Below are 55,397 nucleotides of genomic sequence, written 5' to 3'. Positions count from 1 at the left end.
TTGCAAAACCACTTTGGCGCAGTAAGCGGCCAGTCCTGCGAAATAGGTGAAAAAACAATCGATTTCCCCCTTCACCCTTTGAAAGGGAAGCTTTATAAGGGTGCATCTTTGTTGTCAGGGAAAGAGCTTGAGTTCCAGCATGTCAGAAACTTTTATCGATTACGACGCCAAGGTACAGGACGCGCTTCGCGGTGTGGTTCGGACCATCCTTCGTGAAACAGCCGAAGATGGCCTGCAAGGCGACCATCATTTCTACATTGCATTCAAGACACAGGCGGAGGGCGTTGATATCCCCGGCCACCTGAAAAGCCGTTTCCCTGAGGAAATGACCATTGTGCTGCAGCACAAATTCTGGGGCCTGAAGGTTGAGGAAGACTATTTTGAAGTCGGCCTCTCGTTCAACCAGACCCCTGAAATGCTTAAAATTCCTTTTTCTGCCGTCGTCGGGTTTGTGGACCCAAGCGTACAGTTTGCCCTTCAGTTCCATGACGAAAGCGAAGAGGACCTGGACGAGCAGGACCTGGAAGCGGAATTTGACGGCGCCCCCCATGAAGACGCCGACAATCAGGACGACGATAAGGCGGCAAGCGCTGTGGGCGCTGAAGTTGCGGATGAAACCGGCGGCGACAATGTCGTCACCCTGGACGCCTTCAGAAAAAAATAACCCCCTAACCCCCAATTGAAGCTCCGGCTCTCCACGGGTCGGAGAAGGTAAAAAGCCATGAGCGACTGGACATTCACGAAGCTGTTCCAACAGGGCGGCGACGACACCCCCTACCGGAAAATCACATCCGATTATGTTTCCTCCATCGAGGTGGACGGCCGTACGATCTTGAAGGTCGAGGACGAAGGCCTCGAACTTCTGGCTAAGGAAGCCATGGCCGATATCGCGCATCTCTTGCGCCCCGGTCACCTGCAGCAACTGGCGGATATCCTGAAGGATCCCGAAGCGTCCGAGAACGACCGTTTCGTCGCCAAGGAACTCTTGAAGAATGCCAATATCGCCGCAGGGCGTGTGTTACCGTCCTGCCAGGACACCGGCACAGCCATCATCGTAGGCACCAAGGGCCAGCATGTCTGGACGTCGGGCGACGACGGCGCACCGCTGACGAAAGGCGTGATGCGCACCTACACGGAGACCAACCTGCGCTACAGCCAGATGGCGCCTCTTTCCATGTACAAAGAGGTCAACACCAAGAACAACACCCCGGCGCAGATCGATATCTACGCGACTGAAGGCAATGAATATAAGTTCCTCTTTATGGCCAAGGGTGGCGGAAGTGCGAATAAGACGTTCCTGTATCAGCAGACGCCGGCAAGCCTTCGCGAAGACAAAATGCTGGCCTTCCTGGAGGAAAAGATCAAAACCCTTGGCACGGCGGCCTGCCCGCCTTACCACCTTGCCATCGTGATCGGCGGCCTGTCGGCAGAACAGAACCTGGCGACGGTGAAGAAAGCCAGCGCGCGCTACTATGACAACCTGCCAACCACAGGTGACGAAAGCGGCCGCGCTTTCCGCGACGTGGAAATGGAAAAACAGATCCACAAGATGACCCAGAACCTGGGCATTGGCGCGCAGTTCGGCGGCAAATATTTCTGTCATGACGTGCGGGTCATCCGCCTGCCGCGCCACGGCGCCAGCCTGCCTGTGGGCATCGGCGTATCCTGCTCGGCTGACCGCCAGGCCAAAGGCAAGATCACCAAGGACGGCATTTTCCTTGAGCAGCTTGAAACCGACCCGGCCAAATACCAGCCTGAGGTAACGGACGAACATCTGTCAGACGAAGTGGTGAAAATCGACCTCAACCGCCCGATGGCGGATATTCTGGCGGAACTGACGCAGTATCCGATCAAAACCCGCCTCAGCCTCACCGGCACGATTGTTGTGGCGCGCGACCTGGCGCACGCCCGCGTCCAGAAAATGATCGAGGACGGCGCAGAAATGCCTGCCTACTTCAAAGACCACATCATCTATTACGCGGGCCCTGCCAAAACGCCGGAAGGCTATGCCTCTGGCTCGTTTGGCCCAACCACCGCCGGCCGGATGGACAGCTATGTCGGCCCGTTCCAGAAGCTGGGCGGCAGCATGATCAGCCTCGCCAAGGGCAACCGGTCCAAGGACGTTACCAAGGCGTGTCATGAGAACGGCGGCTTCTATCTCGGGTCCATCGGCGGCCCGGCGGCGGCGCTCGCCAAAGACAATATCCGTAAGGTTGAGGTGCTCGATTTCGAAGACCTGGGCATGGAAGCCGTGTGGAAGATCGAAGTTGAAGACTTCCCGGCCTTCATTGTGGTCGACGACAAGGGCAACGACTTCTTCAAGGATATTTAAGACATATCGGGCGGCCAAACGGTCGCCCGATCTTTTTCTGGGGGGCACAAAGATGGCAGTCGAAATCAATCAGGCAACAACACCAGAAGACCTCGGGGGCGCTTTTGGCTTGGTCCACGCGCTGGCAGAGCATGAAGGCAGCCTTGAGTATCTGAAGATCACCAAGAAAGCTTTTATTGAGAAGGCCACTGGCGACAGCCCCGAGATTTTCGCCTTCATTGCCAAATTGGATGGGGACCTTGTTGGCGTTGCCACAGGCTTCCGGCGCCTTCACATTTGGAACGGCACACATCTGGTGGAGCTCGACGACCTTTATGTGGTGGAGGCCGCGCGCGGGCGCGGCATCGGTACAAAATTGCTGAAGGCGGTCGGTGCCCTGGGCAAGGCGGAAAATGTGCCCGTCCGCTGGATGGTCGACGAAGACAATGAAGGCGCCATCAGGCTCTATGAGCGCATTGGCGCCAAGGTGTGGATCAAAGGCGTCTGCTGGTGGACGCCGGAAAACATCCCCGGCTAGTCCCCCATAATCGCATTCTTGGCCGCAGCGATGGCGGAAAGTGAGCGCTCCACATCTTCTTCCGTCGTGCGCCACGACGAGACGCTGATCCGGATAGCTGAGCGACCTTTCCAAACGGTAGGGCCAAACCAGCATTCGCCAGACGCTTCCACCAGTGCCCGGATGTCCGCCAACTCCTCAGGCGTGCCGATCGTGGCCACCACCTGATTGAGTACCACATCATTCAGCACCTCAAAACCGATGGCCTCCAGCCCTTTTGCGAACAGCTGCGCATGGTCGCAGCAGCGCGCGATCATGCTCTTGAGGCCGGCAGGTCCTAGGCTCCTGAGCGCAGCCCAGACCTCAACCCCGCGCGCCCGGCGCGAAAATTCCGGCACCATATCCTTGGGCGCCATGCTTTCTTCCGCCTTGAAGTATGGGGCGACCGTGGCCATCGCCATATGCAGGTCATGCGGGTGCCGTGTCAGCACGATGCCGCAGTCATAGGGCGTGTTCAGCCATTTGTGGGCATCGGTGGCCAGGCTATCCGCCTTCTCAATGCCGATAAAATCATCGGCCCGGCGGGCCAGAAGCTTGCCCCACAGGCCAAAAGCGCCGTCTACATGCACCCATGCGCCCGCCCCCAAGGCCTTGCCGCAGATGGCCCCGATGGGGTCGATGGCGCCCGAATTCACGTTGCCCGCCTGCGTGCATACAAGCGTAAGCGCATCCAGGTCAGGCAGCGCGTCCGCCAGCATTGCGCCGTTGGCATCTGTCGGCACGCGGGTGACGCGCGCCTTGCCAAAGCCCAGCATCGACAGCGCTTTTTCCACCGTCACATGCACCTCTTCTGACACCACTACCTTGATCTCAGGTGCGCCATAAAGGCCCTGCTCTTCCACGTTCCAGCCCGCGCGTTCAAGCAGCGCATGCCTTGCCGCCGCAAGTCCCGTGAAGTTTGCCATGGTCGCCCCCGTCGTCATGCCGATGCCCGTGTGATCCGGCAAGCCAAGGATCTCCCTGAGCCACCGGCCCGCCACCTCCTCCAGTTTTACACCGATGGGGGAATTCATGTGGGAAGATGGGCTTTGGTCCCAGGCGGTCGCAATCCAGTTGGCCGCCACAGTAACCGGCAGTGCTCCACCAACGACAAAGCCAAAATAGCGGCTACCCATGGTGGCCACCGTTGCAGGGCTTCCGTTGCCGTGCAGCATGCTCAGGATTTCCTGGTCTGCAGAGCCGTGCGGCGGAAGGGGCTCGTCAAACGCTTCAAGGTTCCTAAGCGCATCTTCGGTGGGAAACACCGGCTGATCGGCCACCTGCTCCAGATAGTCAATCGCAAAGGCCTGCGCCGCCTGTAGCGGCCTTGTAAATTCATCTGACATGTTACATTTCCTCGCTGATTTTTTTCTTGAACGCGCTGATGAAGGCTTCATCGCGGCGGTAGAACACCCACCCCTTCTTGCGCGTGGGGATGATAAGCCCGGCATCCACCAGCACCTGCAGGTGCCGTGTCGCCGTGGGTTGGGCAACGCCCATCTTGTCCTTGAGCCAGTTGGAACAGACGCCGTCGGTAACCAGATCGCCATCCACTTGTGGCGGGAAGTTGGCCAACGGGTCCTTGAGAAGTTCCATCACCAGGAGCCGCTTGTCGTTCGCCAGCGCCTTTAGTGTTTTCTCTGTATCGAATGAATTAGCCATATAGCTAATATGCTATATAGATATAAGCCAGACAAGCCAGCTTTTTTTTAACAATCGAAAATCTCTGCTAACGATTGCCCGCTTTCCGCTTGGCAGCAAACTGACAAAGCAGACGAAACAGCTTTATCTGCCGCCTTGAAAATGGCAGCAACTCTGGGTGCCACTGCACCCCCAGAAGAAATGGCTTTTCCGAATGCTCGAGCGCCATGACCATGCCGTTCCTGTCATGGGCCACCGCCTCAAGCCCCTGCCCCATCTGGTCTACCGCCTGCCTGTGAAGGCTGTTCACCTTGATGGTCTCGCGCCCGAAAATGGCTGCAAGGCGGCTGCCGGCCACCATTTTGACAGACCTGAGCGGCAGGAGTATCCGCCCCTTCGGCGCGCCCTCATAGGCGCTTCTGATATCCTGGATCAGCGTGCCGCCGAACCGCACATTGATCAGTTGATAGCCCCGGCAGATGCCCAGAACCGGCAAACCGCGCTTCAGCGCCTTATCAAGCATTGTCCGCTCAAGTTCATCGCGTTCCGGGTCAGGTCGGATGGTCAGCGATACCTCACCACCATATAGCGTGGCGCCAATATCGTCGCCGCCGCCGATCACCAATCCATCCAACTCGTCCACGTCTGCCGGGCTCCGCGGCTGGCTTTTAACGGCAACGCCGCCCGCGCGCCAGATAGCGAAACGATTGAAAATCCAACTGGACCAACTACCGCGATTAGAGCAAGTGACACCGATCACAGGCTTTTTCGGCTTAGTCATGGCATCTCCTGTTCATTCCCGTTAGGATACACAGAAACCAGCCAACGACAAAACGCACCCAAAAGGAGCACCCGCACGCGCCCATGAACAAGTCCGCTGCACCGAACGACACAGGCGAAAAATCCTCTCGCAAGATAGGCGTGGAAATCGAGTTTGCCGGGCTGACGCCAGATCAGGCGGCCGACGTGGTTGCCAGCGCGCTGGGCGGAGAACCAAAGCAGACAGACCTCTATTTCTGGACAGTGGAAGAAACCGAACTGGGCGATATCGATGTCGAGCTGGACACGCAGTTCGTCAAGGCTGGCAACAATCCCCTGCAGGAGGCGCTGGAGGCCGCAAGCGAAGAGCTGGGCATTGAAATCAGACGCCTCATCGGCAGCGCCAGCGAAGGCCTCGTGCCCACGGAGATTGTCAGCCCGCCTATTCCCGTCAGCAGCTTGCCGGGCATGGACAAGTTGGTCGACGCCCTCAGGCAGGCAGGCGCAAAGGACAGTTCCGGCAGCCCGCTTTTTGCTTTCGGGCTGCACCTCAACCCTGAAGTGACAGGCAAGGACGTGGCAGCCATATTGCCAACCTTCAAGGCCTATATGCTGATGTCTGCATGGCTAAGGGACCAGATCGGCATAGACCTGGCCCGCAAGGCCCTGCCTTATATCGATCCGTTTCCCGTGTCCTATGTAAAGCATGCCACGCGGGCGGACTATACGCCGGACCTAAACCAGCTGATTGACGATTATCTGGATGAGAATGCCACCCGAAACCGGGAACTGGACATGCTGCCGCTTTTTGCCCACCTGGATGAAGAGCGCGTCAGGAAAAGGGTGAACGATCCCAGGATCAAACCACGCCCCACCTATCACTACAGGCTGCCCGAAGCGCGCCTGTCCTCGCCCGACTGGTCCATCGGGCAGGAATGGGACCGTTGGTTGCTTGTGGAAAAGCTGGCGGGTGATGCCGACGCCCTAACAGGGCTCGCTGAGCTTTTCACGGACACGCCGCCGCGCAAGTGGCTTGAGGCCAGCAGTAGTTTCCTGTCCGAGTGGCGAGAGGGTTAGGCAAAGCCCCGACTATTTGTCGCTTTGCACAATCTCGCCAATATCGAGGATCGGGGAGGCATCCAGGTCTTTCGCATCCATCATGGCGGCAACCCGCTGCAGCGATGATACGAGCATCGTGCGCTCCCAGTCTTCAAGCTTCCTATACTGCCGCAGGAATCCTGCCTGCAGAAGCTCCGGCGCTTCCTCCAGGCGCTTCTGGCCGTCGGCAGTCAAGCAGGCATAGACAATGCGCTTGTCGCTTTCGCTGCGCTCCCGCCGCACAAGCCCTGCTTTTTCCAGCCGGTCAAGGATCGACGTGATGGTTGCCTGGCTGAGCGCAACTTCGCGCGCCACAGTGCTGGGAGACGCCCGGCCCTCCTTGCGGATGGCCATCATCACCACCAGTTGGGGTGCCGTCAGCCCGGTCTGTTTGACCAGTTGCTTCGACTGCAAATCAATCGCCCGGGTGATCCGGCGGATGGAAACCAGGATATCGTCGTAATCGCTCATAAGCTGCTCGCGCAAATTGCTGTCAGATTGACGATGTAACGGTAATTTCCTTCCAGTGCAATCCATTGCTCCCTCCTAGTCAGTCGCCAGATCGATCACACAGTCCAGAAGAAGGTTCGCCCCACGTTCCACATCTACCCAGTGGGTCCATTCATCCGGTGCGTGAGAGACACCATTGACGCTGGGCACAAAAATCAGCCCGGCATGGGTTACACGTGCCAGAAACTGCACGTCATGCCCCGCGCCGGAAGGCATGCGCAAATGGCTGTACCCGCGCTTCTTGGCGTGCGCGTCAATCATGTCGACAATCTTTTCCGAGCAATATTGCGGCTCCAGCCAGCTCATTTGCTCATATTCAAATTTCAGGCGGTGTTTGCGCGCGATAGCGGACAATACCCTTTGGCAGGCATTTGCCAGCCCCTTCATGACATCCGCATCCAGGTCCCGGCCCACGATGGTAAAATCCACCTCCCCCGGCACAGTATGGGGAAAACCGGGCTTCAACTCCACGTGCCCGATGGTGATGCGCGACCGGTCTGTGCCCTCTTCGTCGATGATTCGCTGGATCTCATGGGCGAAGTCCGCCAGCCCCAGGAAGGCGTCAGAGCGCATGTCCATTGGGGCGGTGCCGGCATGGTCCGCCTTGCCGATCAGCCTTACCATCCATTTGAATACACCCGAGATGCCTTCAACCACGCCGATGGACTTGTCGCTCGCTTCCAATACGGGGCCCTGCTCCACATGCAATTCAATAAAGGCCTTGAGATCTGATTTATCCCGGTAGGCATGCAGCGCATCCAGATGGTTGAGCCCATGTGCGGCCATCGCGTCCTTCAGCAGAACACCGCCCGCGTCGCGCGCGCTGTCCAGCCAGTCCGGCGTCAGGCAGCCCGCCAGCGCCTGCGCACCCAGCATGCCGCCAAAGCGCCCTTCTTCTTCGCTGGTGCCGACAATCTCTACCGGATAATCGAGCTTGATATCATTTTCCTGGATAACGCGGATGCATTCAATACCGGCCATCACGCCCAGCGAACCGTCAAAAATGCCGCCCGCCGGCACGCTGTCCAGGTGCGAGCCCACCATCACAGCCGGCTTGTCAGCCGGGCCATACCGCCCGATGATATTGCCAGCCCCATCCATGCGGGTGGTCATCCCCAGGCCATCCATTTTCTTCATGACCCAGGCGCGGGCCTCCATATCGATATCGGTGAAACCCTGCCGGTAAATGCCTTTGTCTGCCTCGTTGAAGCCGAACTTGGCAAGCGCGAGCAGATCATCTTCAATTCTTTGAACTGAAATATTTGGCATTCATTATCCTTTCTGTTTCACTGAACCGGCGGCATCCGCGACCGGTTGGGCTGATCTTAAATATATTTGATTTGAATTCAAAACATTTATAAACTAGTGTCTTCACACTGAAACGCTATAAACCGATATAAAACCGTGTTTTAAAAGAAGGTCTTCAGAAAAAATCCCGACATGCTATTTCGTGCTATAATAATTCTGGCCGCTATCTTGGTCCCGAATTCATCCGCTATTGCTGCTGGACTCACCATCGCTGACGATGGCACCAACGCGGGATATGTCACACTGGCCTGGCCTGACGCGGCAGGGAACACCTTCGAACTCAAAGAAAAAACAAGCCAAGGTTGGCGCACTCTGTATACGGGTGGTGACCGGGCCACGACGCTGAGCGGGCGGCCCGACGGCACCTATGAGTTTCAGCTGACAGCGGACGGCGCCAGCGTTGGCGCCCCTGTTGTTGTAACGGTGGAGCACCATCCCCTGGCGCGCGCCTGGGCCTTTTTTGCCATTGGTGCCGCAATGTTCATCGCGCTCACTGTCCTGCTCATCAAAGGCGGGCGTGACGTAGATGCCCATGAGAATCAGACCGCAGCCTAAGGCCCGGGAATCCCAATATGCTTAATACAGATACCGTCATGCCCGCCTCTATTGCCTGGTTCATCATCGCAGCCTTCTCCCTTCTTTGGGTCTGGCTTGGTTGGTGGCTCGGGCGCAAGAACGACACGCTTGATGACTATATGCTGGCGGGCCGGAAAGTCGGGATGGGCTTTGCCGTGGCCACCGCCATGGCCACATGGGTCACGTCAAACACCACAATGACCGCGCCGCAACTGGCCTACCAGCTGGGCATCTGGGGCATGGTGGGCTACAGCCTTGGTGCCGTGGGCCTGATGCTGTTTGCACCGCTTGCCCGCCGTATCCGCACCATGATGCCGCACGGCTTCACCAGCGGTGATTTCATCCGCCTGCGCTATGGCAATACGGCCTGGCGGATTTTCCTGGTGATCAGCTTTTTCTACAGCCTGGGCTGGCTGATCAGCCTTGGCATGGCAGGCGGGCTTTTGATCAATGCGCTTGCTGGTATTCCCTATGCTTACGGCATGACCGTGATCGTGGTGGTCTGTACGCTCTATACCGTCTTCGGCGGGCTCAAGGCCGTGATCGGGACAGACTTTGTCCAGACCATCCTGATCCTTGTTGGCGTTGTGATCCTCGCGGTCCTCGTGATCAACGAAGTGGGGTTCGACGCCATCCACGCACAGCTTGAAGCCGAACGGCCAGAGCTGCTGAACCTGCTGCTGCCGGCGTCCATCATGTTCCTCTTTAACAACCTATTCTTCGGGGTAGGCGAGATTTTCCATTCGAACGTCTGGTGGTCTCGCGCCTTCGCGTTTGCGCCCGGCGTGGGCTTCCGCGCCTATGCGCTGGCGGGCCTCTTCTGGCTGCCGATCCCGGTTGTGGCGGGCTTTATCGCGCTTGCAGCCCCCGCCCTTGGCATCAATGTACCGTCACCTGACATGGTAGCGCCGCTTGTGGCCGGGAAACTGTTTGGCCTTGCCGGCGCAATCCTGGTGTTTGTGGTGGTGTTCGCCGCCCTTGCCTCCAGCCTCGACAGCGTCTTGGCAGCCACCAGCGACCTGATCGTAAAGGACATCTACAAAGGCCATATCCGCAAGAACGCAACCGACGCGGAACTCAGGAAAGCTGCCGTCTGGATCGTGCTTGGCCTTGGCGCCGTCACCTGGATCCTGAGCGTGCCAAAGATGGCAACGCTTGGCTCGCTGCTGCATTTCACCGGCGCTTTTGTCGCCAGCACCATCTGGCCCATCGCCGTGGGGCTTCTGAACCGGCGCGGCAACGGCGTGCTGGCGTCCGCTGCCATGGTTCTGGGCACGGGAAGCGGGCTGATCGCTTATTTCACAATCGGTTTCTATGTCGCGGCGCTTGTGTCCGCTGCCGTCTCGATGCTGGTGATGCTGCTTGCGATCCGCACCAAACCAACATTCGATTGGGCCCTTCTGACGGGCTCGCACTCCCCTCAATCCAACGGAGAGACATCATGATTTCCGCCGCAGGGCTTGCCGCCCTGGTCTGGCCAGCATTGGCCCTGACCACCGTGGCACCCTTTGTTCTTATTTATCTTGTCTGGCGTGACGTGAAGGAGAAGTCGCTATGGTAGGCGCAGAAAAAGCAATCTTTGAAGGCGCGGCCTCGTTCGAGCCTCAAGGCCCCGATGTATACGGCAGTGCGCACCCAAAAGGGCTTCTGCGCGCCGTGCAGGAGGAGCATGAATATTTGCTGACGCTGTCGAACAATCATGTGGCGTCGGCGGCTCAGTTCGAACGCCCCTTACTCACGCAACTTTTCCGCCTGGCGGCGAAGTATGAAGCCAACCCGGACCGCTTCGCCACGCCGATGAAGCCGCTTTCCGGCAAGCTTCTTATCAGCGCCTTCTATGAGCCATCCACGCGCACGCGGCTGTCGTTTGAAAGCGCCTGGCACCGGCTGGGCGGCGACATCATGTCGATCACCGACCGCTCAACAACCGGCATCGCAAAAGGCGAAAGCCTTTCCGACGTGGCGGAAATGTTCAACAATTATGGCGACTGCGTCGTGCTGCGCGACAATGCGGAATCGTCAGTGATGGAGATGATGAACAGCCTGCGCATTCCCATCATCAATGCGGGCAACGGCATGGATGAGCACCCGACCCAGGCGCTCGCAGACCTGTATGCCATCATGAAATGGAAGCCTGAGCTGCTGGAAGAAGAGCCTGAAAACAAGATCAGGATCGGCATTGTGGGCGTTCCGTCCCGCATGCGTACGGTCAGAAGCCTGCTGACGCTGCTGTCCCGTTTTTCCAAATCCTTTGAGGAAGTCGTGGTGATCCATGACGACAAGGACGGCGACATCTGGGCCCCCGAACAGAAGGAAAACCTGGTGCGCGAAGGCCTGCGAATTCGCGAAACCAATGACCTGAACGCCGAACTGCCAGAGCTGGACGTGGTTTACATCAACGCCATTGCCTGGGTTGAGGACGGCTTCGAGGTGATGGGCGAGAGCCTGAAGCTGGATGAAAATTCCCCGCTCAAGGAAGGCAGCATTATTTTGCACCCACTGGCGCGCGGCGAAGAACTTTCCACCTCGCTCGATAGCACGCCCCACAACTGGTATTTCGCGCAGGCGCGCGGCGCTGTGTTCATGCGCATGGCCCTTTTGACCTGCATCGTGCAGCGAACCGGCATGGTGATGGACGTGGTCTGACACCCGAATCTGAAGCCCAGAACCCGACCCAAGTTTAGAGAAAAGAGGCACCCCAATGTGTGGCATTGCTGGTATATTTTACAGAGAGAAAAACCGTCCCGTTAACGCGCAACTGCTGGCCAACATGGCCGCTATTCAACACCATCGCGGGCCTGACGGCTTCGGCGTGGAAGTCATGGAAGGACAGGGTGTTGGCTTTTCGCACGCACGCCTGTCGATCATCGACCTCAATGAGAACCGCGCCCGCCAACCGTTTCGCAGCGCAGACGAAAGCCTGCTTCTGGCGCACAATGGCGAATTTTACGACTATCAGCGCATCAGGACGGACCTGACCAGCCGCGGCGCGCGCTTTGCCACCAAAAGCGATAGCGAGATCATCCTGCACCTTTATCCACGCTTCGGCATGGAGGAGACCCTTCGGCGCCTCAGGGGTGAGTTTGCTTTCGCGCTCTATGACGCAAAAGAAGACGCGCTCCATCTGGTGCGCGACCGGTTCGGCATCAAGCCGCTTTACTATCACATGAGCGACACAGGCGTTGTGTTCGGCTCAGAAATCAAGGTGGTGATGGCACACCCGGAAGTGCCGCGCCGCTTCAACAACGAGGGCCTCTTGCACCAGCTGATGCAGGTGATGGTGCCCGGCACCACGCCGTACGAGGGCATTCACCAGGTGAAGCCCGGCCATATCGTCACCTTCCGCCGCCAGGGCCTTGGCTATCAGGTGGAGGACCGCCCCTATTGGGATTTCGAATTCCCGGAAGCCGACTTCCACAAAGGCCCCAAGGACGAAGCTGAGAGCATTGAGGCGGTTCGTGAGGGCCTGACCGAAGCCGTGCGCCTGCGCCTTGAAGCCGACGTGCCTGTTGGCTGCTACCTGTCTGGCGGGGTGGACAGCTGCTCCATCCTGGGCCTTTCGGCCGCCATGCGGCAGGACCCGGTGAAGGCCTTCACCATCGGCTTTACTGACAAAGCCTATGACGAAACGCCCATCGCGCAGGAAATGGCCGCCGCCACAGGGGCGGACCAGGATATCCTGCGGCTCGATGCCAACCAGCTTTATGGGCACTTTGAAAAGACAGTCTGGCACGCGGAGCGCACCATTTATAACACGCTTGCCGTCGCCAAATATCTGATGAGCCAGCATGTCCGCGACGCGGGCTACAAGGTGGTGGTCACCGGCGAAGGCTCAGACGAGCTGTTCGCGGGCTACCCAAGCTTCCGGCGCGACCTGTTCCTGCATGGCCTGGACGATATGGACGCGGGCGAGCGCAAGCGCTGGGAATCCATGTTGGGCGAAAGCAACGCGCTGTTCAAAGGCGCCATGCTGGCGGAAGAAGAACATGACGACCTGTATCTGACGGACCGCGTGGGCTTCACGCCAAGCTGCCTGCAGCCTTGGCTGTCGTGCGAGGACACGGCCCGCGGCGTCCTGAACCAGGACCGCGCAGCCCTGTTGGCTGACTATAAGCCCGGCTTCGCCATTGCCGAAAAGCTGGACCGCACCAAGCTGGATGGCCGCCATCCGCTCGACCGGGCGCAATATGTCTGGTCCAAAACCATGCTTGAAGGCCAGATTCTGACCTGGGGCGGCGACCGGGTGGACATGGCCAATTCCATGGAGGCCCGCCCGGCGTTCCTTGATCACCATCTGGCGGAAATGGCAACACGCATCCCGCCGCTTCACCGCATCAAGGACCGCAAGGAAAAATATGTCCTGAAGGAAGCCATGAAGGGCCTTCTGCCGAAAACCCTGTATGAGCGCGAAAAATTCGCCTTCATGGCCCCACCGGCCACCATCAACAAGGACAAATGGAATGCCATGATGGCGCTGGCGGATGAGCACCTGAGCGAAAGCGCCGTGGCTGAAAGCGGCCTGTTGGACGCCGCAGCCGTAAAAGGCCTGATCGCGGAAGCGCAAAGCGACAACACAGCCCGCGCCCGCAAGGTGCAGCTGGACGCCGTGATCAACCATATGCTGGGTGTCCAGATGCTGTATCGCCATTTCGTGTCGACGGATGTACCGGCGCTGGCGGAAGCCAAGGCGAAGGAGCTGGGCTGGACCGCAGAGGCCAACATCAAGGCTGCAGGCTAAGTTTTAAGCCTGATCAGGACAGGCTTCAGGGAAAGGCGTCCGCCACGCGGCTGGCGCCTTTTCTGTGTTCAGAACCACCCACCGCGGCGGAAATACAATAGCTGGCACAGCACAATCGCACCGCAGCCCCCGGCAACCCACCAAAAGGCAGTGCCGTCATCCGCACCGGGCATGCCGCCCACATTGATGCCCAGAAGGCCTGTCAGGAAGCCAAGCGGCAGGAAGATCGCCGCCACAATCGACAGCGTATACATATTGCGGTTCAGCTTGTCCGATGTGGCAGCCACCATTTCCTCGTGCTGGAACTGCAGCTGTTCGCGGGCGGCGTCCAGGTCTTCGATATGGCGGGCAAGGTTGTCGCCCGCATGCCTGAGCCGCCGGATAGCCTTTTCCGCCACGGCCCAGTCCTGCCCAAGCCCCTGCAGCTGCATCACAGCCTGTTTCATCGGCACCAGATAACGCCGGATATAAAGCACATGTTCGCGCAGGCTGTTAAGCCGCGCCCTCAGGTCGCCCGGCGTGCCTTCAAGCGCCTCTATCTCCAGTTCGTCAATATCATCGAGAAGCTTGCCGATAGGCCCCGCCATGTTGGCGATAACCTCGACCGCGAGGCTGATGACCACCTCAGATGCCGTCACAGGCTTGTCCGCCACCTTGAGCCGCTCAGACAGCTTTCTCACCGCCATCACAGGGCGGCGTTCGGCACTGATCACATGCTTTCCGTCGCTCCAGATCCTGAGGGACACCATGTCGTCTGGCTCTGCCCCGGGGCTTAAGTTCATGCCGCGCAGGATGATCAGATATTCCTTGCCGAAGTCCTCAACGTGCGGCCGCGTGTCCGAGGCGCAAAGGGCCTCGATCATGGCGCTGTCCAGATAAGGCGCAGCCTTGGCAAGCCGATCTGCCGCACCCTCGCCCGCCACATTCACATGCAGCCAGATGGGCTCGTCTATTTCGCCCTGCACCTCTTCCGGGGCCTTGGCCTCATGGTCCGGGTCCAGATAGCGGGCGTCGATGATGAAAGTCTCGCTCATGCCTTGCCCTCCGCCGGCAGCGCGCCGGATTTGATATGCAGGTCGCGCTGTGGGAACGGGATTTCCACGCCCGCCGCCTGGAACTTGCGCCAGATGGCAAACTGCACGTCGCTTTTCGGCTCGCGCCTGCCTTCGGTCACGTCATCGACCCAGAAATAAAGGCTGAAATTGATCGAGCTGTCGCCAAACTCATCCAGGAAACACTGGGGTTTAGGCTCGGCGGAGCAGCGCGGGTGCTCGGATGCGGCTTCAAGCAGGATTTCCTTTACCTTGTCCAAATCAGAGCCATAAGCCACGCCGACCGCGATCTCCACCCTGCCCTTGGTGTTGGTCAGCGTCCAGTTGATGACCCGGTTGGTGATGAAATCCTCATTCGGCACCATCACTTCCTTGCCGTCGAAGGTCTCCACCAGTGTGTACCGCGCCCCAGCGTGGCGCACGAAGCCCTGCGTGCCGTCAGACAGTTCAACAAGATCGTCCAGTTCCACAGACTTCTCGGCCAACAGGATGATCCCGCTGATGAAGTTCGATGTGATTTTCTGCAGGCCAAAGCCGACACCGATACCAATGGCACCGCCAATTACCGTAAGGGCCGTCAGGTCGATGCCCATGATGTCAAGCGCCACGACGGTGGCCAGGAAATAGATGATCAGCGTCACGGCCTTGGTGATCAGCTCGCGGTTGCTGGACCGAATGCTGGTGATCTTGATCATGCGTTTTTCAAACTGGTCCGAAAGCACCGATGCCAGCCACATGAACAGGATAACAACCGTCAGCGCCTTCAGGATCTTATAGGGGGAGACCGCAAAATCGATGAAACGGAAGGTCAGCTTTTCACTGTCCAGCAGCTCTTCCACGGGCGCAAGATAGCCCATGTATGACGCCGCAATCAGCGCCCCCATCAAGATAAGGACAAAGCCTTTTGCGGTGACCGACCGTGGCCGAAAAATACTTTTAAGAAACGTCATCTGCTCCCCCTCCTGAGCCTTTAGCGCTCAGGCACATTCTGTCGGGCGTGTGACATGCTTCAATGCGCCCGCTTTCGAACAGCTATTGTAAAGGCATAACAATCGCTTGAATAGGCGGTAATTCCCTCCAGCTTGCGGGGAACGACATTTGCTCTCGCCTACGCGGGCAGTTGGCTAAACCAGCCCGCGCTTGCGGTAGTCGTGCAGGGTTTCGAGCGACCGCCCATAGTGATAGCGCATCTGTTCCGGCCCATAGCGGCGCACCTGTGCCACCGGACAGGCCAGCCGGGCATGGCACGTCTGCGCACAGGCTGAACCGTCAGCCAGCCGGTGACCGAAGCAGCGCGCAGCCAGAAACGCCTCATCCGTCACGGCAGCTGCCGGACAAGCGGTGATGCAGGGCTTGTCAGTGCAAGTGTCGCACGGCGATGCATCCGCCGGGCGGGCCACCGGCGCAAAACGGCTGTCCGCCAGCACAAGCGCCCGATAGGCAAACCAGCTGCCCCAGTCGGCATTGATCCCGATTCCGAATTTTGACGCATGGTGCCAGCCTGCCAGCTCACCAAGCTGGATAAGCGGCACAGTGCTGCTGGACGGCGGATAGAGAATCTGAAACCCCGCGCACGCCGGGCTGGTTTCAAGGTAGGTGTAAACAGCAGCCTCGCTGTAGGCATCGACAGGGTCGGCACTTCTCTTCGCCAGCAGTGCCTTTTGGCCTTCCATCGCACGCCAGAGCGCCCGCCCGCCGTGCCCCAGCAGAATCAGCTGCCGGTAAGCGCCCATATCGCCGCACGCACCCGAAAGCGCCTCCCGCGTTTCTTCAGGCAACGCCGCAAGCTCGAACACCGCATGCAGGTTCAGCCCGGCTTTAGCGAGCGTGCCTGCTTCATCGAATGGATATGTCATGCCCTGCCGCCTCGAAACCGCATTTTCAGGCGGCACCCTAACCGCCATACAGTTTGCTGGCAAGCCACCCATGGGCCACACCAAACCGGCACGAAACATCTTCTTAAAAAAACCATACAAAAGGGGCTTGCACTGATTTTTTTTTGTGCTAGAAGATGCGCCCACGGACACGGCGCCACCCAGGCGCCAGTTGGAAAGTGCCGGTATAGCTCAGTTGGTAGAGCAGTTGATTTGTAATCATCAGGTCCCGAGTTCGAATCTTGGTGCCGGCACCACTTTCCCCTTCTTTCCCTGACTTTCGTACAAAATCTCATCGCTTGCTGACGCTTGTCGTCCGCGCGCCATCCCATGTCCAAACGCGTCCTACGGCTTCACAAAGCCGCTAACGAGCCGTCAAACCCCAAACGGGGTGGCCCAGCGGCCGCACGGCCTGCTGCCTGTAAATCGCCCCTTTGCCCAATTCAGCAGTGCGGAGCGAGCCATCATGCCTATCACCCCCAATGTCGTTACCCCCAGCATCAGCGGCCCCGATGAGATCTGGTTTGACCCCCGGGCGGGCCTGAACGCCCCATCGCGGCAAACAGGCACCCAGGAAGGCAACGACAATCCCCAGGAATTGACGATCAAGCTGAAACAGTCCCTCAGCCCGGTCCCTGGCGATCAGGACTATAAGGCGGGCGGCACCCTGACCCGCTCCAATGACAAAATCGACCTCTATCTGAACAAGGACCTCAGCGAGGCAAGCAAGCTGGATTTCTGCGAGAACCAGGCCCGCATCTCGAACGCAGAGTTGAAGACCGGCCTAAAGGTCTATGCCAAAGGGCTGGACACGGGCTTTGTTGACCTGGCGCTGACGCTGGACATGCTGGAAACTGCAACCCGCAAGAAAACGGATTTCAGCACCGGCGACCCACAAACATTGATCAATGTGGACAATAACGACCCCGCCGCGAAAAAGACCCTGCAGCTTCTGGCGGCGGAAGTCGTGACACCAGTGATCCTGCAGGGCAGCCCAGACCCGCAGGTGACCGCGAGCGGCACACCCCTGTCACTGAACTTCAAGTTTGCGTCCACACTTGGCCTGTCCACCTATGACGGGAAAGGCAAGGTGACGGTTACCCCCACTGATGCAAAATGCAAATTCTACAAGGACGCAAAATGCGAGCCCAGTGATGAAGTTCCGCTCTCTAACGGGCATACCATCAGCAACAGCGACCTCAAGAACGGCGCACTGACACTTTACGCTCGCGCCACCAGCGACACAGCCACAGGCGAGCTGGCTGTCCAGCTCGCACTCGATAGCAACAGCGCCCCCCTGAAAGTGGCAACAGCGGCACCCGCCAGCGCCACACTGTCGCTTCTGCCGACCAACAAGGTGACCCCCACCATTACCACCAAGATCGATGCCAGCCACGACGACACCATCTGGTATCCGACGCTTGCGAAGGGCGCGCTGCCTTATGTGACCTTTGGGCTGACGCAAACCAATGGCGATATCGCCTTCAAGGGCGAAGGTGTCCTGACCCGCAGCAACGACAAGATCGCGCTTTTCTACGACAAGGCCATGACCAAGCCACTGGCCTTCACCGACAATAAGGCCGCTTTGATGACTGCCGCGATAACAGGTGAGACACCCTTCTACATCAAGGGGAGCGCCAGCGGCGAAACCGAGCTGACATTCGAACTGGTGAACGATTGCCAGCCCGCAATCCTGGTGCAGAAGCCGGTCAGCACCAAGCTGACCATCAAAGAGATCACCGAGGTGGTCTCGCACGTGGACTGGCAATCCACCGCGATCCGCATTCTGCCGGAAAGCCAGGCAGGCGACGGCACGCCGGTGCGCGCCTATATTACCCAGAAAACCAGCGGCGGCGGCAATTTCACGGGCACCGCGACCCTAACCCGCTCAGACAAACTTCTGGGCGTCTACAAAAGTGACAAACGGCCGCTCTTTTCCGGCAATAACCTGTCCGTGACTCTTTCAAACGAGGCCATCACCAACACCAAAAATGAATATACGGTTCAATGGCTTGGCGACACGGTGCCAGAGGACACGGTATCGCTGAAGCTCACCCCCGCAGAGGCGAGTGACCCTTATATCGTCACCAACCCTTCCAGCCAGTTGGCGACTATCAATGAGGTGGGCGAACCACCCCTTGTGGTTGAGAAAACCAACACCGTAACCCCGGTGATTGAAACAGACTATGATCTGGTTCTGCAATCCCGCGGCTTCGACGACGGCGACAAGAAAAACGCCACCAGCCCGACCCTGGCGCATTTCTATTGCACCCAGTCAGACACGCAGATCGGCTATCAAGGCGACGGCACGCTGGCACGCGACAATGCGGGCATCCGTATCTTCCGCGACAAGGACTGCACAGACGAGATACAATTTGTCGGCAACAAGGCAACCATCCCGAACGCCGACCTGTTGAAAAAAGACAAGACCTACTACCTTTCCGGCGCAAAAACGGGCAAGACCAGCCTGACCCTGTCGCTGGCAAAGCCCCCTAGCGACCTGGGAACAAAGCCACCTTTCGTCGTCAAAGACCCGGTAACCAAGCAGTTGGGCGTGATAGCCCTGACGCTACAGGTCTTCCGTGACGACGGCACCCAATCGCCGATCAAGGCTGTGGCAATGACCGACAGAGCCAAATGGCAGACCGGGCGTTTCCTGCCCCTGCAGGACAGCACGCTGTTTGGCCGGGCAAAACTGGTCGTCAGCAAGGTGGCGACAGACACCTGGCCTGGTGACGCCGGGGAGCATGTCATTTCGCTGGATGTCTCAAGCGACAAGGCGTCGGTTTGGGACGCTGCAACCAACGGCAGGATTGTCAGCAAAAAAGGCCAGCCGCTGACGCTGAAAAAGTCTGACCTGGGGTCGGACAAAACCTATTGGCTGCAATCTGACGGATCAGACCCAAGCACACAGGCCCGCGACATTCACCTGTCGCTTGGCATGGACCGCAAGGACAAGGATGACGCCGCCTTCCAGGGCGCGCCTGACAGCATCAAGCCGGCTAGAAACGGGGACTGGGCAGCTGCAACAGTGGTCAAGATTGCCAGCCTCACCCCCAATATCGACAATTGGCGTCAATATACCAACCAGCCGATAGACTTCAGCCAAACGGCCAACACCAACCAGGACGAGGCCAAAACCGGTCAGAACATGCTGGTCACAGCCACCACTGAACCGGCCGTCAAAGGAATTGGAATCGATTTCATGCTGTGGGCCGACCCCGGCAACGCCAGCGATATACCCGCGGCAACCAAATCCATGAAGCTCGATACCCACCTGCCCGCCTCAACCAACAGCAGCGGCAAGGCATCAACCCGGCTGAAGATCGGCCGGTATGGTGGCCTCAAGTTCACCGGGGTTTCTTTCCTTACGGACGACGCGGCAACCGGCGCCGCAACCTTTGGGGCTGACGCCACCAAGGCCCCTGTAAGCTACAAGACCAAACCTGTCACGGCGTGGCGCAAGATCAACTATAGTGTGGCTGCCATGAAGCGCCACGATGTCCTGTCGTATCAAGACAACTATTCAGACCTGTTCAATCGCGGCAAGCTTCAGAACACCTTTGCCGAAAGCTTCCTGGAACTGGCAACCAGCCCCGATGTAACGGAAGTGGACAATGTGCCAGCGCTTTACACCAGCAAAAGCCCCCGTACCCCGCAGTATTCTGACTGGATCGACGCCCGTATCCTCGATGGATCGCTGCCGGACTATACAGACCGGGCCTTCAACCTGATGTTCATCGAGCATGTGGCATGGGCCACCACTCAGCGCGAGCAATGGTTTTCAAAGCCCGTGGTCAACGGCAACAAATTTGTTGCAAGCCTTGGCAAACGGCGCTTCGACACGTCAACCAGCAGCCGCTTCATGGTGCCCGGCTCCGCCACGCTGCAGAAATATTCCCTGGGATTCATTCACCGCTGGACCGAAAACATCCCCGACAACAAGGTGAAGCTGACGGACAATGCAGACGGCAGCTATAACCTGGAAATTGACCTGCAGAATGTGAACAAGCACGGTGAAAACATCAAAGACCTCTGGGTCAAGATCACTTTGATCGACTTGCAGATCATCTGCGGCCTGTCTGTGAACAAGGAACCGGCCGTCATGACAGCCTGCCGCTATGCGGAACAGTTGGGACCGTCCGCAGGGGATGAAGTCTATTCCACCGCGGCCCATGAAGTGGGCCACTTCCTTGGGCTGACTCCCCTCTATTTACCCACGGCTGCGCAAACCGGTAACAAATACTGGTATCAGGGCACGTCAGACAAAACCTATTACCTGGATACCGATCTCACCACGCTGAAGAATATCGCTGTGGGCATTGGCCAGGGGCCCCACTGCATGTGCGGCTTCACGAACTTCGCTGACCTGGTGGACAACCACAATGTCCGCGCCAAGGTGGACTGCCTGATGTTTGACATGACGGTAAAACCGCCAATCACCAAGGTTTGCAACACCTGCAAGAAATCCGTTTTCGGGCGCGAATATGCACTGGCGAACACCAGCGCCCTCAACAAATATTGATGTATGATGCCGCCTGGCGGCACACGCGAAGGAAAAGTCCATGACTGATAGCACCAGCAGCAAGCCAAATGCGCCTGACGAAGTGTGGTACGATTTTGTAGAAGGTTGTTCGCCAACGATCGAACCCAGCCCCACAAGCCCGCACATGCAGTTCAACTGTCAGGAAGCCACGAGCGCGGGCGGCAACACCACCGCCATGTTCGCAGGCTATAACCTGGGCTGGCCCTATATCGAACTTTATGGCGGCCAGATGCCGGCGCCGATCAACGTGATGGCCACCAACCTTCTGACGGGCCAGGTCTATTTCAGCCCGGCCAGCCACAGCGACGCCAGCCTGCGCCTGGATGTGGAACTTTATCTGAGCGATGTTGAAGTCAACGCGGGCCAGCCTGCCAACAACCAGTCTTTCACCAACAGCTGGTTCAACCTGGACCTGGCGCGGCTCTTGAACCTGCCGCCTGAGGATGGCCTATACGGCGTAACCCTGTGGATCGATGACCTGATCACCCCTGTTCAGGCGGTCCAGGTAGTGACCAACAGCACCCGACTGACCAGCCCGCCGGTGCCGACAGAAGTCACCACAAGCGGTCTTGTGACCACACAGAGCTCCAGCCATTCGCCGGCACCCCAGGACGGCGAGATCAGGATGGACGGGCCGCTGGCAGAGGCCGGGAACCGCATCTACGCTACCCTGCCGAAAAATGTGTTCACCAATCCCCCCATCCCCATCGAGGGCGGCACTCCGGTATTGATACTGGCTGGCTTTACCCAACGGTCACGCCGCCTGTTCTGGTATCGAGACAAAGACTTCTATCCGAACGCCAGCAAGAACAAGGTGTTCAATTTCGATTTCGACCCCTTCAAGCTGTTCGGCACACTCGAAGAGCCGGAAAACCTGTTTGTTGTTTCACAGTTAGGCACGCTTCGCTCGGAAGCCCTATGGATTCCAAGCGAGCAATCAATCAAGACCTGATACAGCGCTCGCCCTTAGAAAGTCACAAAGCCTGAAAGGCGGCCGGAAATGCCTGGCCGCCTTTTCCTTATGGACTTGTCCGCCCACCAACTCCATCAACCTGACCAAGCAACAGAAAAGGCGGCAGCCGGTCCGACCACCACCTTTCCCTGGCTGGAAACTAGCAAAAGGAAACGTCAGCGAATGCCCCTTTGGCGCAGGAAGTCCCTTGCCAGCTGCACGCGCTTGCGGACTGTGTCGGCACGAAGATCCAGCTCCTCCGCGATATCCGGATAGGACCATCCTTCCACGCACCGCAGCATCAGCGGTACCCGTAGATTGTTTGACAGTTGCCCCAGGCACACCTCCAGCGAGGCAATTTGTTCCTTGCTGAGCGCCGCTTCTTCAGGTGACGGCTGTGGCCCCGTGAACATGGCGTCTTCCACTTGTTCCGATGCGTCGCCTTCAAACACCTGATAATAGGTGCGCTTGCGTTGCCGGAACTGGTCGATGCACACATTATGTACCAGCTTCGACAACCAGGCCTTTTCATTCATGATGCTGTCTGAATAGCGCTGAAACTTCTGCGATGCCCGGAGCATGGCGCTGGAAAGCGCGTCCTCCGCGTCGGCCATATTACCCGACATCATATGCAGGCACTGTTTCCTGAGCTGGTCCTGGTGCTGAAGCCACAACTGCCAGAAATCTGCCTGTTTTTCCTGAGGGACCGGTTCAAGTGGATCAGCGACCGGTTCTTGGGGCAGCGGCCGGATCGGCATGCCCTCGCCGGGAACAGTGTCCCTGTCTAATGGTTTGACGGGCCAGGCATCACCTCGGGCTTTCGAGGGAGCGACGGTATCGGCAATAATCTGAACGGGGGAAGGGGCGCCGCCGGGCCCATACAGGGCCTCGAGTGCCTTGGTGATCGGGTGGTCTGCAACCGCCTGCTGCAGCGCCGGGTTGGGTTGCGGGGATCCGTTAGCCCGGGACTGCCCGGGGTCGGTTTCTTTGTCTGGAGGCTGGCGCTCAGGGCTTGGTGGTTCAGGGTCTGCTGTGTAACCAGCCTGCATTTCCTCGAACCCGTCGCTCGGGCCCTGGCGGCCTGTTCCTCCCCTGGTCATTTCCTCCCATGAGATTCTGTCTGCGGGCTCCTCCTCCGGGAAAAGCCGATAGACATTGTCTCGTCTGTTTGCGCCACCGCCCCCTTCGGTTCTTGCGCCGTTCAGTCTTTTGTCATCCTTGTTTGATGCAGCGTCTCGCTCCCGCCGACTACCGTCAGCGGGCACCTCTCCGTGCCTCCGCATGCTCCCGTCCTCCGGAATTGCTGTGTTTTATTTCAGTTATAGCACAACTAAGACGGCAGTAATTGCGTTCCGTGAAGCTAGAATTTTATCACTCTAAACATAGAACCTCTAACACCATATCCATTTAACATATTGGTTTAATTTATTTTTATATAGCTTTTTGGAACTTCAGCAGATTTTTGCCGCAAAAGAAGTTACTCAACTATTGCGATAATGCACGATTCTGAGAGTTTTTGAAGCATAGACATAAAAAAACAGCCCATAGCGGGCTGCTTTACCAGGCGTAACGATGGATCAGGCAACCCTGAGTGTCAGGATTTGGGATAGTCACTCGCTATTGTGCCAGCGTCAGACCCCACATCTGAGAAGACCGTTTCTGCCGCTGTGATAGCAGCCTGCGCCGCGGACAATACAGTTTGGTATGCGTCTATCTTTGTGGTGTCCGGAATGGCGGCTGCCTCAATCATTTTCTCAAGCGCCACGCCCTGGGCCGCGCCAGCCATGGCCATCATGTTCCGCAGATAGTCTGTGGCATCCTGAACCGAAAAAGCGGTTGCCTGCGCCACCTTCTGATACGCGATCCCGTTCGCTTCCACACTGACGGATGAGCCGATGACCGAATTGGTATAGTCCACCGCCTGGACAATCATCGGGTTCAGTGCGCTGGTATCTACCGAATCTGAATTGCCTTCCGGTGCTTCAGGTTCGCCTTCCTTTTTCTTCTTGCCTTCATTTCCCGCCATTTTCCTGCTCCCGGTTGTGATCAGTCAGCGCGACGACCCGTGATATTCTTGCCCCTTGGCTTACTTGGCCACCCCAAGGATCATGGTGATCGCCGTAGACGTCACCGCGTTGCCGATCTGCTGCAGTCCGCCTTGCGCCTGCTGGGCATTCTGCATGGACAAACTGATGGAATGCGCCATCGTCTGGTAGACAAGCCCCATGGCCTGCGCCGGCGCTTCCGCTACCACCTTCACGTTATTCTGGGTGACAGCATCTGTAATCTGTGAATTTACTGGTGTATTGTCTGCCATGGTCCTGAACCTATTTATCTAGTTATTATCGGGTTATTCTAGAGGGACCCCAACGCCTTGAGTACGACCAGCATGGTCAGTATCTCTGTCGCGGTATCCGATTGCGCTACCTTGCTTGCCGCCGCGGCGGCAGCCATTGAGTTGGCACTATAGATCTGTATCACGCCCTGGTTCGCGGCGGCCTGGGCACAGATGGCATTCTGCTGCTGTTGCATCACTGCATTCTGATAAAGAATGCTACTGGAGTGGGCGGCACTCTGGTAAATCGAACCCATCGCGATTGAAGGGGCCGCCGCAAGCGTTGCGACGTTCGACTGGGTAACAGAGTCTGTTATCTGCCCGTTAACTGATGTCGGAATAGCCATCTTTCTTCCCTCTTGCCACGTTGCCTGGGCAACGTCTCCAGCTAATGATCCTTACTTCATTCATGACGCCCTGGTCCGGCGAATGTGAACAAAGAAATTGCACCCTGTTAGCTTGCCGCCTGTTTCAAAATCATGGTCACGATTGACGACGTGCTTGCGTTGGTGATCTGCTGCATGCCGCCCTGTGTCTGGGTCGCGTTCTCAAGCGACAGGCTGATCGCATTCGACATGCTTTGGAAAGCCATGCCCAAGGCCTCGGCTGGCGCCTCGCCCAACACCTTGACGTTGGTCTGGGTGACTGCATCGGTGATCTGAGAGTTTACCGAATTGCCTGGCATTGGCTTGTTCCTCCCCTGTTATTCTTTCAGGCCCTTTGACTTCAGGTCTGCCGGATCACACCGACGCCCGCGGGTTCATTAGTAGACGACCAGGTCGCCCTTCGTATCGTCTGGATGATTTTTGAAGTATGTCAGCAGGCTCGACAGATCGACATTGATCGAGCCCTTGTCAGGCCTGCTGAGGAGCTGCGTAAGCCCCTTGCCCATAATGACGCTGTTCGTGATGGCCTGCTGGTGCTGGTTCGATACCATATTGGCAAACAACACACTGCTGGCCTGCGATAGCGACAGTCCGGATTGGGCGATCGAAAGCGCCGGCCCTGCGGTCAGCACAGCAATATTGGACTGCGCCGCGGTTGCGGCAGCCTCAAGCGTCACCATCCGTTCCGCTTTGGTGATCATCTGATCATCGCTAAGCTGTGACTTTTCGTTTTCTGAACTCATGGCACCTTATCCTTTCTATGCGAGGGGCTGGCTATCAGTCATCGGTCTTGCTGACCGTGGCTCCGCCCGTCGGCATGTGCAGCGTCTGCTCTTCAATTCCGTAGATTTCCGCCGCAAGCTTGATCATGGCGGCGTGACCTGTCGCAAATGTATGTTGCTGTTCTGTCAGCTGGTTGGCGAACAGCATCCCCTGAGCCTGGGACTGTGCAAACATCGACTGGTCCATCGCCACGATGGGTCCAAGAGCCAGGTTGTTCAAATTGAGGGCTGCAACAGCTTCTGTGACGGTCTCTGCCGTCGTAGCCTTGCTTTTCTTCGTTGTGTTTTGGTCATCGGACATTGTTTCGCTCCTGCCAAACGGGGTTTTCGTGACGCACCTCACTGAACTGACCTGGAAACCCGAAGGCCGCCAAACAGTTTTTATCCTTCTGGGGTTTGGACGCGGGCGGATCACCGATGTGAACAGAAAAGTGAAAAAAATCCGACGAGGCCAGGCAACCCCTGCAAAAAGCCCTGCCGGGCAATTGCTCGACAGGGCCTCAGGGGAACTCGGAACTTTGATATCCGGTGGCGCACCAGCCGGTTGTTTCTTCTCATGCGGGCGACAACTTCACGAAGACCCGTGCGCCACACCGGGCTTAGGAAACGCCCTGACCAGCCTTCAGCGCTGTCACAAGAGACATCATTGTGCTGGCCGTGTCGCTGTTGGCGATCTTGGAAGTGCCCACAGCGCCAGCCATCGTATCGATGCTGTAAATCTGGATAACACCCTGGTTGGTGGATGCCTGGGCCGCTACTGCCAGCTGCTGCTGGGACCCAACTGCGTTTTCATACAGGATGCCTGTGGAGTGTGCCAGGGACTGGAAGATGGAACCCATCGCCATGGCTGGTGCATCACCGAGCACCTTGACGTTCGCTTGGGTTACTGCGTCAGTAATTTGGCCGTTCACGGGGGTTGGCATAGCCATAGTTTCTCTCCTTCGAGTTGCTCTCTTTTTTCTGACTTCATTCGGTTCAGCAAGCCGCCGCCTTGCTTACCTAATGGACGCGATGGCGCCTGGTTTGTGATCCAAAAAATCGATCTCGGGACAAAAAATAAAGAAAATCAAATCCGCATAAAAATGGGGCTGCGCAGCGGCCGAAGCCCGCGCAACCCCAGTTTTCTTGGCACAACCAGATTATGCAGTCTGGCCGGCCTTCAGTGCCATCACCAGCGACATCATCGTGTCTGCCGTGTCGCTGTTGGCGATTTTGTTGGTCGCAACCGCACCAGCCATCGTGTCGATGCTGTAAATCTGGATCACGCCCTGGTTGGTCGCAGCCTGCGATGCGATCGCCAGTTGCTGCTGGGACCCAACAGCATTCTCATAAAGAATACCGGTGGAGTGAGCCAGCGACTGGAAGATCGAGCCCATCGCCATTGCTGGCGCATCACCAAGCACTTTGACGTTAGCCTGGGTAACAGCGTCAGTAATTTGACCGTTTACGGGGGTTGGCATAGCCATATCGAGTTCTCCTTGTGAGCCTATATACCAAGTGAGCTTGCGCATCTGGCTTTCATATCAGCCACGCGGCACTCGCGGTAACGACGCAAAGCCGCCGTGTTTGTGAGGTTTGAAACGAAAAAAAACAGGAAAAATCAGGTGCGCCTTACGCGACCGGAAAAGAGGAAGCGCCATGCACGGAACCACTGCTGCCTGGGGGAAAGGCTGGTTGGGTTCGGTCCGCGCATGGCGCTTGATGGGGGACGCATCCGAGTATCGAGGCAAAGTGTTGGCGCCCCCTGTGGGCAGCTTTTATGGCAGCGTGAAGCCCTATGCCGTCTGGCCGGCTTTCAGGGCCATTACCAGTGACATCATGGTGCCTGCAGTGTCGCTGTTGGCGATTTTCGAGGTTCCCACCGCACCAGCCATCGTGTCGACGCTATATATCTGGATAACACCCTGGTTCGTCGCGGCCTGCGCGGCGATTGCCAGTTGCTGCTGGCTGCCTACTGCATTTTCATAAAGGATGCCCGTTGAGTGCGCGGCCGACTGGAAAATCGAGCCCATCGCCATTGCCGGCGCGTCGCCCAGCACTTTCACATTGGACTGCGTGACTGCATCGGTAATCTGATCGTTTACGAGTGTTGGATACGCCATGACCTGTCTCCTGACCTGATCCTTGTTACGCGCCTTGGCAGCGTACCATCCGCTTGCCGACATCGCTTTCAGGCTTTAGACGCCGCACGTAAAATTTTGTGACATGGCGTGTTTGTTTTTTCTCAATGAGGGCATTAGCGGTTCGCATCGGGCCAAAACGAAAACTGGCGACGCAATGCGCCGCCAGTGGTTCTCAAGTCTCAAACCCAGTGCCTATGACCTTCCAAGATAAGAAAAGGAGCCCGCCTACCGCCAAGGCGGGGGAAGGTTAGCTGACGCTTTCGACACCTTTGAGCGCTGTCATCAGAGACATCATGGTCTCAGACGTGTCGCTGTTGGCGATCTTGGCCGCGGCGGTCGCACCGGCCATGGTATTAACGCTGTAGATCTGGATCACACCCTGGTTGGCAGCAGACTGAGCGGCGATCGCCAGTTGCTGTTGGGCGCCTACACTGTTTTCAAACAGGATTCCCGTCGAATGGCCAAGCGATTGATACATCGCCCCCATCCCCATCGCAGGCGAACTGCCCAATACTTCCACATTTGCCTGTGACACTGAATCTGTGATTTGGCTGTTCACCGCGGTTGGCATTGCCATGTCTTTTCTCCTTCAAAAACTAAATTGGGGTGAGACCAGGCACCCCGGCAGGGGCACGAATACGTCTCCCGCATACGACGACCCAACCTCAGGTTTGTGAGAAAATAAAAATGATGCCAAGCTTTTAGCTGGTGTTGCGTGCCTTTGAGGCCCGCATGCATGACCAAAAGACTATTCTATGAAAAGGGGGCCTCGTCCGCCAACCATAAACCCCCTTGCCATTACCCGCTTTTAGTGGGCTTCTGTTTTCGGAACCACGATGGGTTTAGGCTTCAGATGGACTGTTTCCATCAGCACCGCCATCGCGTTTTCGGCAGCTGTGCCACCATAGGCATAGATATCAACAATGCCCGCTTTGGTTGCTCCTTCAGCCACGCTATCGAGCTTCTTCATCAAGTGCTCGGACTGGCTGTAGACAGTTGACATATCGAGGGTGTTCCCCGCGGCCATAACCAGCTTCCATTCCGCAATCACTGTAAGGATGCGGTCAGCAAGCGTTGGTTTTTCATGCGCCTTGATGTCATTCAAAAGCGCCTGAATGAGCTCTATAACCACATAGAGCGCTTCCTGGCCAGCTTTGCCCTCCCCGTCACCGGAGGCGGACTTGACTGTACCCACAAGACTGGACAAAAGCTTGGCGATTTCCTGTGACAGGGCATCGACATGGTCTTCTGGCTGGTCTTGTGGTTCCCCGGATGGGGTTTGGTTGGCAGACTTTTTATCAACCATAGAATATTCTCCTATTGATATTGATAATACACTTATAGCACGTCTTTCAGCCCTTTTCGGCAAAAAACCGTGATTTCACTTCCCAATTCCGCCGCCGCTGCGTCTTAGGTCAAATCACCCAGCGAAAGGAGGCCACCATGGCAGACAGCGAAAGCCCAAGCCCCGAGGATATCGCGAAAATGATCGATGAAGGCCTCAAGGGCACCGCGGAAGTCGAGGCCGCCATTCAGAAAAGCATTGTCGATTTCGTCGAGGCAGCGGACGCCGAGATCCAGAAACTGCTGAAGCAGAATGTGGTGCCGCCCGATGTCACCATGGACATGAAAAAGCTGCAGCAGACCATGATCGACAAGACGATTGAGATCATCAAGAGCAACACACCGCCCACGGGATCCGACACCGGTTCGGATAGCGGCGGCAGCTAGATCTTCCAAATTTCTTTTTCACAGAGGGGCTGCTCTTCCGTCCAGACGATCGGAGAGCGGCCTTTGTTTCATGGCGGGTCAACTACGGGGCTCCGCTATTTCCGTCACTGGTCGCGACTATTTACGCAGGCAATCCCCCCGTTTGCCGTCAATCAGGAAGCAACGCCATGAATGAACGCGAGACAGTTGAAATTGAGGAAGACCTGACAGTCGTCGTCACTTCCTCGGGCAGTTCCAACACCGATGCCAACAATGACGGCTCTTCAAGTGCAGGCTGCAATTCCTATTGGGACGATCCGGGCTATTACCGGGATGCCGAAGCGGTTGAGGCGCAAGCACGTGCGGAGGAAGAGCAAGTCCTGAATTATAGCTGCTATGTGGAACGTCAGAATTTGTCGTATCTGGCTGTCCAGGCCGAAGCAGAGCGCCTTCAGGAAGAAACCCTTGCCTATCAGGCCAGCTTGATGCGGGCCGACCACGCAGACTGCGAGAGCGACAGAGCTGCCGAAGCCGTGGCCGAGGAAGCCACCCGCGAACAGGAAAATGTGCGCCGCTTTGAAGAAAATGTCCGTCGCTATGAAGAAGACGTTGAGCTCTATTCCCGTGCTCTTGAAGAACAGGAAGCCCGCGCCGCTGCGCAAGCGGAAGGAGCAGTGAAAGCGGAAGAAGAAGCCGTCCGGGAAGAAGAAAAAGAGGTCCGCAAAGAGGAAGAAGAAGTCCTGAAAGAAGCCGAAGAGACCGCCACAGCCTCTGTCCGAACGGCAGAGCTTTCGCCCCGGTCATCCACGGGCACAAGCTCAAAGGAGGGGGCAGGCAAAAAGGCCAGAGCCAGCAAAGCGGCCCCGAAGAAGAAAAGCTAACTCTGCGCCCCGGGCCATGGGGCGCAAGCGGAGGCAATCATGACCAAAGCAACCAGCAAGAAAACAGCCAAAACATCCGCGTCCGGCAAGGGCGCGGCCAGGAAAAAGAGCGCGCCAGACACGGCAGCACCGGAAGCTGCACCAGAAGCAGCAGCGGAGGTGGCGGAAGCAACCACAGCAACCACAACAACCACAGCAACCGGGGCATCACCCGCGCAGACAGCACCTGCTTCAGCGCCCCAGCAGGGCGCGCAGCCGGGAACCCAGACAGTGGCGCCCCCGCAAACGCAGGCCGCCCCGCAGCCAACAGTGAATGCGGTGCCTGAACAACCAGCGCCTCAGGCTGCTCCGCAAGCCGCGGCTCCGCAGGCAGCACCCCAAACGCCCCCGCATATGCCCCCGCAGGCTGCGCCCATCCCGGACCCAAGCATGACAGCCGCACCACCACAACATCAGGTGCCGCATGTGGAACCACCTTCCGTCACACCGGATACATCAGCCCAGACCAACGTGGTCAATCAGGCCATGGATGTCATCGCGGCGTCGGACACGCAGCAGAATTCAATCCGGCGGGCATTCGAGCTTCAACGGGCCACCATCGCCCACGGTGTGAAAGAGCGCCGCGACGCGGCCACCCAGGAAATGGCCGCCACCAAGGCCGCCTACGAACAGCAGAAAGGAAACTACCCCATGAACCAGCAGGGACAGATGGCGTATGGCGCAGCCCCACAGGGCCAGCAAGGCATGCCGGGCCAACCTGGCATGCCGGGCCAACCGAGTATGCCGGGGCAGCAGTTATCCACCAATCAGATTCTGGCGCAGGAGTTTGCCGAAACCATCCGAACCATGATTGCCCAGGAGGTTGACCGACAACTGAAGGTGCTCCTGTCCACTTATACCGCCAGCCAGAACGGCCCGGCGCAGGAACAGCAAGCGCAGGCCCAGGCACAGGCCCCGGCACAGGCGGCACCGCCTCAGCAGCAGGCGCAATAACAACCACATGGTCCGGCGGCACGGTTGCCGGACCACCGCTTTGCAGGCAAGAAAAGCGCGGTAAATTGCGGCGCTGGCGGGTATGCCGACACAATCTTGCTCATTCGTGCTTTGTTCCCCACAATCCAGCTGTAACCCGCACTTTTCCTTCAAATTTTAGGTAAATTTTCTTTAACCAAATCGTATTTTCAGGTAAACAGCAGCCAGTTTCGAGTTTTTAAAGGTTGCGCCACCATGGCTGGCATTTCAATTTTGAGGGACCTTGTGTCCGGCGGCTCCGCAGGTGCGCCGAGCGCTGGCGTTCTTTATGAGGATAACGCCGAGGCCATAATCCGCCAGTCGGAGCTGGCGGCCCTTTACCAGTTCTGGATAGATAAGAAATCAAGCCTGGGGAAACTTCCCTGCCGCGGGGACTTCAGCCCCCTTGAGCTGACCCGCCTGCTGCCTCATATCGCGTTGGTGGATGTTGACACCAAAGGCCACAGCCCTGAGTTCACGTTCCGCCTGTGCGGCACCCAGATCGCCGAAGACAGCGGCGTGGACCTGACGGGCAAAACCTGGAGCCAATTCCCCAATTCAGACGACGTGATCAAGCGGGCCGTCACGCTCACCCATAACCTGCAGCCCTATTATGCCACCAACATCCAGGCCAAATGGGCACCCAAAAACTTCCACCATTATTCCGTGCTGGCACTGCCGCTTTCCAAGGACGGCGATACGGTAGACATGATCCTGTATGGCATCATGTTCCACCCCTTTTCTTCCTGATCCTGCTTCCCGGCAATTAGCCCTCCCCCGCGCGCGGCATCCATGCCATAGTTCCCGGCACTGCAACAAACGGGGACATTCATGCGCCGGATAGCCATTTTCATTCTGACCATCAGCCTGTTCACCGCCAGCGCCTATTCTGAGGACGCCATGAAGCTTGTGATGCTGGGCACCGGTACACCGAACGCGGACCCGGCCCGGTCAGGACCTGCGCTTGCCGTCACCTTTGGGGGCAAAGCCTATCTGGTGGATGCGGGCCCGGGCGTTGTGCGCCGTGCCGCCGCAGCACAGCAAAAAGGCGTGCCGGAACTGGCGCAGCCGAACCTGGATCATGTGTTCATCACCCACCTGCATTCCGACCATACGCTTGGCCTGCCTGACCTTATGTTCACGCCCTGGGTGCTGGAGCGCGACCACGCGCTGACGCTATATGGCCCCACTGGCAGCGCAGATATGGTGGCACATCTGTCGAAAGCTTATGCGGTTGATGTGGCGATGCGGCTGAACGGGCTGGAGCCCGCCAACCCTGACGGCTTCAAGGTGACCGTGCATGAGATTGGCCAGAACAAGCTGCTTGTCGACACGCCATCGATCAAAATCAGCGCGATCCCGGTGCTACACGGCAGCTGGGATGAAGCTTACGGCTTCAAGTTCGAAGCGGGCGGAAAAACCATAGTGGTATCCGGCGATGCGCGCCCGAGCGGCCGCCTGCTGGAAGCCGCAAGGGGCGCAGACATTCTGGTGCATGAGGTCTATTCCGACGCGGGCTGGCGCCGGCGCGAGCCCGTCTGGCAGAAGTATCACAAAAGCTTCCACACATCGGCGTCTGAGCTGGCTGAACTCGCCGGCAAAGCCAAGCCCAAGCTTCTGGTGCTGACGCACCAGCTTTACTGGGGCACGTCAGACCCTGATCTGGTGCAGGAAATCCGCGACGCGGGATACAAAGGCGCGATCATTTCCGCCAGTGACCTGGACGTGTTCACGCCCTGAACCGCTCGTCATTCGCCGACTTGATCGGCGAATCCAGTGGTACACCCACGAGCGCGCAACATGGACTCACCGGTCAAGCCGGTGAGTGACGATTTGGGTCAGTCAGCCAGGTTGGGCCTGAGCCACCGGGCTGCCTGCTCGATATCCACGCCGCGGCGCTTCGCATAGTCCGCCAGTTGGTCTTCGCCAATCTTGCCCACACCGAAATAGTGCGCGTCCGGGTGCGCGAAATAATAGCCCGAAACAGCCGCTGTCGGCGTCATGGCGAAACTTTCGGTCAGTTCCACGCCGGTGGCGTTGGTTGCATCCAGCAGGCGGAACAGCTCTGGCTTTTCGCTATGGTCCGGGCACGCAGGGTAACCGGGCGCGGGGCGGATGGACGTGTAGCGCTCCTTGATGATTTCCTCATTCGTCAGGTCCTCATCAGCCGCAAAGCCCCAAAGCTCCGTGCGCACCAGCTCGTGCATCTTCTCGGCAAAGGCTTCCGCCAGCCGGTCGGCCAGCGCCTTCAGCATGATATCGCTATAGTCGTCGTGATTGGCCTGGAAGCGCGCGAGATGCGGCTCAATACCGTGGCCCGCCGTTACAACAAAGCCACCCATCCAGTCAGGCTTGGTGCCCTCGGGCGCAATGAAATCGGCCAGGCAGTCATTGGCGCGGCCTTCCCGCTTCTGGATTTGCTGACGGAGGAAATGCACGCGGCTGAGCTCTTCATTCCGGTTATCGCCGGTATAAAGCACCACGTCGTCACCATCTGCGTTCGCAGGCCAGAAACCCACCACGCCCTTCGCGGTCAGCCACTTTTCTTCAACGATGGTCTTCAGCATGGCCTCGGCGTCAGCGAGCAGGCTGCGCGCGCTTTCGCCCACCACGTCATCCTCCAGGATCGCGGGATATGTGCCCGCCAGTTCCCAGGTGCGGAAGAAGGGTGTCCAGTCGATGCGCTCGATGAGGTCCTCAAGCGGGAAATCGTCGAACACACGCGTGCCCGTAAAGCTTGGGCGCACCGGGGTGAAGGCGTCAAAATCAGGCGTTGCCTTGTTCTTGCGCGCGTCCTCAAGCCCCACCAGGCGGTCCGATTTCGGCTTCGCCAGGCGCTTGCGCACGATCTCGTCATACTCCGCCTTGGTTTTCTCGACAAAGGCCGCCTTGCCGTCTTCGCTGACCAGTTGGCTGGCCACACCCACCGCGCGGGACGCGTCCAGCACGTGGGTTACAGGGCCGTCATACTCAGGCGCGATCTTCACCGCCGTGTGTACGCGGCTGGTTGTGGCACCGCCGATCAGCAGCGGCATATCAAACTTGGCGCGCTTCATCTCGGACGCCACGGTCACCATCTCGTCAAGGCTTGGCGTGATCAGGCCGGAAAGGCCAATCATGTCGGCGTCATGATCATTCGCCGCCTTCAGGATATCCGCCCACGGCACCATCACGCCAAGGTCGATCACCTCGAAATTGTTACACTGCAGCACCACGCCGACGATATTCTTGCCAATGTCGTGCACGTCACCCTTCACGGTCGCCATCACGATGCGGCCTTTGGCCTTACTGCCCTCTTCCTTTTCGGCCTCGATAAACGGCTGAAGGTAGGCCACTGACTGTTTCATCACGCGCGCGGATTTCACCACTTGCGGCAGGAACATTTCGCCCGCACCGAAAAGGTCACCCACCACATTCATGCCGTCCATCAACGGGCCTTCAATCACCTGGATCGGGCGGTCAAACTGCTGTCGGGCTTCTTCTGTGTCTTCCTCAATATAATCGGCAATGCCCTTCACCAGCGCGTGCTCAAGCCGCTTTGCAACCGGCTGTTCGCGCCACGAAAGGTCCTCTACCCGCGCCTTGGCGCCCTGCCCTTTATAGTCGTCTGCGATTTCCAGAAGCCGCTCCGTGGCGTCCGGCCGGCGGTTGAGGATCACGTCCTCGACCCGCTCCCTGAGGTCATCCGGAATATCGGAATAAACCGTCAGCTGGCCCGCGTTCACAATACCCATGTCCATCCCCGCCTTGATGGCGTGATAGAGGAACACGCTGTGCATGGCCTCGCGCACCGGGTTATTGCCCCGGAACGAGAAGGACACGTTCGACACACCGCCGGAAACCTTGGCGTGCGGCAGGTTTTTCTTGATCAGGCGAGTGGCTTCAATGAAGTCCACGCCGTAGTTATCATGCTCTTCAATCCCGGTCGCCACCGCGAAAATGTTGGGGTCGAAGATGATGTCTTCCGGCGGGAAGCCCACTTCGTTCACCAGGATGTCGTAGGACTTTTTGCAGATCTCATACTTGCGGTCGATGCTGTCGGCCTGGCCTTTTTCGTCAAACGCCATTACAACCACGGCGGCGCCATAACGCATAATCCGTTTCGCTTGCGCAACGAATGGCTCTTTGCCTTCCTTCATGCTGATGGAATTCACCACCGCCTTACCCTGAACACACTTGAGGCCGGTCTCGATCACACTCCATTTGGAGCTGTCGATCATCACCGGCACGCGGGCGATATCAGGCTCTGCTGCAATCAGCTTCAGGAAGGTTTCCATGGCCTCTTCGGCGTCCAGCATGGCGTCATCGAAATTGATGTCGATGATCTGCGCACCGCCTTCCACCTGGTGGCGGGCGATGGAGACAGCTTCTTCATAGTTACCTTCAAAAATCAGCTTCTTGAATTTGGCGGAACCGGCGACGTTTGTGCGTTCGCCGACATTGATGAACTGGGCCGTTGGTTTACTCATGATACTTACTCAGCCGCGTTGATGATTGAAATTGGGTCGATGCCGGAAAGCCGCATGGCAGGCGCAATGGTCGGCACTTTGCGGGGCGGAATGCCCGCGACCGCGTCGGCGATGGCCCTGATATGCTCTGGCGTGGTGCCGCAGCAGCCACCCACGATATTGAGGAGGCCCTCTTCCGCCCATGATTTCAGGTGCGCGCCAGTCACGTCCGGGCTTTCGTCATATTCGCCCATCTCGTTCGGCAGGCCCGCGTTCGGGTAAATGGCGACGCGCGTATCGGCAATGGCCGAAAGCGTCACGGCGTGCGGGCGCAGGTGCTCCGCGCCGAATGCGCAGTTGAGGCCGATGGTGAACGGCTTGGCGTGCTTCACCGAATACCAGAAGGCCTCGATGGTCTGGCCCGAAAGGTTCCGGCCCGACATATCGGTAACGGTGCAGGAAAGCATGATCGGCCGCTCTGTGCCGCGTTCCTCGAACACGTCCTGCGTGGCGAAAATCGCCGCCTTGGCGTTCAGCGTGTCGAACACTGTTTCAATCAGGATGATATCCACGCCGCCGTCCATCAGGCCTTCAACTTGCGTTTTATAGGCTTTGACCACGTCGTCGAAATTCACTTCGCGGAAGCCAGGGTTGTTCACGTCCGGCGACACAGAAAGCGTCTTGTTGGTAGGGCCCACAGAGCCCGCGACAAAACGCGGCTTGTCGGGCGTCTTCTCGGTCCACTCATCCGCAACCCGGCGGGCAAGCTTGGCGCCCTCAAGGTTAATTTCATAAGCGAACTCCTGCATGTCATAGTCCGCCATGGAAATGGTGGTACCATTGAAGGTGTTGGTTTCAATGATATCCGCACCGGCCTCAAGGAAGGCAGCGTGGATGCCCGCGATCACGTCCGGGTTTGTCAGCACCAGAAGGTCATTATTGCCCTTCAGGTCCGACGGCCAGTCCTTGAAGCGTTCACCGCGATAGTCGGCTTCCTGAAGCTTGTGCTTCTGGATCATGGTGCCCATGGCACCGTCCATCACCAGGATGCGCTCGTTTGCGAGTTTCTCAAGAAGTGCTGTCCGGTCTGTCATAACCCTAACCCTCCTGTCCGGCGCGAATACCCAGCATATGGCAAATCGCGTACGTCAGTTCCGCCCGGTTGAGCGTATAGAAATGGAAATCGCGGACACCGCCCGCATAAAGCCTGCGCACCATCTCGCCGGCGACCGTCGCAGCCACCAGTTGGCGCGTCTGCGGCCGGTCATCAAGCCCATCAAACAGGTCCCCCAGCCACTTGGGCACGCTGGCGCCCGCAGTTTTGGCAAAATTCTTCAGCGTTGTATAGTTGGTCACGGGCAAAATGCCCGGCACGATCGGCACATTGATGCCGTATGAATCGCAGTGATCCAGGAAGCGGAAATACTGGTCGGGTTCGAAAAAGAACTGGGTGATGGCCCGGTTCGCGCCCGCGTCCACTTTGCGCTTCAGGTTATCAAGGTCCGCTGCCAGGCTTGGGCTGTCCGGGTGTTTTTCCGGGTATGCGCCAACAGAGATATCGAAATCGGCAATTTTCCGGATGCCTTCAACCAGCTCAGCCGCGTTTGCATAGCCGCCCGGGTGCGCCTCATAACGGCAGGTGCCCTCTGGTGGATCGCCCCGAAGCGCCACGATGGACCGCACACCGGCGTCGTAATAATCGCGCACGACTTCGTCGATCTCGGCCTTTGTCGCCCCAACGCACGTCAGGTGCGCGGCGGGCGCGAGGCTCGTTTCCTCAACCATCCGCTTCACCGTATTGTGGGTGCGCTCCCGCGTGCCGCCGCCCGCACCATAAGTGACGGAAACAAACTTCGGGTTCAGCTCTTCAAGCGTCTTGATGGAATTCCACAAGGTTTCTTCCATCTTTGGCGTCTTGGGCGGGAAGAATTCGAAAGAAACATTCACGTCACTCACCGCTTCTTCGAAAAGCGAATGCAGACCATGTGGATTATAACGCTGGGCCATTGCCCTACTCCTCAACTAACCTTCAGAAAAAGTCCTTCGGCTTCGCCTCTGGTACTTTTCCCAGTTTCTAAATTCGTCACCCTGAACTTGTTTCAGAGCCCATCATTTTAAACTTTGTCGAACCGCCAGATTGTTACTCGTAATTTACCGCCGTCCAGATGGCGGAGATCAGTTCGGCTCAGCCCTGCGCTTTCGCCCATGGCCGTGATTTCCTCGTCCGCGAAGCCAAGGCGCCTGTGCGCCTGCTCGTCGCGCAGATATTCTTCCGTGTGCGGCGCGAAATCCGCAATCAGGATGCTGCCACCTTTGCCAAGCGCCCGCGCAGCTTCGCGGATCGCCTTGGCCGGGTCATCGGCAAAGTGCAGCACCTGATGAAAAATGATCAGGTCCTGGCTGCCATCGTCTAGGCCCAGGTCATACATATCGCCCAGCCGTACCTGGCAGTTCTGCAGGCCCTTGTGGGCCAGGTTACCGCGCGCCACCGCCAGCATGTCTCGGGACACATCGATGCCCAGCGCCTGCTCAGCCTGCGCCGCAAACACATCCAGCATGCGCCCTGTACCTGTGCCGACATCCAGCAGCCGACCAACCTTGCCGCCACCCTGAACGTCCAGCAGCGCTTGCTCCACTTCCGCTTCCGCCACATAGAGCGACCGGATCTGGTCCCACTCCTCGGCGTGCGAACGAAAATAAGCCTGGGCGCGTTCGAACCGCTCAGTCCGGATGGCATCAAGTGCCTTCAGGTCCGCCTCAAGGCTGTCATCATCATCAGCCACAAGCGGCAGAAGCGCGTCATTGAGCCTTGCCCCGACACCCCGATCCGCCAGACGGTAGAACACCTGAGTGCCTTCCTGGAAGCGGTCAAGGATACCGGCCTCACCCATCAATTTCAGATGACGCGAGACACGGGGCTGGCTTTGATCTAGGATATGGACAAGCTCACCCACAGTCAGCTCGCCCCGCCCAAGAAGGGCCAGAATGCGAAGCCGGGTTGCTTCCCCGACGGCTCTAAGCGCTGCCAAAAGTTCATCCATGCCTTGCTTCCCTGTTGGAATATCCGGTGGCGTTTGCATGCAATATAAAGATTTCTTTATATTTGTAAAGGCGTGAAATTCTTACGCTTCGCGCGTCATTTTCTAAATCCGCTCCGCATTTTGTGACTGTATGCAAATGGATTTTTTAGGCTATAGACTTGAAGGACAGCCCGCGTGTTGCCACATTGCGGCGGTATTGCGCATAAAAGCGCGAAATTTTATAACAAATGGCCGCGCCAGAACGGCCCTTATGGAAACGCCTGAACGGAAACCCATATGACAGCTCGCAAGTTTATTGCCCTGGGCCTGCTGCTACTGACCGCTGCGTGTGCCTCAACGCCAGAGAACGGCCCCTCCGCCAGCGTAAGCGACCCGCTGGAGCCAATGAACCGCGCCATCTTCGCTTTCAATGAGGCAGCCGACAAAACGGTTATCAGTCCGGCGGTTGCTGTCTATAAGACCGTCGTACCCAAGCCGCCCCGCGACGGCATATCGAACGCGATGCGTAACTTGCGCGAGCCTTGGGTCTTTATCAACGATATCCTTCAGTTGAAGTTCAAGCGCGCGGGTAAGACGCTGAGCCGATTCGTCATCAACAGCACGATCGGGATCGCCGGCCTCTTTAAGGTATCAGACCGAATGGGCATTGAGTATCATAGCGAAGACTTCGGCCAGACCCTGGCGACCTGGGGCTTTGGAGACGGCCCCTATATCGTGCTGCCGTTCCTTGGCCCATCCAACCTTCGGGATACCACAGGTTTCGCCACCTATGTTTTCTATGATCCCACGGCAATGGCGCTTGATAAAAAAGGCAAGTTCTGGGACCTAAGCCTCGCACGTACCGCCGTCGACGCCTGGGACCTGCGTGTCCAGTATGACGATGTGCTGAAGGAGCTGTATCTGGAAGACGACCCCTATGTCTTTGCCCGCACTGTCTATTGGCAGAACCGCCGCTATGAAATTTATGACGGCGACCCACCGCCCCTTGAAGGCGAGGATGATTTCTTCGACGACCTTGAGGATGAGCTGGAAGAGGAAGACCCGCAGTAATCCCTTCTTGGCAACAGTCCATTCCCCAACCAACTTTCGGAAGCCCGCAGCCAAGTGGTAATACCCCCATATTTAGGGGGCTTCAAAAGTAGAAGCTTTATGCAGCCATGGGCATGCCCATGGCCAGTTTCTGTTTCGGCGTGATGCCGCCGAGCGCCATATTCGGCCGCTCGTTGTTATAAGTCCACATCCATTTTGTGGCAGCTTCCTGCACCTCCTCGATGGTTTCAAAGATATACTGGTTCAACCAATCGTACCTGACCGTCCTATTAAACCGTTCCACATAGGCATTCTGCTGTGGTTTACCTGGCTGGATAAACTGCAGGCCAATGCCATGCTTTTCAGCCCATGCTGCCAGTTGATGACCTACATATTCGGGGCCATTATCACAGCGAATGGCAAGCGGCTTGCCGCGCCATTCAATGATTTGATCAAGAGCCCTGATGACACGGCCTGCTGGCAGGGAGAAGTCGATCTCGATGCTCAGGGCTTCACGGTTGAAGTCATCAATCACATTGAAGGCCCGGAAGCTACGGCCATCACTGAGCTGATCATGCATAAAGTCCATGGACCAGATGTCATTGATCTGCTCAGGTTCCGCCAGAGGCTCAGGCTTCTCCCGGTACAGGCGCTTCTTCGGCTTGATCCGCAGATTGAGCTCCAGTTCCCTGTAAATGCGATAAACGCGCTTGTGGTTCCATTTGAAGCCCTTGACGTTACGCAGATACAGGAAACACATCTGGAAGCCCCAGTTTCGCTGGCGGCCCGTGATACCAATCAGCCAGTCCGCTATCTCGGCATTCTCGTCACAAAGCTTCGGTTCGTAGCGGTAACAGGTCTCGCTGATCGTAAAAGCACGGCAGGCTGCCCGAATACTCAGCCGCCCCTTGCAGACAGCAATTTTTGCCATCTCACGTCGGCGGGACGGCTTTACCACTTTTTTGCCATAGCTTCCTTGATGACATCATTCTGGAGCTGGACGTCAGCATACATCTTCTTCAGACGAGCGTTCTCGGCTTCCAATTCCTTCAGCCTAGCCATCATCGAGGTATCCATGCCGCCGTATTTTGCACGCCACTTGTAAAAGCTGGCGTTGCTCATGCCATGTTCCCGGCAAAGCTCAGGCACAGGCGCACCCGCCTCCGCCTGCTTCAGGATGCTGATGATCTGACTGTCGGAATAACGTGACTTCTTCATTCGTAAAATCTCCTCCGTGTTCATTACGAGAAAATTCTACTTTTGAGTACCGCTAAATATTGGGGGTATTACCAAGTGTTTGCGGGCTTTTTCGTGACTAAAGTAAAAAAATTCAAACTTTTGATGAGGTAAGTGTAATCTTTGGTTGTCCAAGTTCGTGTAGTTCCAACATTGCGAGTATCCGGGAGTTAAAACGCTTTAGAGGGGGAATAATCATGACAAAGAGACATTTTTCACGGGCTGCTGCCCTGCTTGCCGCCACACTTTCGCTCGCGCTTCCTCCCGCCCCCGCCGCAAAAGCACAAGTCACCCCGGACACAGCCATCGAAGCCTTCAAGGGCGACACGCCGGACTCGCCCATGTCGATCGACTATAAGGACCTGTCCGCGATCCTCAGCCAGACCGTTTGGGAAACCGGCCATTCTGACAGGTCAACCGCGGGCAAGACAGTGCCACGTACGGGTTCCCGTATCTCAACAGGCTCACGCGGCAGCACCAGAACCGAAGGCAACCGCATCGACTTCCATGCCTTCCTGGGTGACAACCTCGATGTGCTGGTGGCCCTCAGGCGCGACCTTGAGAAAGTCCCAAGCGCCGTACCACTCAACCAATTCAGCAGCAAGGAGCAGCTGGCTTACTGGCTCAATCTCTATAACCTCACGGTAATCAGCCAGATCGCCAAGGTCTTCCCTGAAACCAACCTGAAGAAACATTACCCGCAGCTCTGGGACGAAAAGGTGCTGACTGTCGCAGGCATTCCGCTGTCCTTGAACGACATCCACCACAAGATCCTGATCCCGAAATACCGCAATCCGCTGATCATGTATGGCCTGTTTCAGGGCTTCATTGGCGGGCCGAACATTCGCGACGAGGCCTATACCGGCGTGCGCGTATGGCATCAGCTTGAAGCCAACGCGCGCGAGTTCATCAACTCCAACCGGGGGGCGTTTGTTCGTGAACGCATCATCCGCACCTCCATGTTCTATGAGGTCAACGCCGCCCTGTTCCCTGATTTTGAAACCGATATGAAGGCCCACCTGCTGCGCTATGCGAAGCCGGTGTTCGCAGACAAACTGAAGGCGGCCTCAAGCCGCGTGGGCACCGACCAGCGCAATTGGTATATCGCCGACCTTTATGGCGGCAACCGCTCGCGCTCGTCCGCCAGCAGCAACCCGGCCGCCTTCCTGAACGCCTTCACCAACAGCGGTGCGGACTATAGCTTCGTGGGCGGCGAGTATGCTGGCGAAGCGGCGGTGGCGTCGGCCTGGGGCAACACGGCCATCACCCACAACCAGTCACTGACGCGCTTCCCGATCCATATGGTGGATATGGTCAAGAAAATTCATATGAAGAACCAGCGAAACCGAGAAGGCGAAGTCGAGGTTGAAGAAGTTTATGACGCGCCGGATGAACCAGCGCCGGATGAACCAGCGTCAGAGAACCAACCGGAACAATAAAAAAAGGGGCCGAAAGGCCCCTTTCCTGTATCTACTTGCACGCAGCGCCTAGCGCGTGAACTTGCGGTATTTGATACGGTGCGGCTGGGTGGCATCTGCCCCCAGGCGGCGCTTCTTGTCTTCTTCGTACATTTCGAAGTTGCCTTCGAACCATTCCACATGGCTGTCGCCTTCAAACGCCAGGATGTGCGTTGCGATCCGGTCAAGGAAGAAGCGGTCGTGGCTGATAACCACAGCACAGCCAGCGAAGTTCTCAAGGGCTTCTTCAAGCGCAGACAGGGTTTCGGTGTCAAGGTCGTTGGTCGGCTCATCGAGCAGCAATACGTTGCCGCCTTCCTTGAGCATCTTCGCCAGGTGCACGCGGTTCCGCTCACCACCCGACAGCAGGCCAACTTTCTTCTGTTGGTCGCCGCCCTTGAAGTTGAAGGCGCCAACATAAGCCCGGGTCGAAACTTCATGCTTGCCGAAATAGAACATGTCGTGCCCGCCGGAGATTTCCTCCCAGACGTTCTTGTTTGCGTCCAGCGCGTCGCGCGACTGATCCACATAGCCAAGCTGCACAGTGTCACCGATTTCAATGGTGCCAGCGTCAGGTTTTTCCTGACCGGTAATCAGCTTGAAGAGCGTGGTTTTACCCGCGCCGTTCGGGCCGATCACACCCACGATGCCGCCCGGTGGCAGGCTGAAGTCGAGGCCGTCAAACAGAAGCTTGTCGCCAAACGCCTTCGTGAGCCCCTTGGCTTCGATCACCTTGCCGCCCAGGCGGGCTGGTGGCTGGATCTTGATCTGCGCCGGGCCGGCCACACGCTCCTGCTGCTGCTCCAGCATTTCGTCATAGGCCTTGATCCGTGCCTTGGATTTCGCCTGACGCGCCTTTGGAGACTGCCTGATCCACTCAAGCTCATCATTCATGGCTTTCTGGCGGGCTTTATCAGCACGTTCTTCCTGCGCCATCCGCTTGGTCTTCATTTCAAGCCAGGCTGAATAGTTGCCCTCGAACGGAATGCCCTGGCCGCGGTCAAGCTCAAGCACCCAGCCCACCACGTTATCGAGGAAGTAGCGGTCGTGGGTCACGAGGATCACACAGCCCTTGTAGTTCTGCAGGAATTTTTCGAGCCAGGCGACGGTTTCGGCGTCAAGGTGGTTGGTCGGCTCATCGAGCAGCAGGATTTCAGGCTTTTCAAGCAGCAGCTTACAAAGCGCAACGCGGCGTTTCTCACCGCCCGAAAGCTTATCCACAGACCAATCGTTCGGCGGGCAGCAAAGCGCGTCCATCGCCACTTCGGCCTGAGACTGCAGGTCCCACGCGTCTGCGGCGTCGATCTGTTCCTGCAGCTCGCCCATACGGTTCAGGAGGTCCATATTCTCAGGGTCCATGCCGTAGTCGCCAGCCACCTGGTTGAACTCGTCCACCAGCGCCTGCGTGGAGGCCAGACCTTCCATCACGTTGCCCAGAACGTCCTTGTCTTCGTTCAGCTGCGGTTCCTGCGGCAGGTAACCCACACGAATGCCTTCTGCGGCCCAGGCCTCGCCACCGAATTCGGTGTCATAGCCCGCCATGATTTTCATCAGCGTCGATTTACCCGCACCGTTCTGGCCGATGATCGCGATTTTCGCGTCGGGCAGGAAGTTGAGGGAAATACCGTTCAGAACCTGCTTGCCACCAGGATACTGTTTGGTGAGCTTGTGCATCTGATAGACATATTGATAGGCAGCCATCGGGCTTTGATCCTTATTCTTATCTGAAAAAACTTTGCGCCTCAATTAACGCAGAATCGCCCGCGGGACAAGCGATGTGTGCAGCGTTGAAAACTCTACTCGTCACTCGTCGCCAATATGCCGGTTATCGGGGCGCATGATGAAGGAAAAGCCGTCGAAGCGAAATTCGGCCATGCCGTCCTCCACCGCATCGGGCGCAAGGTCCGTTGTCACCACTTTTTCAAACGCCGCCTGCACGCGGGCAAGCTCGCTTGGGTCCTCGACCGCCGTGTTGTGCGCCGGGAACAGCTTGGTCAGTGTTGGTGCGAGCGCCACAAGCCGGGCAATGGACGCACGGTAAGCCTTCAGGTCGGTCTGCGGCGCGAACAGCCAGATCGGACCATTGTAGTAAGTATCGCCAATCCACAGGTAGCCGGTCTCCCGCTCCAAAAGCGCTATGGCGTCGCTGGTGTGTCCCGGCAGTTGCAAAATCTCCAGCTTGCGCCCGCCAAGGTCAATCACGTCACCCTCTTTCACCGTGCCGGTGATGCTGTAGGGCTTGATCGCGTGGGTTTCTGCCGTTGCGCCCGATGGCGGGCTTTTGCACAAGGCCGGGCCTGAGAGCTCTTCGTGCACTGCCTCATTCGGCAGGCCATGTTCCATCTCGCGCGAGAAATCGGTGGAAACCGACAGAATGCGACCAAACTGGTGGTTGCCGCCCACATGGTCATAGTGTGAATGGCTGTTGATCACGGTAACGGGCTTGTCCGTCAGCCGGTCCACCACCGCCTTGATATCCTCAATACCATTGCCGGTATCGAAAAGGATCGCCCGGTTTTCGCCCTCGATCAGGTAGCTGATCACTTCTTGCCACTGGAAGGGTTCATAGATGGCTGTCACGCCGGGGGCGACCGTATAAAGTTCGAACCACCCGGTGCTCTCTGGTCGCTTTTCAAGCGCGCTATATGCTGGGCGCGGCAAGTCGGCACAGAAGCTCTCAATATCGGCCTGCGCATACACGCCCGACGACGCCGTTAGAGCTGACAGTATTAGCGCGGCAAAAGTATCCTTCATACCTCATCCTTTGAAAAATTGCTGAAATCCGGTAGCAACATGGCGGCCACGGCGCCAAACATCCAGAACAAGACCCCACTGATCGTGCCGAAAACAAACGCGAAGGATGATGTCGACAGTGGGAAATTGATATCAAATGACGCTGGGTCAAGTTGCAGCATCCGGCCAGCAGCCAGAGTGGCGGTAGGCACGGTCGCCCCAACCGCGCCCAGGAGAACACACCTGAGGAAAGTCAGCCGGCCACTGATGGCATACCGATAGGCGAAGGGCAGGACACAGAGACAGAATAGCGCGAAAATCGCTGCAAAGAGCTTGAGGCCAAAAGAAGCCCCAGTCACTTCAGGCTCCAAAAACCTCTCAAGGAATTGCTGCGCGCCGGTCAGGAACATCAGGAGTGGGGTACCTATTGCTAGAAGCCCCCGCACCATCAATACCGCCATCAGTCCAAACCTGATCCGGCTCACATCCTAACCCTCATCCCTAGGGAACATGCGGTAGGTGGGCAGGCCGTCGTCTGTCTTGGCCCATGGCTTGCGGCTGCGCACATAAACATGGCTTTCGGGGTGCAGGTCATCGGTTTCATTGATAAAGCCCGCATGCAAGTGGATTTCACCGGGCCATGCCTCACCCTCAAAGGAAACAGGGCTGCCACAGTCGCCGCAAAAGCGCCTTTTTACCCCAGGGCTGGATTTATAATGCTTGGCCTCGTCGCCCAGAAAATGCACCGCCGCGGCGTCAAACCCCACATAGGTGGCAAACGCCGCGCTGGTGGCCTTCTGGCAGGATGGGCAGTGACAGTGGCTGACCCACAGGGGCTTGCCCGCAATCTCTGCTTTCACTGCGCCACACAGGCAGCGCGCCGTATAGGTGGCCTCGCCCATCAATTGTCGTCCCCGCCAAAGAATTCATCATAGGAATGTTTCACCCGGTCGAACGAACGGGTCACGATATCCGTGTCTTTCACATGGTTCCAATAGGTATCCAGCTTCGGCCAGCGACCGTAGCCCTCAAGCCCAAACCGCACCTTGAGCGCCCCATACCAATAAAGATGCGAAATCAGCGCGGCGTCCGCCAGCGTCCAGCTATCGCCCACCGCGAACAGCCCTTCGCCCATATATTTCTCAAGATAGGTGAAAGCCGCCGGGATATCCTGCGTTTTGGCTTTTTCAACCTCGGCATCCGTGGCCTCGCCGCCGAAGGCCAGGCGGCCATAGGGGCGCACGGCTTCGGCATAGTAAAGGTCCAGAATGCGGGCGATCAGGCGCCCCTGCGTCGCCTGTTCGAAATCATGGGGTGTCAGGTCAGGGCCGTCGAGCACGCGGTCCAGATATTCCGCGATCACCTGGCCTTCGGTGATGCTGGTGCCGTCATCCTTGATCAGGAACGGAATCTTGCCCATGGGATGCAAGCTGAAATGCTCGTCAGACTTGAAGCCGCCGGGCACGCCCGCGAGTTCCACCTGGTCCAAAGCACCCTTCATATCAAGGGCGATCACCACCCGCTCGAAATAGGGTGAAACGCTGTGTCCACAAAGCTGCATCTTGTCCCCCTCGTACTACTTTCGGTCGTCACAAGGGGGCAAGCTTGAACCAGTTTCCGTATCTTTGCAACCGTCCTTTAGGCGCCCAGCTGATGCCGCGCCAGCATCAAAGCCACCCCCAGCATCACGGCTGTGATAACACCGTCCAGCACCCGCCATGTGATGGGCTTTTTAAAGAGTGGCGCGGCTTTCTTGGCACCATATCCGATGGCATAAAACCAGCTGGCGGACGCTACCACCGCGCCTATGAGGAACGCCAGCCGCGCAGCGTCTGTGGCGTATTTCACGCTGACACCACCGATCAGCACCATCGTGTCCACATAGGCCCAGGGGTTGAGCCAGGCAAATGCTATGGCATGCAATATGGCAACGCGCACGCCTTGCCCGGCCGCTGACCCTGCAGATGCCTCGATCCGGTCGTCGGTCACAACAACGGGCTTGATCGCGCCCTTCAGGCTTTTCACGGCAAACCACAACAGGAAGGCCACACCGCCCCAGCCAAGCCAGTAGGCGATGGTGGGATTGTCTGCAAACACGCGGCCCACGCCCATCACGCCAAGCGATATCATCGCCACATCAGAGATAAAGGTGGTGGTGGTCACAGCAAACACATGCCGGTGCCGCAAGCCTTGCCTGAGCACATAGAAATTCTGCGGCCCGATCGCGAGCAGCAGCCCGAATGAAACAAGAAATCCTTCTGCCAAGGCGGGCCACTGGTCGATCATGGGTGTATCCTCTGTCAGTAGGCAACCGTGTAGCGCCGCCCTTTATGAAGCCCTAGCTCAGCTTCATCAATCAGCGCAACGGCAAAATCCTCCATCGAAATCTGCGAGTTGCCTTCCTCGTCCGTCAGCATCTCGTCAAGGCCGCGACGGTACTGGCCTGTGCGCTCCCCCGGCACCAGCATGGCGGGCGGCGTTTGATAGGCCCAGTCATCTGCCTTCATGCTTTCAAACAGCTCATACTGCTCCTGGCACGCCTGCGCGATGGGCAGCAGGTGTTCCGGCAGGAAGCCCGGTTCCGTCAACACCGTTGTGTCCTTTCCCGGCAGCTTGAGGCTGGCCGCACCGCCCACCACCAACAGGCGCGCGCCCGCAGCCCTGGCCGCGAGGCAGATCGCCCGGGTCAATCCCGCCAGAAGCGCCTCCTGCCCCTCAGGCGGGCGCAGGGCGCTGATCACAAGGTCCTGCCCTTCCATCAGCGCAGCGGGAACACTGTCGGGGTGGATGTTCGCCACGCGGCAGGCAACCCCCAGCGGCAGCGTGGTGGACTGCCCGGCCCGCCGCACAACAGCTGTAACCGTGTGGCCGCGCGCCACGGCCTCAGAGACCGCGCGGCGACCAACGTCACCGGCAGCGCCAAATATCAAAATATTCATCATTTAAGTCCTTTTGTTTGGGGAGAGTTTGAATTGAAAGAGCATCCGCCCGGCATTTTGGCTGGCCCATACACTGACAAGTGTCAGCACCACGCCAGCCATCTGCTGGGCACCAAGGCTTTGATGCAGGAACACCCAGCCCAGAAGCACCGCCATCAGGGGACTGAGGAGCCCCAGCGACGACACGCGCGCGGGTTCAAGCCGCGCCACACCGTGGAACCAGAAAAGGAAGGTGATCGCCGCGCCCGGCACAGCAAGATAGGCAAGTGCCCAAATGCCGCCTGTGTCGATCACCGGCAGCGCGGGCGTAAAAAGAAGCGCCGCCACAAGAAGCTGAATGCCCCCAGCTGCCAGCTGCCATGCCGTGAAGGTGACGAGAGACACATCAGGCCGCCACCGCCGCGCCAGCACCGTGCCCAAGGCCATCGAAAATGCGCCACCGGCCGCCGCCAATACGCCAAGGCTGTCCCATCCGGCATCCGCCCCCAGCACCAGAAGGGCAATACCAGCAAAGCCCATCAGCGCCGCAAACACAGACACCGGCTGGATGCGTGCCCCCAAGGCCATGCGCGCAATGAAAATCACAAGAAGCGGCTGGATCGCCATGATCGTTGCCGCCACACCACCCGGCAAGCGGTAAGCAGCCAGGAACAGGAGCGCCCAGAAGGCCCCGATATTGAGCGCGCCAAGGATGAATATCCGCCCCCACCAGTCCCTGCTGGGTAGCCGCCGCACCAACAGAAGCAACAACAGCCCAGCCGGAAGGGCCCGCAAGGCAGCTGTCCACAAGGGGTTCACGCCCGCAAGGAATTCGGTGGCGACAATATAGCTGCTGCCCCAAATGAGGGGTGCCAGTGCGGTGATAGCCAGGGTTGCTCGCTCGTTCATGACTCAGCCTTGTTATTTATCTTGAAGTCAAGATAATATCAGAAATCTTGATTTCAAGATATTTCTGTGGGAAAAATTCCAGCCATGGATCATGTTGACAAAATCGTTGCCCAGTGGGCGAAGGAAAGACCCGACCTGGATACCGCGCCGATGGCGCTTCTGGGACGCCTGCTGCGCGCGTCTGCCCGCAGCTCTCAGGCAACCGGTAAAACCTTCGCGCGGTTCGGTCTGAATTCGGCGGCCTTCGATGTGCTGGCCACGCTCAGGCGCTCGGGCGCCCCCTACCGGCTGTCTCCCGGCGCGCTGATGGACATGACCATGGTGACTTCCGGCACCATGACGAACCGCATCGACCAGCTTGTGAAAGCGGGGCTGGTCGAGCGCATCAAGAACCCGGAAGACGGACGCGGCTTCCTGGTGGCGCTGACAGACAAGGGCTTCGACCTGATTGACGAGGCCGTTACCGCCCACACTGAGACGCAGGCCCGGCTGGCAAGCGCCCTGCCTGAGAAAGACCAAGTTGCCCTGACGGCGCTTCTTAAGAAGTTCCTGGCGGGCCTTGAGGAAAAGACAGACGCCGAATGAAGGCTTTGCTTGCTTTTTGGTGCGATTCGTGGTCTATAGCCCCAAACACACCGCGCGAAGATGGCGAAATCAAAAGAACAATCGCTGGCGGTCCCTGACTTGAGCAATTTTCCCTTAAAAGATCGTTGCCCTGTAAATCGGCCCGGGAAATCCCGCAGGCCCCAACTGCCCGGCAGCTGATCTTTGCAAGCTTCCCTATTTATTTTTTGACGGTGCGCCCAGCCGGGTTTGGCGCGATACCGTGGTATGTGAAAGCTTACACTTGAAAGAATTTAATACTCTCGGCCTTGCCGAGCCCATCCTTCGTGCCCTGACGGCGGAAGGTTACACCCATCCAACTCCAATCCAGGCTGGCGTTATCCCAGCCATGCTAGACGGCAAAGATATTGTCGGCATCGCACAGACAGGCACCGGTAAAACCGCCGCCTTCGTTCTGCCGCTCTTGCAGCGCGTTCATGAAATTCGCAAGATGCCGTACCCGAAAAGCTGCAAGGCACTCATCCTTGCGCCCACGCGCGAATTGGCCGCCCAGATCGAGGATGCCATCCGCACCTACAGCAAGTTCCTGAAAAGCAGCAGTGCTGTTATCGTGGGCGGCGCCAAGGCTGGCCCGCAAATCCGCGCCATGTCGCGCGGCGTGGACATTCTTGTGGCCACACCCGGCCGCCTTGAAGACCTCATGAGCACCGGCGCCGTGATGCTGGAACAGACAAGCACGGTTATCCTTGATGAAGCGGACCAGATGCTGGACCTTGGCTTCATGCCTGCCATCCGGCGGATCATGAACTCTCTGCCACGCAAGAAACAGACGGCGCTTCTGTCGGCAACCATGCCGAAGCAGATCCGCAGCCTGGCTGAAGATTTCCTCCACAATCCTGTGGAAGTATCGGTGGCGCCTGCATCAAAGCCGATCGAGCGCATTACCCAAACGCTGATCCATGTGGAAAAGGCCAACAAACGCCAGATTCTGGTGGACGTGATGAAGCGCGAGGATATCGACCGCGCGGTCGTCTTCTCCCGCACCAAGCACGGCGCCAACAAGCTGGCGCAGGTGCTGGTACAAAACGGTATCAAGGCCGACGCCATTCACGGCAACAAGAGCCAGAACCAGCGCGTACGCACACTGGACGCCTTCAAGAGCGGCGATGTGCCGATCCTTGTGGCAACCGATATTGCCGCTCGCGGCATTGACGTTGACGGCGTCTCGCACGTGTTCAACTTTGACCTGCCGAATGTGCCTGAAGTGTTCGTGCACCGTATCGGCCGCACGGCACGCGCCGGCGCAACCGGTGTCGCGATTTCCATCTGTGACGAAACCGAACGCGAGTTCCTGCGCGACATCCAGAAGCTGATTGGCTTCCAGATCGAGCTGGACGAGCTGAGCGCCGCTGAACTGGTGCCCGAGCAGGCACCAGAGAAACCGGGCGGCAGGCGCTCTGCTGGTGGACGCGGTCGCAGCAAACCGGCGGGCAACTCGGGGCGCGGTCGGTCGCGGAACAGGCGGGCAAAGCCTGAAGGCGCGAAAGCTGGCGAACAGCGCCCGCAGCAGCCGAAGCAGGCACCGGTGAAAGCTGATGCCAAACCAGCCGGTGAAAACCGCAAACGCCGCCCTCAAAAAGGCAAGGGCCGGAACGGCCAGAATGCGCAGGGCGGCAATGGCGGCAATGGCGGCCAGAGCAACCAGAACGGCCAAAACGGCAACCGCAGCAAAAGCAGCCACCGCAAGGGCGGCAATCAGGGCGGCGACAGCGCGGGCCTCAGCCGCATGCTCGGGAATATCGCGCGCTCTGAACGGTCCAGCGGTCGCCAGAGAAGCGCCTGATACAAGCACCAAATGCCAGACCAACCAGGTGGGGTTCTCCCCACCTGTGCCAAGGACAGGCGCCAATTCCGGCGGCTTCCGCAACCGGAAAGACACTCTATGACCAAATCTATCCCCATGGCGCTTTGTGCCGCCCTTGGACTTATGCTGGCGGTCGCCAGCCCAGCCACCGCGCAGGACGGCAAGGTCGACGTGCCGGAAAACGCCAGCCTGGACCGCTACGGCTCCGGCTGGTCCTGCAACAACGGTTACCAGCGCAACAAAAGCCAGTGTGACAAGCTGACAATCCCGGAAAATGCTTTCCCGACCGGCCGCAGCTATGGCTCAGGCTGGGCGTGCAAGCGCGGCTTCAGGGAACAGGACGGCGGCTGCCAAGCCATCGCCGTGCCCGAAAACGGCTTTCTGACCGCGTCCGGCAACGGCTGGGAATGCGCCCGTGGCTACCGCACCGAAGGCAACAGCTGCCGGAAAATCGCTCTGCCGGAAAACGCCTTCCTGACGGACGGGAAATATGGCAACGGCTGGTCGTGCGAGCGGGGCTTCCGCGAAGAGAACAATCGCTGTGAAGAAGTGATCATTCCGGCAAATGCCTATTTCGTGGAACAAAGCTATGGCTCGGGCTGGCGCTGCAACCGCGGCTTCGCCCTTACAGGCAACAGCTGCGTGAAAATCGCGGTCCCACAGAACGCCTATCTGGTTGAAAACGGCGACAGGTGGCGGTGCGACCGCGGCTTTTCGCAGTCAGGCAACCAGTGCCTTGCACTGACCCTGCCAGAGAACGCCCACATTGATTATTCCGGCAACGGCTGGGAATGCGACACGCCCTACAGGAAAAGCGGCCAACGCTGCGAACTGCCGGGCTAAGGGCAAGCATCAGAATTCCGGTTTGGGCAGGCGTCAGAAGTGCCTGCCCATCCAATCAAGGAGCGCCTCATTCACCTCATCCGGGCGTTCCTGCTGGCTCCAGTGGCCGCAGCCCATCAGGTCTATCTGCTCGTAGTCATCAACCATATCCGGCATCGCCACCGCGATCTCGGGCGGGCAGGCGCGGTCAAGCTCTGCGGTGATCATCAGGCAGGGCACGGTTACCTTCGGCAAATTCCCCTCCCCGTCCAGGAAGCGCTTCTGGTCCTGCCAGTTGGCGCTCATGTTGCGGTAATAATTGAGGGGCGCCGTAAAGCCGTTCTTCGCATACGCGTCCACATACACCTGGATGTCCGCGTCTGACATCAAGGGGCTGCCGCCCCAGGCGCTCTCGCCTTTTTCAAGATGCCCGATCAGGTCCAGGCTCTTTTCCGCGAAGGGAATGTCAGTCGGGCGGGCGGTATTTTCGTCAGGCTTCCTCAGGAAATAGCGGAAAGTGGCGGCCATGTCGCGTTCCAGCAGCGGCTCGCACGCGCCTTCGGTTTGAAAGCGCACAATATACATCTTGTCGCCGAAGCGGGCGCGGAACATGTCCATCGGGTCCATCGGATAGTGCGGCAGCAAAGGCACATTCAGGCCCGCAAGGCCCAGCACGCGCTCGCCCTGATAAAAGGGCAGCTGCCACATCACCAGCGCGCCCCAATCGTGGGAGACGAAGACCGCACGCTCGATACCGTAATGGTCCAGCATGCCAGCCATGGCGGCGGTCAGCTTTTCCATGGTGTAATTCTCGCGCCCCTTGGGCGCGGAGGACGCGCCAAAGCCCGGCATATCGGGCGCGAACACCGGGTATCCGGCGGCCGCGAGCGCACCCATCTGCGCGCGCCAGCTATAGGCAATCTCAGGGAAGCCGTGCATCAGCACCACGGGCGGCTTGTCGGCCTCCGCCACATCCGGCCCGGCGCGGTAAACAGCCAGGTCAAACCCGCCTGCGGTGATAATATCCGGTGTGCCCATCGCTCTCATGCGTCCCTCCCTCGTCTTTCAGACGTGACTTAGCCTTGTGGCCTGAAAGGGCAAGCCCTACCCCGCCACCGCACCGATAAAGAGCGCCGTGATGCAAATGGGCGCGACATAGCGGATCACGCCGTGCCAAAGGCGGAACATCAGCCCGTCTTCCATCGGCAGTGCCTTGCGCACCTCCTCGCGGCTAAGCGCCCAGCCCACCATCAGCGCGTAGGCGAGCCCCGAAAGCGGCAGGATGAAATTGCTGACGCCTTCGCGGATCAGGTCAAAGAAGGTCATGCCGTCAAGCCCGAGCGCAGCGAGCGGGAACACATGCTTGCCGCCCGCGAAGCTATAGGCCGTGAGAAGGCTGATGATGACCGCGAGCGATGCCATAAGCACCGCGCCCTTGCGGCGGGACCAACCGGCTTCCTCAAGCCGTGCCACGGTGGGCGAGAGGAGCGAGATGGAGCTGGTGACCGCCGCGAACGTGAGCAGCAGGAAAAAGGCGAAGGCCACCACGGCCCCGCCCGGAATGTCCGCGAATATGAGCGGCAGCGTGAGGAACACAAGGCCCGGCCCCGCCGCCGCGCTGACACCGCTTGAGAACACAAGCGGGAAGATGGCAAGGCCCGCGGCCAGCGCCACAAACAGGTCCATCGCCACAATCCACAGCGTGGCGCGCGGCAGGTTGACATTGCTGCCCATATAGCTGCCGTAGGTCATGATGCCGCCCACACCGACCCCTAGCGTGAAAAAGGCCTGCCCCACGGCCTCCAGGAACAGGCGGGGGGTGACATCCATCTTGTGGAAGCCGAACAGGAAATCCACCGCCGCGCCAAAGTCGCCCGTGTTGCCGGAATAAATGACCATGCCAAGAAGGATCATCAAAAGCGCCGGCATCATCACCTTGCCGGCTTTCTCAAGCCCCGTGTTGATGTCGAACGAGACAATCAGCGCCGTCAGCCCCATGAAGATGGCGGACCACAGCGCCATCATCGGCATGCTGGATTTGAAATCCGCGTCCAGCGCCTGCACCTCATGGTCAGACCAGCCCGCAAAGCCGCCCTTTGCCGCTTCAATGGCATAGTCCATCGCCTGCCCCGCGATCACGGCATAGAAGGAAAGCACCAGAATGGTGCCCACAAGACCGGTCCAGCCCACGAGCGGCCAATGCAGGCGGCTACCAGCCTTCGCCTGCAAACGCCCGAGCGCATTGGGCGGCGAGGCCTTGCCCATGCGCCCCAGCATCAGCTCCGCCATGAAGGCGGGCGCGGCAACGAACGCGAGCGCCAGCAGGTAAATCAGCACAAAGCCGCCACCGCCATTCTGCCCGGCCACATAGGGAAAGCCCCACACGTTCCCCAGCCCCACGGCCGACCCGGCGGTGACGATGATAAACGCGATGCGTGATGAGAATGATGGATAGGCGGAATTCCCGCCCGAACTGGCGCCAGCCATATGCCCTCCCCCGAGGTGTTAGTTGTGTGGCGGACAGGATGGGGGAACAGGGGATGCGGGGCAAGGCTTTTCAGAAGCGCCAGATTTTATCGCCACAGGCTTGGCGGCGATGGCTGCTCTGCCCACTGATACTATGCCTGCCACCCCAGCCCCAGAAGGACAGCTTTCGCCCGGGAGCGGACGTTCCAGTAGCAGGAGAATTATCTAGCGCGCAAGTCTCTTGCCTCGCCTGAAGCGGACCAGGTCTAGCGCGCCATCACTTAGGATGGCTCGCAGAAGGAGGTGAATTATTCCTTTATAAGCCTCTGAATGCGACCAATGGTGTCCTTGAGTTGGCTATGGTCGTCTACCCAGACAACATTATAAAAAATGATAGCCATGACTATGGCAACAATCGAATAAGTTCGTATCTTAGCTTTTATCGATTTTTTCTTTAAGTCTGCCTTGACCCACGAGAAGGTGTCTTGTTGGGCGCTTTTAAGGGGGCTGTTTTGTGGACCATATTTTTCTCGCCAATCATTCACTTCTTGGCAAAGTTCTTCAGCTTTTTCATCCGATAGGCCAGCCGACAATCCTTGAAGGACAATTTTGATTTCAGCGTTTTCATGGTCGGCAGGAATGTAGTTGTCTCCGCGCCTGAGCATTTCCTCAGTTTCTCTTGAGTGCGCACATAAATAGCCGATATGGACATGCTTGCTATCGAGTTTATGGGGTCTGAATGGGCCTGCGCTTTCCCAAGA

General features: G+C 58.1%; 56 protein-coding genes and 1 tRNA gene (1 of these 57 running past the window's edge). 21 read left to right on the top strand and 36 right to left on the bottom strand.

What is annotated here, in order from left to right:
• Positions 1 to 139: 139 nt before the first annotated feature.
• The 3 genes from ACFO5Q_RS06840 to ACFO5Q_RS06830 are packed head-to-tail and all read left to right on the top strand — an operon-like array spanning position 140 to position 2,849.
• Entirely contained in the window at positions 140 to 664 is a 525-nt protein-coding gene (locus tag ACFO5Q_RS06840) for an SspB family protein (protein WP_082720119.1), read from the top strand.
• 57 nt (positions 665 to 721) lie between these two features.
• Complete coding sequence (locus tag ACFO5Q_RS06835; protein WP_068153344.1) at positions 722 to 2,332, top strand: fumarate hydratase; 1,611 nt, start codon at positions 722 to 724, stop codon at positions 2,330 to 2,332.
• Positions 2,333 to 2,384: 52 nt separating this feature from the next.
• Positions 2,385 to 2,849: a GNAT family N-acetyltransferase gene (locus ACFO5Q_RS06830; protein ID WP_068153342.1), complete on the top strand. Its 465-nt coding sequence runs from the start codon at positions 2,385 to 2,387 to the stop codon at positions 2,847 to 2,849.
• Here ACFO5Q_RS06830 and ACFO5Q_RS06825 read toward each other — a convergent pair.
• The 3 genes from ACFO5Q_RS06825 to ACFO5Q_RS06815 all read right to left on the bottom strand — a co-directional run bounded on the left by ACFO5Q_RS06825 (position 2,846) and on the right by ACFO5Q_RS06815 (position 5,289).
• Complete coding sequence (locus ACFO5Q_RS06825; RefSeq protein ID WP_068153339.1) at positions 2,846 to 4,213, bottom strand: pyridoxal phosphate-dependent decarboxylase family protein; 1,368 nt, start codon at positions 4,211 to 4,213, stop codon at positions 2,846 to 2,848. The genes ACFO5Q_RS06830 and ACFO5Q_RS06825 overlap by 4 nt on opposite strands.
• Before the next feature lies 1 nt (position 4,214).
• The gene (locus ACFO5Q_RS06820) at positions 4,215 to 4,529 is read right to left on the bottom strand and encodes an ArsR/SmtB family transcription factor (RefSeq protein ID WP_068153337.1); all 315 of its coding nucleotides are present in this window, start codon (positions 4,527 to 4,529) and stop codon (positions 4,215 to 4,217) included.
• Positions 4,530 to 4,596: 67 nt separating this feature from the next.
• Positions 4,597 to 5,289, bottom strand: coding sequence for a gamma-glutamyl-gamma-aminobutyrate hydrolase family protein (locus tag ACFO5Q_RS06815; protein WP_068153335.1), 693 nt, complete (start codon positions 5,287 to 5,289; stop codon positions 4,597 to 4,599).
• 83 nt (positions 5,290 to 5,372) lie between these two features.
• Here ACFO5Q_RS06815 and ACFO5Q_RS06810 point away from each other — a divergent pair, with 83 nt between their 5' ends.
• Positions 5,373 to 6,344 carry an amidoligase family protein gene (locus tag ACFO5Q_RS06810; RefSeq protein ID WP_068153332.1) on the top strand — a complete coding sequence of 324 codons (972 nt, stop codon included), beginning with the start codon at positions 5,373 to 5,375 and terminating at the stop codon, positions 6,342 to 6,344.
• A 12-nt stretch (positions 6,345 to 6,356) separates the two neighbouring features.
• Here ACFO5Q_RS06810 and ACFO5Q_RS06805 read toward each other — a convergent pair whose 3' ends face one another.
• Together ACFO5Q_RS06805 and ACFO5Q_RS06800 are read right to left on the bottom strand one after the other, a co-directional pair.
• The gene (locus tag ACFO5Q_RS06805; protein WP_068153521.1) at positions 6,357 to 6,836 is read right to left on the bottom strand and encodes a MarR family winged helix-turn-helix transcriptional regulator; all 480 of its coding nucleotides are present in this window, start codon (positions 6,834 to 6,836) and stop codon (positions 6,357 to 6,359) included.
• Positions 6,837 to 6,911: 75 nt separating this feature from the next.
• Positions 6,912 to 8,144, bottom strand: coding sequence for a Zn-dependent hydrolase (locus tag ACFO5Q_RS06800; protein ID WP_068153329.1), 1,233 nt, complete (start codon positions 8,142 to 8,144; stop codon positions 6,912 to 6,914).
• A 207-nt stretch (positions 8,145 to 8,351) separates the two neighbouring features.
• Between ACFO5Q_RS06800 and ACFO5Q_RS06795 the strand changes: the two genes are divergently transcribed.
• The 4 genes from ACFO5Q_RS06795 (at position 8,352) to asnB (ending at position 13,497) form a co-directional block, all read left to right on the top strand.
• A complete protein-coding gene (locus ACFO5Q_RS06795) occupies positions 8,352 to 8,738 on the top strand; it encodes a hypothetical protein (protein WP_156432087.1) in 387 nt (128 codons plus the stop codon).
• Between the two features lie 17 nt (positions 8,739 to 8,755).
• Entirely contained in the window at positions 8,756 to 10,204 is a 1,449-nt protein-coding gene (locus ACFO5Q_RS06790; RefSeq protein WP_068153324.1) for a sodium:solute symporter family protein, read from the top strand.
• A gap of 109 nt (positions 10,205 to 10,313) precedes the next feature.
• A complete protein-coding gene (locus ACFO5Q_RS06785) occupies positions 10,314 to 11,405 on the top strand; it encodes an aspartate/ornithine carbamoyltransferase family protein (protein ID WP_068153321.1) in 1,092 nt (363 codons plus the stop codon).
• A gap of 55 nt (positions 11,406 to 11,460) precedes the next feature.
• A complete protein-coding gene (gene asnB, locus ACFO5Q_RS06780) occupies positions 11,461 to 13,497 on the top strand; it encodes an asparagine synthase (glutamine-hydrolyzing) (protein ID WP_068153316.1) in 2,037 nt (678 codons plus the stop codon).
• Between the two features lie 68 nt (positions 13,498 to 13,565).
• On the opposite strand, the gene ACFO5Q_RS06775 is transcribed toward asnB, so the two are convergent.
• The 3 genes from ACFO5Q_RS06775 to ACFO5Q_RS06765 all read right to left on the bottom strand — a co-directional run bounded on the left by ACFO5Q_RS06775 (position 13,566) and on the right by ACFO5Q_RS06765 (position 16,405).
• Positions 13,566 to 14,531 (bottom strand): CorA family divalent cation transporter, encoded by a 966-nt coding sequence (locus ACFO5Q_RS06775; protein ID WP_068153313.1) that lies wholly within the window; start codon positions 14,529 to 14,531, stop codon positions 13,566 to 13,568.
• Positions 14,528 to 15,499, bottom strand: coding sequence for a mechanosensitive ion channel family protein (locus ACFO5Q_RS06770; protein WP_068153310.1), 972 nt, complete (start codon positions 15,497 to 15,499; stop codon positions 14,528 to 14,530). Before ACFO5Q_RS06770 ends, ACFO5Q_RS06775 begins: the two co-directional genes overlap by 4 nt.
• A gap of 174 nt (positions 15,500 to 15,673) precedes the next feature.
• Positions 15,674 to 16,405: a hypothetical protein gene (locus tag ACFO5Q_RS06765; RefSeq protein ID WP_068153307.1), complete on the bottom strand. Its 732-nt coding sequence runs from the start codon at positions 16,403 to 16,405 to the stop codon at positions 15,674 to 15,676.
• A 199-nt stretch (positions 16,406 to 16,604) separates the two neighbouring features.
• On the opposite strand from ACFO5Q_RS06765, the gene ACFO5Q_RS06760 reads away from it, so the two are divergent.
• The 3 genes from ACFO5Q_RS06760 to ACFO5Q_RS06750 all read left to right on the top strand — a co-directional run bounded on the left by ACFO5Q_RS06760 (position 16,605) and on the right by ACFO5Q_RS06750 (position 21,921).
• Positions 16,605 to 16,680: transfer RNA gene (locus ACFO5Q_RS06760), tRNA-Thr, on the top strand.
• 209 nt (positions 16,681 to 16,889) lie between these two features.
• Complete coding sequence (locus ACFO5Q_RS06755) at positions 16,890 to 20,948, top strand: hypothetical protein (protein WP_068153304.1); 4,059 nt, start codon at positions 16,890 to 16,892, stop codon at positions 20,946 to 20,948.
• Positions 20,949 to 20,988: 40 nt separating this feature from the next.
• A complete protein-coding gene (locus ACFO5Q_RS06750) occupies positions 20,989 to 21,921 on the top strand; it encodes a hypothetical protein (RefSeq protein WP_068153302.1) in 933 nt (310 codons plus the stop codon).
• Between the two features lie 176 nt (positions 21,922 to 22,097).
• Here the strand turns inward: ACFO5Q_RS06750 and ACFO5Q_RS06745 are convergent, their stop codons facing one another.
• The 12 genes from ACFO5Q_RS06745 to ACFO5Q_RS06690 all read right to left on the bottom strand — a co-directional run bounded on the left by ACFO5Q_RS06745 (position 22,098) and on the right by ACFO5Q_RS06690 (position 28,853).
• Positions 22,098 to 23,204 carry an RNA polymerase sigma factor gene (locus ACFO5Q_RS06745; protein ID WP_082720118.1) on the bottom strand — a complete coding sequence of 369 codons (1,107 nt, stop codon included), beginning with the start codon at positions 23,202 to 23,204 and terminating at the stop codon, positions 22,098 to 22,100.
• 311 nt (positions 23,205 to 23,515) lie between these two features.
• Positions 23,516 to 23,947 carry a hypothetical protein gene (locus ACFO5Q_RS06740; RefSeq protein WP_068153296.1) on the bottom strand — a complete coding sequence of 144 codons (432 nt, stop codon included), beginning with the start codon at positions 23,945 to 23,947 and terminating at the stop codon, positions 23,516 to 23,518.
• A 60-nt stretch (positions 23,948 to 24,007) separates the two neighbouring features.
• Positions 24,008 to 24,238, bottom strand: coding sequence for a RebB family R body protein (locus ACFO5Q_RS06735; RefSeq protein ID WP_068153294.1), 231 nt, complete (start codon positions 24,236 to 24,238; stop codon positions 24,008 to 24,010).
• 38 nt (positions 24,239 to 24,276) lie between these two features.
• Positions 24,277 to 24,603 (bottom strand): RebB family R body protein, encoded by a 327-nt coding sequence (locus ACFO5Q_RS06730; RefSeq protein WP_068153288.1) that lies wholly within the window; start codon positions 24,601 to 24,603, stop codon positions 24,277 to 24,279.
• A 107-nt stretch (positions 24,604 to 24,710) separates the two neighbouring features.
• Positions 24,711 to 24,941 carry a RebB family R body protein gene (locus tag ACFO5Q_RS06725; protein ID WP_068153284.1) on the bottom strand — a complete coding sequence of 77 codons (231 nt, stop codon included), beginning with the start codon at positions 24,939 to 24,941 and terminating at the stop codon, positions 24,711 to 24,713.
• 78 nt (positions 24,942 to 25,019) lie between these two features.
• Positions 25,020 to 25,385, bottom strand: a complete 366-nt coding sequence (locus ACFO5Q_RS06720) for a RebB family R body protein (RefSeq protein WP_068153280.1) — start codon at positions 25,383 to 25,385, stop codon at positions 25,020 to 25,022.
• A gap of 34 nt (positions 25,386 to 25,419) precedes the next feature.
• Positions 25,420 to 25,725: a RebB family R body protein gene (locus ACFO5Q_RS06715; protein ID WP_068153278.1), complete on the bottom strand. Its 306-nt coding sequence runs from the start codon at positions 25,723 to 25,725 to the stop codon at positions 25,420 to 25,422.
• A gap of 298 nt (positions 25,726 to 26,023) precedes the next feature.
• Positions 26,024 to 26,353 carry a RebB family R body protein gene (locus tag ACFO5Q_RS06710; protein WP_068153275.1) on the bottom strand — a complete coding sequence of 110 codons (330 nt, stop codon included), beginning with the start codon at positions 26,351 to 26,353 and terminating at the stop codon, positions 26,024 to 26,026.
• Between the two features lie 210 nt (positions 26,354 to 26,563).
• Positions 26,564 to 26,890: a RebB family R body protein gene (locus ACFO5Q_RS06705; RefSeq protein ID WP_068153272.1), complete on the bottom strand. Its 327-nt coding sequence runs from the start codon at positions 26,888 to 26,890 to the stop codon at positions 26,564 to 26,566.
• Positions 26,891 to 27,199: 309 nt separating this feature from the next.
• Positions 27,200 to 27,526, bottom strand: a complete 327-nt coding sequence (locus ACFO5Q_RS06700) for a RebB family R body protein (RefSeq protein ID WP_068153269.1) — start codon at positions 27,524 to 27,526, stop codon at positions 27,200 to 27,202.
• A gap of 268 nt (positions 27,527 to 27,794) precedes the next feature.
• On the bottom strand, positions 27,795 to 28,124 hold the full coding sequence (locus ACFO5Q_RS06695) for a RebB family R body protein (RefSeq protein ID WP_068153267.1): 330 nt from the start codon (positions 28,122 to 28,124) through the stop codon (positions 27,795 to 27,797).
• A gap of 231 nt (positions 28,125 to 28,355) precedes the next feature.
• Complete coding sequence (locus ACFO5Q_RS06690; RefSeq protein ID WP_068153265.1) at positions 28,356 to 28,853, bottom strand: hypothetical protein; 498 nt, start codon at positions 28,851 to 28,853, stop codon at positions 28,356 to 28,358.
• A 137-nt stretch (positions 28,854 to 28,990) separates the two neighbouring features.
• Between ACFO5Q_RS06690 and ACFO5Q_RS06685 the strand changes: the two genes are divergently transcribed.
• The 5 genes from ACFO5Q_RS06685 to ACFO5Q_RS06665 all read left to right on the top strand — a co-directional run bounded on the left by ACFO5Q_RS06685 (position 28,991) and on the right by ACFO5Q_RS06665 (position 32,889).
• Positions 28,991 to 29,278 carry a hypothetical protein gene (locus ACFO5Q_RS06685; RefSeq protein WP_068153262.1) on the top strand — a complete coding sequence of 96 codons (288 nt, stop codon included), beginning with the start codon at positions 28,991 to 28,993 and terminating at the stop codon, positions 29,276 to 29,278.
• Between the two features lie 167 nt (positions 29,279 to 29,445).
• Positions 29,446 to 30,138: a hypothetical protein gene (locus ACFO5Q_RS06680; protein ID WP_068153259.1), complete on the top strand. Its 693-nt coding sequence runs from the start codon at positions 29,446 to 29,448 to the stop codon at positions 30,136 to 30,138.
• A gap of 39 nt (positions 30,139 to 30,177) precedes the next feature.
• Entirely contained in the window at positions 30,178 to 31,131 is a 954-nt protein-coding gene (locus ACFO5Q_RS06675) for a hypothetical protein (RefSeq protein WP_068153257.1), read from the top strand.
• 234 nt (positions 31,132 to 31,365) lie between these two features.
• Complete coding sequence (locus ACFO5Q_RS06670) at positions 31,366 to 31,899, top strand: PAS domain-containing protein (RefSeq protein WP_068153253.1); 534 nt, start codon at positions 31,366 to 31,368, stop codon at positions 31,897 to 31,899.
• A gap of 81 nt (positions 31,900 to 31,980) precedes the next feature.
• Positions 31,981 to 32,889, top strand: a complete 909-nt coding sequence (locus ACFO5Q_RS06665) for an MBL fold metallo-hydrolase (protein WP_068153252.1) — start codon at positions 31,981 to 31,983, stop codon at positions 32,887 to 32,889.
• Positions 32,890 to 32,987: 98 nt separating this feature from the next.
• On the opposite strand, the gene metH is transcribed toward ACFO5Q_RS06665, so the two are convergent.
• The 4 genes from metH to ACFO5Q_RS06645 all read right to left on the bottom strand — a co-directional run bounded on the left by metH (position 32,988) and on the right by ACFO5Q_RS06645 (position 38,638).
• Positions 32,988 to 35,618, bottom strand: a complete 2,631-nt coding sequence (gene metH / locus ACFO5Q_RS06660) for a methionine synthase (protein WP_068153250.1) — start codon at positions 35,616 to 35,618, stop codon at positions 32,988 to 32,990.
• Positions 35,619 to 35,623: 5 nt separating this feature from the next.
• Positions 35,624 to 36,691, bottom strand: coding sequence for a homocysteine S-methyltransferase family protein (locus ACFO5Q_RS06655; protein ID WP_068153249.1), 1,068 nt, complete (start codon positions 36,689 to 36,691; stop codon positions 35,624 to 35,626).
• A gap of 4 nt (positions 36,692 to 36,695) precedes the next feature.
• On the bottom strand, positions 36,696 to 37,604 hold the full coding sequence (gene metF, locus ACFO5Q_RS06650; RefSeq protein ID WP_068153248.1) for a methylenetetrahydrofolate reductase: 909 nt from the start codon (positions 37,602 to 37,604) through the stop codon (positions 36,696 to 36,698).
• A gap of 107 nt (positions 37,605 to 37,711) precedes the next feature.
• The gene (locus ACFO5Q_RS06645) at positions 37,712 to 38,638 is read right to left on the bottom strand and encodes an ArsR/SmtB family transcription factor (protein WP_068153247.1); all 927 of its coding nucleotides are present in this window, start codon (positions 38,636 to 38,638) and stop codon (positions 37,712 to 37,714) included.
• A gap of 276 nt (positions 38,639 to 38,914) precedes the next feature.
• On the opposite strand from ACFO5Q_RS06645, the gene ACFO5Q_RS06640 reads away from it, so the two are divergent.
• Positions 38,915 to 39,688, top strand: coding sequence for an MlaA family lipoprotein (locus ACFO5Q_RS06640; protein WP_068153245.1), 774 nt, complete (start codon positions 38,915 to 38,917; stop codon positions 39,686 to 39,688).
• A 97-nt stretch (positions 39,689 to 39,785) separates the two neighbouring features.
• Here ACFO5Q_RS06640 and ACFO5Q_RS06635 read toward each other — a convergent pair.
• Positions 39,786 to 40,885, bottom strand: a protein-coding gene (locus ACFO5Q_RS06635; RefSeq protein ID WP_231727364.1) for an IS3 family transposase whose coding sequence is annotated in 2 segments (ribosomal slippage) — positions 39,786 to 40,624 and positions 40,624 to 40,885 — 1,101 coding nt in all. Because the reading frame shifts where the segments join, the coding sequence is not laid out codon by codon here.
• A 215-nt stretch (positions 40,886 to 41,100) separates the two neighbouring features.
• On the opposite strand from ACFO5Q_RS06635, the gene ACFO5Q_RS06630 reads away from it, so the two are divergent.
• A complete protein-coding gene (locus ACFO5Q_RS06630) occupies positions 41,101 to 42,342 on the top strand; it encodes a DUF547 domain-containing protein (protein WP_068153241.1) in 1,242 nt (413 codons plus the stop codon).
• A gap of 48 nt (positions 42,343 to 42,390) precedes the next feature.
• On the opposite strand, the gene ettA is transcribed toward ACFO5Q_RS06630, so the two are convergent.
• The 8 genes from ettA to ACFO5Q_RS06590 all read right to left on the bottom strand — a co-directional run bounded on the left by ettA (position 42,391) and on the right by ACFO5Q_RS06590 (position 48,920).
• A complete protein-coding gene (gene ettA, locus ACFO5Q_RS06625; RefSeq protein ID WP_068153237.1) occupies positions 42,391 to 44,061 on the bottom strand; it encodes an energy-dependent translational throttle protein EttA in 1,671 nt (556 codons plus the stop codon).
• Between the two features lie 102 nt (positions 44,062 to 44,163).
• A complete protein-coding gene (locus ACFO5Q_RS06620; RefSeq protein WP_068153235.1) occupies positions 44,164 to 45,114 on the bottom strand; it encodes an MBL fold metallo-hydrolase in 951 nt (316 codons plus the stop codon).
• On the bottom strand, positions 45,111 to 45,578 hold the full coding sequence (locus ACFO5Q_RS06615; protein ID WP_156432085.1) for a hypothetical protein: 468 nt from the start codon (positions 45,576 to 45,578) through the stop codon (positions 45,111 to 45,113). The genes ACFO5Q_RS06620 and ACFO5Q_RS06615 overlap by 4 nt, the downstream gene beginning before the upstream one ends.
• Positions 45,579 to 45,581: 3 nt before the next feature.
• Positions 45,582 to 45,995 (bottom strand): GFA family protein, encoded by a 414-nt coding sequence (locus ACFO5Q_RS06610; protein WP_068153230.1) that lies wholly within the window; start codon positions 45,993 to 45,995, stop codon positions 45,582 to 45,584.
• The gene (locus ACFO5Q_RS06605; protein WP_068153228.1) at positions 45,995 to 46,654 is read right to left on the bottom strand and encodes a glutathione S-transferase family protein; all 660 of its coding nucleotides are present in this window, start codon (positions 46,652 to 46,654) and stop codon (positions 45,995 to 45,997) included. The genes ACFO5Q_RS06610 and ACFO5Q_RS06605 overlap by 1 nt, the downstream gene beginning before the upstream one ends.
• Positions 46,655 to 46,731: 77 nt before the next feature.
• A complete protein-coding gene (locus ACFO5Q_RS06600) occupies positions 46,732 to 47,379 on the bottom strand; it encodes a LysE/ArgO family amino acid transporter (protein ID WP_068153226.1) in 648 nt (215 codons plus the stop codon).
• Between the two features lie 14 nt (positions 47,380 to 47,393).
• Positions 47,394 to 48,032 carry an NAD(P)-dependent oxidoreductase gene (locus ACFO5Q_RS06595; RefSeq protein WP_068153518.1) on the bottom strand — a complete coding sequence of 213 codons (639 nt, stop codon included), beginning with the start codon at positions 48,030 to 48,032 and terminating at the stop codon, positions 47,394 to 47,396.
• 3 nt (positions 48,033 to 48,035) lie between these two features.
• Positions 48,036 to 48,920: an EamA family transporter gene (locus ACFO5Q_RS06590; RefSeq protein WP_068153224.1), complete on the bottom strand. Its 885-nt coding sequence runs from the start codon at positions 48,918 to 48,920 to the stop codon at positions 48,036 to 48,038.
• An 84-nt stretch (positions 48,921 to 49,004) separates the two neighbouring features.
• On the opposite strand from ACFO5Q_RS06590, the gene ACFO5Q_RS06585 reads away from it, so the two are divergent.
• From ACFO5Q_RS06585 to ACFO5Q_RS06575, 3 genes are all read left to right on the top strand, one after another.
• The gene (locus ACFO5Q_RS06585) at positions 49,005 to 49,505 is read left to right on the top strand and encodes a MarR family winged helix-turn-helix transcriptional regulator (RefSeq protein ID WP_068153220.1); all 501 of its coding nucleotides are present in this window, start codon (positions 49,005 to 49,007) and stop codon (positions 49,503 to 49,505) included.
• 262 nt (positions 49,506 to 49,767) lie between these two features.
• On the top strand, positions 49,768 to 51,327 hold the full coding sequence (locus ACFO5Q_RS06580) for a DEAD/DEAH box helicase (RefSeq protein WP_068153216.1): 1,560 nt from the start codon (positions 49,768 to 49,770) through the stop codon (positions 51,325 to 51,327).
• Between the two features lie 99 nt (positions 51,328 to 51,426).
• Complete coding sequence (locus ACFO5Q_RS06575; protein WP_068153213.1) at positions 51,427 to 52,191, top strand: hypothetical protein; 765 nt, start codon at positions 51,427 to 51,429, stop codon at positions 52,189 to 52,191.
• A 33-nt stretch (positions 52,192 to 52,224) separates the two neighbouring features.
• On the opposite strand, the gene ACFO5Q_RS06570 is transcribed toward ACFO5Q_RS06575, so the two are convergent.
• The 3 genes from ACFO5Q_RS06570 to ACFO5Q_RS06560 all read right to left on the bottom strand — a co-directional run.
• Entirely contained in the window at positions 52,225 to 53,217 is a 993-nt protein-coding gene (locus ACFO5Q_RS06570) for an alpha/beta fold hydrolase (protein ID WP_068153210.1), read from the bottom strand.
• 57 nt (positions 53,218 to 53,274) lie between these two features.
• Positions 53,275 to 54,657 carry a sodium-dependent transporter gene (locus tag ACFO5Q_RS06565; RefSeq protein WP_068153208.1) on the bottom strand — a complete coding sequence of 461 codons (1,383 nt, stop codon included), beginning with the start codon at positions 54,655 to 54,657 and terminating at the stop codon, positions 53,275 to 53,277.
• 287 nt (positions 54,658 to 54,944) lie between these two features.
• Positions 54,945 to 55,397, bottom strand: partial view of a hypothetical protein gene (locus tag ACFO5Q_RS06560; RefSeq protein ID WP_068153203.1) — the 3' portion only. Its footprint extends 282 nt past the window's final position; only the last 453 of its 735 coding nucleotides appear in the window; its start codon lies off the right edge, out of view; the stop codon is at positions 54,945 to 54,947.

The sequence above is a fragment of the Kordiimonas lipolytica genome (genome assembly GCF_042651265.1).
GTDB lineage: Bacteria > Pseudomonadota > Alphaproteobacteria > Sphingomonadales > Kordiimonadaceae > Kordiimonas > Kordiimonas lipolytica.
The sequence above is the reverse complement of the archived record's forward strand: the minus strand, read 5'-3'. Positions and strand labels throughout refer to the sequence as shown.

Coding starts and splice junctions, on each gene's coding strand:
- ettA (WP_068153237.1), bottom strand. CDS start 44,061: ATGGCTGCCTATCAATATGTCTATCAGATGCACAAGCTCACCAAACAG.
- ACFO5Q_RS06690 (WP_068153265.1), bottom strand. CDS start 28,853: ATGGTTGATAAAAAGTCTGCCAACCAAACCCCATCCGGGGAACCACAA.
- asnB (WP_068153316.1), top strand. CDS start 11,461: ATGTGTGGCATTGCTGGTATATTTTACAGAGAGAAAAACCGTCCCGTT.
- ACFO5Q_RS06820 (WP_068153337.1), bottom strand. CDS start 4,529: ATGGCTAATTCATTCGATACAGAGAAAACACTAAAGGCGCTGGCGAAC.
- ACFO5Q_RS06755 (WP_068153304.1), top strand. CDS start 16,890: ATGCCTATCACCCCCAATGTCGTTACCCCCAGCATCAGCGGCCCCGAT.
- ACFO5Q_RS06685 (WP_068153262.1), top strand. CDS start 28,991: ATGGCAGACAGCGAAAGCCCAAGCCCCGAGGATATCGCGAAAATGATC.
- ACFO5Q_RS06815 (WP_068153335.1), bottom strand. CDS start 5,289: ATGACTAAGCCGAAAAAGCCTGTGATCGGTGTCACTTGCTCTAATCGC.
- ACFO5Q_RS06590 (WP_068153224.1), bottom strand. CDS start 48,920: ATGAACGAGCGAGCAACCCTGGCTATCACCGCACTGGCACCCCTCATT.
- ACFO5Q_RS06835 (WP_068153344.1), top strand. CDS start 722: ATGAGCGACTGGACATTCACGAAGCTGTTCCAACAGGGCGGCGACGAC.
- ACFO5Q_RS06675 (WP_068153257.1), top strand. CDS start 30,178: ATGACCAAAGCAACCAGCAAGAAAACAGCCAAAACATCCGCGTCCGGC.
- ACFO5Q_RS06670 (WP_068153253.1), top strand. CDS start 31,366: ATGGCTGGCATTTCAATTTTGAGGGACCTTGTGTCCGGCGGCTCCGCA.
- ACFO5Q_RS06620 (WP_068153235.1), bottom strand. CDS start 45,114: ATGAAGGATACTTTTGCCGCGCTAATACTGTCAGCTCTAACGGCGTCG.
- ACFO5Q_RS06765 (WP_068153307.1), bottom strand. CDS start 16,405: ATGACATATCCATTCGATGAAGCAGGCACGCTCGCTAAAGCCGGGCTG.
- ACFO5Q_RS06830 (WP_068153342.1), top strand. CDS start 2,385: ATGGCAGTCGAAATCAATCAGGCAACAACACCAGAAGACCTCGGGGGC.
- ACFO5Q_RS06740 (WP_068153296.1), bottom strand. CDS start 23,947: ATGGCGGGAAATGAAGGCAAGAAGAAAAAGGAAGGCGAACCTGAAGCA.
- ACFO5Q_RS06770 (WP_068153310.1), bottom strand. CDS start 15,499: ATGACGTTTCTTAAAAGTATTTTTCGGCCACGGTCGGTCACCGCAAAA.
- metH (WP_068153250.1), bottom strand. CDS start 35,618: ATGAGTAAACCAACGGCCCAGTTCATCAATGTCGGCGAACGCACAAAC.
- ACFO5Q_RS06585 (WP_068153220.1), top strand. CDS start 49,005: ATGGATCATGTTGACAAAATCGTTGCCCAGTGGGCGAAGGAAAGACCC.
- ACFO5Q_RS06785 (WP_068153321.1), top strand. CDS start 10,314: ATGGTAGGCGCAGAAAAAGCAATCTTTGAAGGCGCGGCCTCGTTCGAG.
- ACFO5Q_RS06775 (WP_068153313.1), bottom strand. CDS start 14,531: ATGAGCGAGACTTTCATCATCGACGCCCGCTATCTGGACCCGGACCAT.
- metF (WP_068153248.1), bottom strand. CDS start 37,604: ATGGCCCAGCGTTATAATCCACATGGTCTGCATTCGCTTTTCGAAGAA.
- ACFO5Q_RS06695 (WP_068153267.1), bottom strand. CDS start 28,124: ATGGCAATGCCAACCGCGGTGAACAGCCAAATCACAGATTCAGTGTCA.
- ACFO5Q_RS06725 (WP_068153284.1), bottom strand. CDS start 24,941: ATGCCAGGCAATTCGGTAAACTCTCAGATCACCGATGCAGTCACCCAG.
- ACFO5Q_RS06630 (WP_068153241.1), top strand. CDS start 41,101: ATGACAAAGAGACATTTTTCACGGGCTGCTGCCCTGCTTGCCGCCACA.
- ACFO5Q_RS06655 (WP_068153249.1), bottom strand. CDS start 36,691: ATGACAGACCGGACAGCACTTCTTGAGAAACTCGCAAACGAGCGCATC.
- ACFO5Q_RS06700 (WP_068153269.1), bottom strand. CDS start 27,526: ATGGCGTATCCAACACTCGTAAACGATCAGATTACCGATGCAGTCACG.
- ACFO5Q_RS06610 (WP_068153230.1), bottom strand. CDS start 45,995: ATGGGCGAGGCCACCTATACGGCGCGCTGCCTGTGTGGCGCAGTGAAA.
- ACFO5Q_RS06750 (WP_068153302.1), top strand. CDS start 20,989: ATGACTGATAGCACCAGCAGCAAGCCAAATGCGCCTGACGAAGTGTGG.
- ACFO5Q_RS06730 (WP_068153288.1), bottom strand. CDS start 24,603: ATGGCTATTCCGACATCAGTTAACGGGCAGATAACAGACTCTGTTACC.
- ACFO5Q_RS06710 (WP_068153275.1), bottom strand. CDS start 26,353: ATGGCTATGCCAACCCCCGTGAACGGCCAAATTACTGACGCAGTAACC.
- ACFO5Q_RS06745 (WP_082720118.1), bottom strand. CDS start 23,204: ATGCGGAGGCACGGAGAGGTGCCCGCTGACGGTAGTCGGCGGGAGCGA.
- ACFO5Q_RS06825 (WP_068153339.1), bottom strand. CDS start 4,213: ATGTCAGATGAATTTACAAGGCCGCTACAGGCGGCGCAGGCCTTTGCG.
- ACFO5Q_RS06705 (WP_068153272.1), bottom strand. CDS start 26,890: ATGGCTATGCCAACCCCCGTAAACGGTCAAATTACTGACGCTGTTACC.
- ACFO5Q_RS06810 (WP_068153332.1), top strand. CDS start 5,373: ATGAACAAGTCCGCTGCACCGAACGACACAGGCGAAAAATCCTCTCGC.
- ACFO5Q_RS06640 (WP_068153245.1), top strand. CDS start 38,915: ATGACAGCTCGCAAGTTTATTGCCCTGGGCCTGCTGCTACTGACCGCT.
- ACFO5Q_RS06840 (WP_082720119.1), top strand. CDS start 140: ATGTCAGAAACTTTTATCGATTACGACGCCAAGGTACAGGACGCGCTT.
- ACFO5Q_RS06575 (WP_068153213.1), top strand. CDS start 51,427: ATGACCAAATCTATCCCCATGGCGCTTTGTGCCGCCCTTGGACTTATG.
- ACFO5Q_RS06680 (WP_068153259.1), top strand. CDS start 29,446: ATGAATGAACGCGAGACAGTTGAAATTGAGGAAGACCTGACAGTCGTC.
- ACFO5Q_RS06790 (WP_068153324.1), top strand. CDS start 8,756: ATGCTTAATACAGATACCGTCATGCCCGCCTCTATTGCCTGGTTCATC.
- ACFO5Q_RS06805 (WP_068153521.1), bottom strand. CDS start 6,836: ATGAGCGATTACGACGATATCCTGGTTTCCATCCGCCGGATCACCCGG.
- ACFO5Q_RS06605 (WP_068153228.1), bottom strand. CDS start 46,654: ATGCAGCTTTGTGGACACAGCGTTTCACCCTATTTCGAGCGGGTGGTG.
- ACFO5Q_RS06665 (WP_068153252.1), top strand. CDS start 31,981: ATGCGCCGGATAGCCATTTTCATTCTGACCATCAGCCTGTTCACCGCC.
- ACFO5Q_RS06735 (WP_068153294.1), bottom strand. CDS start 24,238: ATGGCAGACAATACACCAGTAAATTCACAGATTACAGATGCTGTCACC.
- ACFO5Q_RS06565 (WP_068153208.1), bottom strand. CDS start 54,657: ATGGCTGGCGCCAGTTCGGGCGGGAATTCCGCCTATCCATCATTCTCA.
- ACFO5Q_RS06715 (WP_068153278.1), bottom strand. CDS start 25,725: ATGTCCGATGACCAAAACACAACGAAGAAAAGCAAGGCTACGACGGCA.
- ACFO5Q_RS06600 (WP_068153226.1), bottom strand. CDS start 47,379: ATGATCGACCAGTGGCCCGCCTTGGCAGAAGGATTTCTTGTTTCATTC.
- ACFO5Q_RS06595 (WP_068153518.1), bottom strand. CDS start 48,032: ATGAATATTTTGATATTTGGCGCTGCCGGTGACGTTGGTCGCCGCGCG.
- ACFO5Q_RS06720 (WP_068153280.1), bottom strand. CDS start 25,385: ATGAGTTCAGAAAACGAAAAGTCACAGCTTAGCGATGATCAGATGATC.
- ACFO5Q_RS06645 (WP_068153247.1), bottom strand. CDS start 38,638: ATGGATGAACTTTTGGCAGCGCTTAGAGCCGTCGGGGAAGCAACCCGG.
- ACFO5Q_RS06570 (WP_068153210.1), bottom strand. CDS start 53,217: ATGAGAGCGATGGGCACACCGGATATTATCACCGCAGGCGGGTTTGAC.
- ACFO5Q_RS06800 (WP_068153329.1), bottom strand. CDS start 8,144: ATGCCAAATATTTCAGTTCAAAGAATTGAAGATGATCTGCTCGCGCTT.